This window comes from Streptomyces sp. NPDC000151, assembly GCF_040301705.1.
GTDB lineage: Bacteria > Actinomycetota > Actinomycetes > Streptomycetales > Streptomycetaceae > Streptomyces.
The window spans coordinates 113,538-169,589 of the sequence record NZ_JBEPFC010000001.1 but is presented as its reverse complement, the minus strand read 5'-3'; the positions used below and the strand labels follow the sequence as shown (position 1 = coordinate 169,589).

Sequence of the window (56,052 nt, the reverse complement as noted above, 5' to 3'; positions counted from 1 at the left end):
TTCGATCGCGACGCGGGTCCTCGTGATGCGCGAGGGCGAGCAGCTCGAGTACGACACGGCGGAGCAGGTCTTCTCCGCGCCCCGGCACGCGTACACGCACCAGCTGCTCGACAGCATTCCACGGATCACCGACGAGCTCCCGGCCGAGCCGCCCGCCACGCTCCCGGCCGACACGTCCGACGCGTCCGACGAGGTGGTCCTGTGAGTGATGTGCTGCTCAGCGCCCGCGACCTCACCAAGCGGTTCACGACCGCGGGCCCGTTCGGCCGCAAGAGCGAGTTCACCGCGGTGGACGGCGTCAGCTTCGACGTGCGCTCCGGCGAGACGCTCGCCGTGGTCGGTGAGTCCGGCAGCGGCAAGTCCACCACCGCGCGGATCGTCGCCAAGCTCATGCAACCCAGCTCGGGCACCGTGGAGTTCGACGGGGAGGACGTCACCCGGGCCACGGGGGCGCGGCTCGCCCGGTACCGCTCCGACGTGCAGGTCGTCTTCCAGGACCCGTTCTCCTCGCTCAATCCCCGGCACACCGTCGAGCGGATCCTGATGGCGCCGCTCGACTACCAGCGGATCCCGCCGCCCGGCGGCCGGCGCGCGTACACCAAGGAGCTGATGGAGCGGGTCGGTCTCGAGCCGGACCACTCGCAGCGCTATCCGGCGCAGTTCTCCGGCGGTCAGGCCCAGCGCATCGGCATCGCGCGGGCCCTCGCCGTCCAGCCGAAGCTGGTGATCTGCGACGAGGCGGTCTCCGCCCTCGACGTGTCCGTCCAGGCGCAGGTCATCGAACTCCTGCTGCGGCTGCGGCGCGAGAGCGGCTTCAGCTGTCTCTTCATCGCCCACGACCTGGCCGTGGTCCGGAACATCGCCCAGCGGGTGGCCGTGATGAGCCAGGGGAAGATCGTCGAACAGGGGCCGTGCGCCCAGGTCTTCGGCGATCCACGCGATCCGTACACGCGGACGCTGCTGGCCGCGATCCCCCGCATCGATCCGGAGTGGGACCGCAGGAGGAGGGCTGCCACCGCATGACCGACACCGTCACTTACACGATCCCCGGCATGCGGGTGCGCGAGCACGTCCTCGACGTCCCGCTCGACTGGACCGACCCGGCCCGCGGCACGATCCGGCTCTTCGCCCGGGACATCACCGACCCGTCCCGGTCGCACGACGACCTGCCGTGCCTCGTCTACCTCCAGGGCGGTCCGGGCGGAAAGGGACCGCGCCCGCTCGACACCGGCGGCTGGCTCGGCGAGGCGCTCAAGACGCACCGGGTGGTCCTCGTCGACCAGCGCGGCACCGGTCGCAGCACCCGGATCGACGGCCGCCGGATCAGCGCGTTCGCGAGCGCGCGAGAGGGCGCGGACTTCCTCGCGTGCTTCCGGGCCGACTCGATCGTGGCGGACCACGAGCACCTGCGGCGCACCGTCTACGGCGGCCGGCGCTGGTCCACGCTCGGGCAGTCGTACGGCGGCTTCCTGACGCTGACGTATCTGTCGCAGGCACCGGAGGCGCTCAGCGCCTGCTACGTTACGGGCGGTCTGCCGTCCCTCGATCCGTCGGCCGCCGAGGTGTACCGGCGCACGTATCCGCGGGTGCGGGCGAAGAACGAGGCGTTCTACCGGCGCTACCCGCGGCACGTCGCCCACGTCGGCCGGATCGCCGACCGGCTGTCCGCGGGGGACGTACGGCTGCCCGACGGCGATGTCCTGACGGTCCGTCGGCTGCAGTCGCTCGGCATCGACCTCGGGATGCAGCCGGGCCATGAGCGCCTGCACTGGCTGCTCGACGAGGCGTTCACCGAGGCCGGGGACGGTGACGAGCTCTCGGCGACCTTCCTGCATCAGGTGCTCGCCCGCACGTCGTACAGCGACAACCCGCTGTTCGCGGTGCTGCAGGAAAGCCTCTACGGGCACGGCGCGGGCGCCACCGCGTGGGCGGCGCAGAGCGAGCGGGCCCGGCATCCGCACTTCGCCGAGGACGCCAGGCCGCTGCTGTTCACCGGGGAGATGATCTATCCCTGGATGTTCGAGGAGATCGCGGAGCTGCGGCCCTTCCGCGGGGCGGTCGAGCTCCTGGCCGCCCGCGACAAGTGGCCGCCGCTCTACGACCTGGACCGGCTGGCCGCCAACGACGTTCCGGTCGTCGCCGCCGTCTACCACGACGACATGTACGTGGACGCGTATCTGCAGCTCGACACGGCCGCCCGGGTCGGCAACGTCCACACCTGGATCACCAACGAGTACGAACACGACGGCATCCGCGACGCGCGCGTCTTCGCCCGCCTCACCGAGCTGATGCGCGACGCAGGAGGAGGAGTCACCGATGCGTGACGGCAGGCCCCCGAAACTCACCGAGATCCCCGCGTTCACCACCTACATGGGCACCGGCTGGGACACCCCCGACCGGACACCGCACGTCGTCCCCGGAGCGGCCGAGGCGGCCGCGGCACACCGGGCCCGGCTCGCCGAGGCGCTCCCCGGCTCGACCGTCGTGCTGGCGGCCGGTGAGGCACCCGTGCGCAGCAACGACACGGCGTACGACTTCCGCCCGGACAGTGACTTCTTCTGGGTGACGGGCTGCGCGATCGAGAACGCGGTCGTGGTGGTGCGCTCCGGCGACGCCACGCTGTACATGCCGCCGCCCGCCCACCCCGGCGAGCAGGACTTCTGGCGGGACGCCCGGTACGGCGAGCTGTGGGTCGGGGCCGCGCCCGGCCTCGACGACTGGGCCCGGGCCCTGGGCATCGAGGTGCGGCCGCTGTCCGAACTCACTGACGAGGTGACGGTCGACGAGGAGGTCGGCCGGACCCTGGCGCAGCTGCGCATGTACAAGGACGCATGGGAGGTCGGTCAGTTGCGGCGGGCCGTGGACCGCACCGTCGAGGGCTTCGCCGCGGTCGTCCGGGAGATCCCCACCGCGATCGAGGGCCCGGGCGAACGCTGGCTGCAGGGCACCTTCGACCGCTACGCCCGCGCGTACGGCAACGGTCCCGGCTACGCGTCGATCGTCGGCAGCGGCACACACGCCCCGACCCTGCACTGGGTGCGCTGCGACGGACCGGTCCTGCCGGACGAACTCCTCCTGCTGGACATGGGAGTCGAGGTCGACAGCCACTACACGGCCGACGTCACCCGCACGTTCCCCGCCTCGGGGCGCTTCTCGGCCGCCCAGCGGCAGGTGCACGACCTGGTGGAGAAGGCGCACCGGGCCGGGCTCGCCGCGGTGGGGCCCGGCCGCCGGTTCACCGACTTCCACCACGCATGCATGGAGGTGATCGCGCACGGCCTTGCCGACTGGGGGCTGCTGCCGGTCTCCGTCGACGAGGCGCTGTCCGACGCCGGGCAGCACCACCGCCGCTATCTGGTGTGCGGCATCGGCCACCATCTGGGGCTCGACGTGCACGACTGCGCGCGGGCCGGCGACGACGCGTACCAAGGCGCCGCGATGGCCCCGGGGATGGTGCTCACGGTCGAGCCCGGCCTGTACTTCCACGCGCACGACCTGACCGTCCCACCGGACCTGCGCGGCATCGGCGTACGCATCGAGGACGACATCCTGGTCACCCCCGAGGGCTCCGAAGTCCTGTCCGACGCGCTGCCGTTGGACGCGTCAGGCCTCGAAAAATGGATGACACACCAATGACGCCCCACTGAGCCAAGTGACCGTGTACCGCCCGGCCCACCGCCACCGCCTCACGTTCCGCAAGGAGACTTGGCCCGTGTCGTGCAGACCGCGGTGCAGGCGGCGCCCGACGGCTTCGGCGTCATGCCGGGGGTGGCCGCGTACGGCTCCCTCGAGGCCTGCCGCTGGGCGGAGCAGGCCGCCGAGGCCGGCGCCCACTCCCTCCTGCTGCTGCCGCCCAACGCCTTCCGCGCCGAGCGGGCCGCCGTCGTCGCGCACTACCGCGAGGTCGCCAAGGTGGGGCTGCCGGTCGTCGCGTACAACAACCCGATCGACACCAAGGTCGACCTGACGCCCGAGCTGCTCGCCGAGCTGTACCAGGAGGGCACGATCGTCGGGGTCAAGGAGTTCACCGGGGACGTCCGACGGGCGTACCGGATCAGCGAGTTGGCGCCCGGCCTCGCCCTCCTGGTTGGCGCCGACGACGTACTGCTCGAACTGGGCCTGGCGGGCGCGACCGGCTGGATCGCCGGGTATCCGAAGGTCAGCCGGTCGGGGCAGGGGCTCGGCGGCTGCGGAAGTGTGTCTCGATCTGTTCCAGCGTGCGGTTGCGGGTTTCGGGGATGGTCCTGGCGGCTGTTGCCACGGCGACGACGTTGACGGCGGCGAAGATCAGGAAGGTTGTGGTGCCGCCGACGCCGGCCAGGAGGATGGGGAAGGTGAAGGTGACCAGGGCGTTGACGAGCCAGAGCAGCAGGACGGCCGTGCCCATGCCGAACCCGCGGAGGGCCAGGGGGAAGATCTCGGAGAGCATCACCCAGGTCACCGGGGAGACGGCCGCCTGCTGGAAAACCAGGAAGGCGAGCATGCAGGCCAGGATGAGGTAACTGCGCCAGGTGGCGGCTTCGGTGCCGGGTTCGGTGTGGAGGGAGAAGGCCAGGCCGATGGCGATGAGCGAGGCGACGATGCCGAGCTGACCGGTGAGCAGGAGCGGTCGGCGTCCGACCTTGCCGATGAGGTAGAGGCTGGCGGTGGAGGCGGTGACGGCCACGACTCCGACGGCGATGGTGGCGGTGAGAGCGGCCTGGGAGCCGAGCCCGGTCTGCCGGAGGGTGGTCGGGGCGAAGTACATGATGGTGTTGATGCCGGTGACCTGCTGGATGACGGCCAGACCGAGCCCGATCAGGAACACCCGGCGTACCCACGGCACGGCCAGCTCGGCCCGGCCGCCGCCGGCGCGGGCGGCCTGCTTCTCCTGGTCGATGGCCCCTTTCATCTGGGCGAGTTCGGCATCGACGGTGTCGGCATCGCGAATGCGGAGCAGGGTGCGGCGGGCGTCGGCGAAGCGTTCCTTGGAGACGTACCAGCGGGGGGTCTCCGGCATGAACAGCATGCCGAGGTAGAGCAGGGTGGAGGGCACGGTGGCGAGTGCCAGCATCCAGCGCCAGGTCTGCTCGCCACCGTAGGCGGCGGCCAGCGCGGCGTTGGAGCTGTAGGCGATGAGCTGTCCGGTGACGATCATGAGTTGGTCGACGGCGACCAAGCGGCCCCGGGAGTGGGCGGGGGCGATCTCGGCGAGGTAGACCGGGACGGTGGTGGAGGCCGCGCCCACGGCCATGCCGAGGACGACCCGGGCTGCCACCATGACCTCGATGCCCGGCGCAAGGGCGGTGCCCAATGCGCCGACGATGAAGACGAAGGCCAGGGTGAGGATGTTGTGGCGGCGTCCGTAGCGGTCGGAGAGGCGGCCGCCGAAGGCGGCGCCGGCCGCGGCGCCGACCAGCAGTGATGCGGTGACGACACCCTCCGTCACGGGGGTCAGGCCCAGGCCCCCTTCGCGGCCCGGTTCGGCCATGAAGGGCAGTGCGCCGGCGATGACGCCCGTGTCGTATCCGAAGGTCAGCCCGCCCAGCGTCGCGACGGCGGCAATGGCCGACATCGACCGCCTCCCCTTGATGGGTGGCTGTGGCGATGCGGCCGGGGCGGTGTCGGCGAGGCCGGTGTTCGAGGCGCTCGGCATGGGTGCTCCTCTCAGCGAACGCCCGTCCCGGCGATCGCTTGATGACGGCTCTCCCGCGGGCAGCGCAGAAGATGGCGCGTGCGGAGGAGGGTGCGTTCCGCGCGCTGCCGGTGGCAGGAAGGAATGCCGCTAGGGAACTAGTACGTTCTAGAGCATGTCAAGACATTAGCTCGAACTATCTCGAACTCTTTTGACGGCGGGGTGTCGATGCCGGGATTCAGCGAGGCGCCGGGCCGGTGGTGGCCCGTTCGACCAGCCGGGGCGTGAGTACGGCTTCCTCCGGCGTGCGGCCCGCGATGAGATCCAGCGCGGCGGCCACCGCGGCGTCCGCCATGCGGCCGGCGTGCTGCGAGACGGTGGTCATCTGTACGTGCGGAATCTTCGCCAGCCGCGAGTCGTCGTAACCGACCACGGAGATATCGCCGGGCACATCACGGCCCCGACGTGCGAGTACGTCCAGGACGCCGGTGGCACAGCGGTCGTTGAAGGCGATCACGGCCGTGGGTGGCACCGGGCGGTCCAGCAGATAGCGCGCGCCTTCCGCCCCGGCGTTCTCGGTGAGGCCGCCGGCGAGTACGTCGGCGGAGTCCTGCAGTCCGTGGCGGGCCATGGCCTGCAGGAAGCCGAGGCGACGGTCGGAACTGCCCGGGGCGCCGGCGCCGTCGATGTGCGCGATCCGCCGGTGGCCGAGGGCGACGAGGTGGTCGACGGCAAGACCGATGCCCGCCGTGTCGTCGCTGCGGACGGCACCGACGCCCGGCAGGTCGGCCCGGCGGGCGACGAGGAGAGTCGGCAGCCGCCGGGCCAGGCGTGCGAGCTCCTCGACCGCCAGGCCGCTGCCCAGCAGGATCGCGGCCTCGCACCGTTCCCGCAGCAGCGCGTTGACCGCGGTGGACTCGCTGCGACTGGGGGCCACCGCGCTGATCATCGCTTCGTAGCCGTGCCGCGCCGCGGCGGCGTAGATGTGCTCCACGAGATCGCCGTGGAAGGGCTGTTGGAGCTCGAAGACGACACCGAGCACCCGTGAGCGGGACTGCCGGAGCTTCTGGGCGCGCTGGTCGGGAACGTATCCCAGTTCGTCGGCGATCTGCAGCACCCGCCTGCGGGTGGCGTCGCTGGCCCCCGGCACGCCGCGGATGACGATGGAGACCAGCGCGGTGGAGATCCCGGCGGCCCGGGCCACATCCGCCATGGTCGGACGCCCGCTCCGTGCGCGTCCGGTGCCGGCGGCGTGCGTACGGGGCGGCTCATCGGCGCCGTCGTGCGCGTCGCTCGACTCCCTCACTTCCGCCACTCCCACCTGGTCGAATCCGCTCCGCCACCCTGCCGGACGGCCTCTCGCCGAGCATATCGACCCCTTGACCGATCGCGGCGGGCGCTCTACGTTCCCTCACTAGAACGTACTAGTTGCCGTACCGGTTGCACGCACTCGTTGCACGTACTCGTTGATGTGGGAGCACAGACATGGTCGTCGCTGACACCACCCCCGGCCGTACCAGGCCCGCCTCGGACACCTTGCAGCTGGCCACGATCGGCGCAGGCCGCATCGGCTCGAACCATGCCGAGATCGTCGCCCGCCACATACCCGGCATTGCGCTGGCCGCGGTGAGCGACCCGGCCCCCGGCGCCGCCGAGCGCCTCGCCGCCGAGTTGGGCGCTCCGACGGCCACCACCGATGTGCAGGAGGTCCTCGGCCGGGACGACATCGACGGCGTACTGATCACCGCGCCGGCCCGGTCCCACACCGACCTGGTCGTAGCCGCGGCCGCCGCCGGCAAGCACATCTTCGTGGAAAAGCCGATGGCGGTGACGCTGGCGGACGCCGACCGCGCCATCGCCGCCGCGGAACAGGCAGGTGTCGTACTGCAGGTGGGCTTCAACCGCCGGTTCGCCCCCGGCTTCGCCGCCGCCCGCGCCCTGATCGACGAACGCAAGGCCGGCACCCCGCAGTTGCTGCGCTCGCTGACCCGTGACCCGGGCCCGTTCACCGCCGACCCGGCTCGCATCCCCCAGTGGACGATCTTCCTGGAAACCCTCATCCACGACTTCGACACGCTGTGCTGGCTCAACCCCGGAGCCACGCCGGTCAGCGTCCACGCCACCGCCGACGCGCTGGTCCGCCCGGACGCCAAGGCCGCCGGACACCTCGACACCGCCGTCGTCACCATCCGCTTCGACAACGGCGCCATCGCCACCGCCGAGGCATCCTTCTCCGCGCTGTACGGCTACGACGTACGCGCGGAGGTCTTCGGCTCGGAGGGCATGGTGACCGCCGGCAACGGCCGCAGCACCGACATGACCTTCTACGGCGCCCAGGGCATCCACGTCGACACCGCCCGGCGCGACACCGAGCTGCTGCGCGCGGCCTATACCGCCGAGCTGACCGCCTTCGCCGACGCCGTCCGCCACAAGAACCCGGCCCCCGTCACCGGCCACGACGCCCGCCGGGCCCTGTCCATCGCACTGGCCGCCATTCGCAGCGTGGACACCGCAGCGCCCGTCACGATCGCCGAGGTGACCGAATGACACTCCCCGCGAGTCCCTTCACCCTCGCCGCCAGTGCCGAAATGCTCTACCTGGACCGCCCGTTCACCGAGCGCGTGGCCCGCATCGCCGAGCAAGGCTTCCAGGTCGAAATCTGGGACTGGTCCACCAAGGACCTCGACGCCCTGACCGCCACCGGCGCCACCTTCTCTTCCATGACCGGCTATCTGACCGGCAACCTCACCGACCCCGACGGCATTGATGCCCTGCTGGCCTCGGCCCGTAAGTCCCTTGATGTAGCTACCGAGTTGGACTGCCCCCGCCTGAACCTGCACGGCACCGGCCTTGACGACAAGGGACTTCCCGTCCGCCCCGTCCACGAGGCCACTCCCGCCATGTGGCTCACTGCCACCGACACGCTGCGGCGCATCGCGGAACTGGGCGAAGCCGCCGGCCGCGTCTTCACCCTCGAAAACCTCAACCTCGCCGTCGACCATCCAGGCACCCCCTTCGCCCGCGCCGCCGACACCCTGGCCCTCGTACGCGCCGTCGACAGCCCGTACCTGCGGATGAACCTGGACCTCTACCACGCCCAGATCGGCGAGGGAAACCTCATCGAACTCTGCCGCCGGTCCCTGCCGTACATCGGCGAAATCCAGGTCGCCGACGTCCCCGGACGCTGCGAACCGGGCACGGGAGAAGTCCATTACGCCGCCATCGCGCGTGCTCTGCACGACCTCGGCTACACCGGCGTCGTCGGCCTCGAAGGCTGGGCCCGGGAAGACTCCGACGCCGCTCTGGAAGCCTTCCGAAGCGCCTTCACTCCCGGTGCCGACGCCGCAGCCGACCGCGGTACTGCCGCCGAGCCCGGCACTGCCACTGTCCGCCACTGAGGAACGGCAGGCGTCCCCGGCAGCGACGCCTCCGTGAGGTCATGCCGCCGCATGCGCAGCGGGTCCTCGTTCTTCGATGACCTCGCAGACGGGGCGCTGCGGCTGTCAGGCCCAAGGGTGTGTCGGCTCGGCCTGCCGCGCGCCTGCGTACCGGCCTACGGTGAAAACATGGGCACCACACCAACCGGCCTGGTGACGCTGTTTCTGAGCGGCGACATCATGCTCGGTCGTGGGGTCGACCAGATCCTCGCGCACCCCGGCGACCCGGAGCTGCGGGAGGACGGAGTACGGGACGCGCGTGCCTACGTGGAGCTGGCCCAGGCGGCGAATGGCCCGATTCCCGCTCCGGTCCCTCCGGCGTGGTTGTGGGGAGTGTCCCTACGGGTGCTGGAGGAGGCCGCCCCCGACGTCCGGATCGTGAACCTGGAGACGGCGATCACCGGCGACGGGGAGTTCGCGCACGGCAAGGCAGTCCACTACCGGATGCACCCTGCCAACCTGCCCGCCCTGACGGTGGCCCGGCCCGACGTCTGCGTGCTTGCCAACAATCACGTGCTGGATTTCGGTCGCCCGGGTCTGGCAGAGACACTCGACGTGCTGGCCGGGGCGGGACTGCGGACGGCCGGCGCGGGGCGGGACGCCGGGGCAGCGTACGCGCCCGCCGTGGTCCCTGTGGGACAGAACGCTCGTGTGCTGGTGTTCGCCATCGGAATGTCGTCCAGCGGCATTCCGCCGAGCTGGGCGGCGACCGCGGAGCAGGCAGGAGTCGCCTACGTTCCCGAGCCGACGAGCGTGGCGGCTGAGGCCCTGGTCAGACGCGTACAGCAGGCGAAGGGACCGGGCGACATCGCGGTCGTGTCCGTGCACTGGGGCTCCAACTGGGGTTACCGCGTGCCCCAGGACCAGGTCGCTTTCGCGCACGCCCTGATTGATGGCGGCGTCGACGTCGTCCACGGCCACTCCTCGCACCACCCCCGCCCTCTGGAGGTGTACCGCGACCGGCTGATCCTGTACGGCTGCGGAGACTTCATCGACGACTATGAGGGCATCGGCGGCCACGAGGGGTACCGCGACGACCTCCGCCTCGCCTACCTCGTCTCGGCGGCGGCCGACACGGGCCTGCTGGCCTCGCTGCGCATGGTGCCTCTGCGGGTCCGGCGGATGCGGCTGGAACCTGCGCCGAAGAGGGACCGTGCCTGGCTGTGGACGACGCTCGCGCGGATCAGCGAAGGCGTGGGGTTGGTGTGGGAACCCGACGGCACACTGGCCTTGGCCCACCGTACGGAGACGGTCCACCGTGCGGAGACGCCAGGCAGCGCCGGCCGCAGTTGAATACGCCGGACCGCGACCGAAGGGGCGGCCCGGCCCGGCAACACGTCTCAGAGAGCTCGTCCCTGCGTCCTCAACCGTTCAGCCGCAGCGTCCACACAACCGTCATCTCGCCGGTGACGGCCCCGTCCTCGCGCTGAATGGCGATGCCGACCGGGAACTCCGGCCGTTCGCCCGCATCGAGCTCGGCAACGACCTCGGCCACCGGGCGACCCAGGGTCGCCGTGGCGGTCACCGGCCCCTTGGCCACCTTCTTGTAGTCGATCTCGGCCCGCACCGCGAGCGGCACCGCACGAGAGAGCTGATCACCGAAGGCCTTGAGCACGATAGCGCCGCTGGCGGACTCGGCCAGCGTGAACATGGCGCCCGCATGGGGGCCGCCGATGTGATTGTGGAAGTCCGGCTGGTCCGGAAGCCGGAGCACCGCACGCTCCGAGGTGACCTCGACGAACTCAAGATTCAGGGTCCGCACCATCGGAACCGCGGCGGCCAGCATTTCACCCATCGAGGCGCTCTCAACTGTCATGAGCGGAATGTTACTGCCGAGTAGGCCAACTGGCCACCCCAGTCACTCCGGAAGGGCCAAGCCGCCGAGCTGCCGAGCCGCCAAGGCTCCAAGCTGCCAAGTCGTCCAGCCCCACGAAGCGCATGCCAAACTCTCCCGAAGTAGCTGCGAACGTCACGAGCGAACGTCCGGGTTCTGTCACGCCCCTGGGGCGACTGTGACACCTCCCACCTCGGACCTTTATCGTTAGCGCCCATGTGGCCAGGACAGCAGCCGCCCGGGGGCGAGCAGAACCCGCAGGATCAGAACCCGTATCAGCAGCCGGGTTATCAGCAGCCGAATCCGTACCAGCAGCCGGGATACCAGCAGCCGGGTTACCAGCAGCCCAATCCGTACCAGGGGCAGCAGCCCATGCAGCCCATGCAGCCTCCGCAGCCGCAGTGGCAGGGACCGAGCGGGCCACAAGGTCCCGGCGGACCGCAGTCGCCCAAGGGCAGCGGCGGCGGCAACGGCAACGAGAAGAAGACCACCGTGACGATCGCCGTCGTCGCGGCGGTCGCGGTCGTGGCGGCCGCCGTGGTCACCGGCGTCTTCGTCCTCCAGGACGACAAGAAGGCCGTCGCCAAGAACGACCCGAAGCCCACCCACTCCCAGTCCGCGACGGCCGAACCGACGGAGTCGGCGAGCGGGGAGAGCGGCGGCGCGGGGCCCGGTGGCGATCCGAACGCTCCCGATCAGCCGGTGATCAAGGGCTGGCAGACGGTGGTCAATGCCAAGCGGCATGTGGCATTCGACGTCCCCACCAAGGACTGGAAGATCACCTCGGCGGACACCTACACGGGGTTCCAGGACGAGAAGGACAAGTCCGGTTTCCCCAAGACCCTGATCTCGATGACCGCGCCGGCCTACTTCAAGGAGGACTGGTGCACCATCAAGGAGAAGGGCGGCGGTGAGTCCACCTCGTCGCTGGCCGGCACGGGCGTCAAGGGCGCGCAGGGCGCGAAGAGCCAGGCCGAGGCCGCCCAGAACGAGGCGCTGAACTGGGTCTGGGCCGGTTACGATCAGAAGAAGACCGGTACGTTCAAGGGCACCAAGGCGAAGTCCTTCAAGAGCGATCACGGCATCACCGGAAAGCTGTCAACGGCGACCGTGACCGGCGTGAAGAAGGGCAACAAGTGCGACTCGGACGGCAAGGCGTACGCGGTCACGTACACCGACACCACCGGTGAGTACGCGACCTGGATCCTCTACGCCGCCAAGGACGTCAAGGGCGAGCTCGACGAGGCCACGATCAAGAAGATCATGAGCTCCCTGCGGCCGCTCGAATGACCGAGCACAACCCACGGTGCCCACCGCGGGAAATTACCAAGTGACGCCTGCGGGCAAGAACGCGAAGCTGTTGTGATGAAGATGGAGCGCCCTGCCTGGGCGGGGCGCAATTACACGCTGCTGACGGCCGCCGCCGTGGTCACGGGTCTCGGAAGTTCCGGGGCCCTGATCGCGGCGGCGTTCGCCGTGCTGGCAGCCGGCGGTTCGGCGACCGACGTCGGTCTGGTCGCCGCCGCCCGTACGATCCCCCTGGTGATCTTCCTTCTCATCGGAGGAGCGATCGCCGACCGGCTGCCGCGACACCGCGTGATGGTCGCCGCCAACGCCCTGAACTGCGTTTCCCAGGGTGCCTTCGCGCTGCTCGTACTCACCGGGGAACCCCGGCTGTGGCAGATGGCGCTGCTGTCCGCGCTGGGCGGCACCGGACAGGCGTTCTTCGCGCCCGCCGCCGAAGGCATGGTCCTGGCCAGCGTCTCCGGTGAGCATTCGGGACGCGCCTTCGCCTTCTTCCGTATGGGCATGAACGGCGCGAACATCGGCGGCGCGGCGCTGGGCGGCGCACTGATCGCGGCGGTCGGGCCCGGCTGGGTACTGGCCGTCGACGCCGCCGCCTTCGCGCTCGCCGGGCTGCTGCGGGCGTTCCTCGACGTACGGGGCGTGCCGCCGCGCGAGCCGGGGCACGGCCTGGTCGCCGACCTCCGGGACGGCTGGCAGGAGGTGGTCTCCCGGCGCTGGCTGTGGGCGGTCGTCCTGCAGTTCGCCGTCGTCAACGCCGTGGTGGCGGCCGCCGAGTCGGTGTACGGGCCCTTGGTCGCGCAGGATCATCTCGGCGGTCCCGGTCCGTGGGGGCTGGCGCTCGCGGCGTTCGGTGCCGGTACGGTCTGCGGCGCGCTGCTGATGACCCGGTACAAACCGCGGTACCCGCTGCGCGTGGGCGCGCTCTGCGTCTTCCCGCTCGCCCTGCCCTCCGCGGCGCTGGCCGTTCCGGTGCCGGCCGGGGCTCTGACGGCCGTGATGTTCGGGGTGGGGATCACGCTCGAGGTGTTCGCGGTGACGTGGATGATGGCGCTGCACCAGGAGGTACCGGAGGAGAAGTTCTCCCGGGTCTCGTCGTACGACTGGCTCGGCTCCCTCGCCATGGTGCCGCTGGCCACGGCCCTGGCGGGCCCGGTCCAGGATCTGGTGGGCCGTACCGCCGCGCTGTGGGGCTGCTCGGCGCTGATCGCGCTGCTGACGGCGGCGGTGCTGTGCGTACGGGATGTGCGGTGGCTGCGGCGGCGGGCGGTGCCGGAGTCACCGTCCTCCGCGGCGGGGACCGCCGAGCACGCTCCGGCCGAGGCGCCGGGTCAGGTCCCGGTGACCGGCCTCCCGGCCACCGCCGCGACCGACGACGTCACCCACGCTGAACGCGGCTGAACGCGGCTGGACCCGGCTGGGCGCGACCGATGACGTCACCGTCACCCCACGCTGAACGCGCCCGTCGGCGGCTCCGGAGACGGGACCGCCTCCGCGTCCCGTACCGGCTGCGCGTCGCCGATGAGCTGCCGCAGCCGGGGGCCGTGCTCGACCCGGGCGGGGAAGGCGTCGGCCGTCACGCGCCGCGCGATGTCGGCCAGCGGCAGCTCCTCCTGCGAGGCGACCAGGATGGCGTTGCCGAACCGGCGCCCCCGCAGCATCGACGGCTCCGCGATCAGGCACAGCTGCGCGAAGACCGCCGTGAAATTGGCGAGCTGGCCGCGCAGGAAGGCGAACGGGGCGCTGTCAGCGAGGTTCGCCACGTAACAGCCGCCGGGGCGTAGCACCCGGCCGGCGGCCCGCGCGTACTCCGCAGAGGTCAGGTGCGCCGGCACCCGCGATCCGCCGAAGACGTCCGCCACCACGACGTCCACGGAGGCCGCCGGCGCCGCTTCCAGTGCGGTACGGGCGTCGGCGGCGTGCACCGATATCCCGCTCTCCGCGGGCAGCGGAAGGTACCGGCGTACGAGGTCGAGCAGCCCGCGGTCGGCCTCGATCACCCGTTGCCGGGATCCGGGCCGGGTCGCGGCGAGGTAGCGCGGCAGGGTCAGCGCGCCGCCGCCTAGATGCAGCGCGTCGAGCGGGCGGCCGGGATCGGCCACCGCGTCCAGGACGTGAGCGATCCGGCGGGCGTACTCGAACTCCAAGTACGTCGGCTCGTCGAGGTCCACGTACGACTGCGGAGCGCCGTCCACGGTGAGCAGCACGGCGCGCGGCCGGTCCACGTCCGGCAGCAATTTGGCCGTGCCGCAGTCCACTTCCTGGGTGACGGGCACGAGGGACTCGGACGCGGAAGTCGCGGGCACGAGGGCCTCGTACGCGGCGTTCTCGGGCACGAGGGCCTCGGGTGCGAGAGCCTCAGGAGTCGCGGGTGCGAGAGGTGTTGGGACGTCGGGTCGGTCTGCCACCGTCCTATTGTGCGGTGCGCGGGCGGATTTCCGTACCGTTCGCCGTACCGTTCGCCGTTCCCCGACGCGGTCCCTCATCCCCCATCCGTCCACACCCGGGCCGCCTCCGCCGCCTGGGCGGTCGCCTGGATGCGGCCGGCGCGGGCCGCGGCGGCGCGCTTGGACGGGTCCAGGACGTTGCGGCCGAAGGCGGCCCGCGCGGCCCGGTCGGGCGTGATGACCAGTACCTCCGCTCCTTCCGCCGCGAGCCGCGCGGCCTGCGAGCGGGGCGTTGCGACGGGGCCGCCGCCCGACGCCATGGGCGCGATCACCACGACGCGCCCGTACCCGGCGGCGAGGTCTGCGTTCGCGCACGAGTGGACGCCGCCGTCGATCCACCGGCGGTCCCCGATCGTCACCGGCGGCCAGACGCCGGGCACCGCACAGCTCGCGGCGACCGCGTCGGCGAGCTTCACCCCGCTCCCGCCGTCGAACGCGCTGCGCTCCCCCGTGAGCGCGTCCACCGCCGTGATCATCAGCCGCCGGGCAGGCCACTCCTGCGAGAGCAGCCGTCCGGCGATCACGGCTCGCTGGGTGTTCTCGGGGCCCGTACGAGCGGCCAGCGCCAGCCGCCCCATCCGCGCGCCGAAGGTCACCGCGTCCCGCGACCGCAGCGCGATGGCCGCGAACCGGGCCATCGACACGGCTCCCATCCGCGCCGGCGCGCCGCCCCCCTGCGCGATGCCGACGCCGCCTGCGGATGCACCGACCGACGGGCCGCCCGAAGGTCCGACCAGCTGCCGCTCGTACAGCTCCTCCAACGTCAACTGCCCGGAAGTGAGTTGCGCGCCGACCAGGGAACCCGCTGACGTGCCGATGACGACGTCGGCCGTGCAGAGGTTCACCCCCGCCTCGGCCAGTCCGGCGAGCATCCCGATCTCCCAGCCGATGCCCGTCAGCCCGCCACCGCCCAGCACCAACGCCGTACCCGCCATGCGTGCCGCACTCCCATTCCTCATGGTTCCGACTTCGTCCTGCCTCGGGTTCCCGCTAGTGCTCGTGGCCCGAGGGTCCCGCCGGACGTGCAGTCTTCCATCGCGACGGCCCCGCCGACAGGCCCCATCCGGACCCCGCCCCGCACGCCCGGACACCCGCGCCCTTGCACGAGAAACTGCACGTGAACACGGGTGTGCAGGTGCACGCGTAAGCGCACTGGAGGGGCCCCGCGACCGCGCCGCGGGGCCCCTCCGTACGGTTCGCGCTCGGTACTTCAGTGCGTGTCGGTGACGACCGTGCGGATCGTCCCCGCGCCCACCGTGCGGCCTCCCTCACGCATGGCGAAGCCGAGGCCGGGCTCCAGCGGCGTGCCGCGGCCCAGCCGCACCGTGACGGGGACGGTCTCGCCGGGGCGGGCGGTGCCGCGCTCGCCGAGGTCCAGCTCGCCGACCACATCGGCCGTGCGGATGTAGAACTGCGGCCGGTACCCGGTCGACAGCGGCGTGCGCCGGCCGCCCTCCTCGGCGGACAGCACGTACACGTCGGCGGTGAACGCGCGACGCGGCGTGACGCTGCCCGGCGCGGCGATCACCTGACCGCGGCGGACCGCGTCCCGGGCCACGCCGCGCAGCAGCAGTGCCACGTTGTCGCCCGCCTCCGCGTGCTCCATCGGCTTGCCGAAGGTCTCCAGGCCGGTGACCACGGCCGTGGCGCCGTCGCCCGTCTCGCCCACGATCTGCACGCGGTCGCCCATGCGTACGCTGCCGCGCTCGACAGCACCGGTGACGACCGTCCCCCGCCCCGTGATCGTCAGGACGTTCTCCACGGGCAGGAGGAACGGCGCGTCCACGTAGCGCTCGGGCATCGGAACGTACGTGTCGATCGCGTCCAGCAGCGCCTCGATGGCCGCTGTCCAGCGCGGGTCGCCCTCCAGGGCGCGCAGCCCGGAGACGCGGACGACCGGTACGTGCTCGCCGTCGTAGCCGTGCGCGTGCAGCAGTTCGCGTACCTCCAGCTCCACCAGGTCGGTCAGCTCGGGGTCCCCGGCGTCGGCCTTGTTGAGGGCGACGACGAGGTGCCGCACGCCGACCTGCCGAGCGAGCAGCACGTGCTCGGCGGTCTGCGGCATGACCCCGTCGAGCGCGGAGACGACCAGGATCGCGCCGTCGAGCTGCGCCGCTCCGGTGACCATGTTCTTGATGAAGTCGGCGTGGCCCGGCATGTCCACGTGCGCGTAGTGCCGCGTGCTCGTCTCGTACTCGACGTGCGAGATGTTGATCGTGATGCCGCGGGCGCTCTCCTCCGGGGCCCGGTCGATGCGGTCGAACGGGACGTACGTGCCGCTGCCGCGGTCGCTGAGGACCTTGGTGAGGGCGGCGGTCAGGGTCGTCTTGCCGTGGTCGACATGCCCGATCGTGCCGATGTTGAGGTGCGGCTTGGTGCGGACGTAGGCCGTCTTGGGGCTCTGGGACATGGGTGTCTGTCTCCTTCGCGCGGACCGCGGCGGACGGCGTGCGTCGGCCGCGGAGCGCGGTGCGGAAGCGCTGGAGCAGGTCGATAACGGTACCGAGGCGGTACTCGTACGCGGCTGCAGCGCTGTGATGATGACGGCGGCTCAGCGCCGTACGGACCCCTCGACCGGCCCGACCCTCCCCCTGCGGGGCCCGCCGGACGATCCGGGGAGGGTCAGCTTCGGACGCCGTCGAGTGCGGCGGTGGCCGGCAGGACGGCGGCCCTGGCCGGGAGGACTACAGCCCTGGCCGGGGCGGTGACGGCAATCCTGGCCGGGACGGTGACGGCAGCCTTCGGCGCGTCCGCGGCGGCGGACGTGAGCGCGAGGAAGGCGAACCGGGTCATGCGCCAAAGGATCGCCGACGGGCGGCGCCGCGTCGACCGATTTATCGCGGGCCGCGGCGCGCAGCGGGCACTTGGAACAGGCAGGGATCAGCGGGGAACGAGCAGCGGGGCGCCCTCCTCCCCGTACACCTTGTTACACCGCTGCGACGTCGAGTCGGTTACGCTCCCCTGATGCTCGATTCCGCTACCCCGCCCGACGCCCTCGCCGTGCGCTGTACGCGGCTCCTCCTGTCGCCCTGGTCGCGGCTGGCGCTGCTGGTCGCGCTGCTCGCGTGTGCGGCGACCGCCATGTTCGTATGGGAACCGCAGCGCCTGCTGGCCCACGGGTGGCCGCCGCACCTCTCCGGTGGCGCGGCCGTGGTGCTCTTCACGGTCGCGTACGGGCTGTGCACGACCGCGTTCGTCCCGCGTCCCGTGCTGAACGCCGCGGCGGGCGCCCTCTTCGGCGCGCAGATCGGCACGCCGGCCGCGCTGTTGGGAACAGTACTCGGCTCCGCGCTCGCCTTCGGTCTCGGCCGGCTGCTGGGCCAGGACGCCCTGCGGCCGCTGCTCCGCACCCGCTGGCTCTCCGCGGCCGACCGGCAGTTGAGCCGGCACGGCTTCCGCTCGATGCTGGCCATCCGGCTCTTCCCCGGTCTGCCCTTCGCGGCCACCAATTACTGTGCCGCGGTGTCCCGTATGCGGTGGCCCGCGTTCCTCCTCGCGACCGCGCTCGGCAGCATCCCGAACACCGCCGCGTACGTGGTGGCCGGCGCCCGCGCGTCCACGCCCACGTCACCGGCTTTTCTGATCTCGATGGGCTTCATCGCCGTCACGGGTCTCGCAGCGGTCGCCGTCGCATGGTGGAAGCGCGGCGCACTGCGCGGCAGTTCGGATTCCTGAGCGCAATCGCATGCGTGTTTGTTATCGCTGCACTTACACACATGCATCCGCACGTGCATATGCGTTTTTCATTTGCCGTCCCCGTATAGCACACGGTAACGGGCTGAGGGATCACTCGGGATATCGGGAGACAAGAAGAGCGACCGCGCGCTGCGGGGGCCAGGCAGCACCAGTCGCACATTCTCATTCACCGTCAGCTATTCCCCTGACCAGTGCTGAGCAGTAGAACTCAGCCTCAATCGATTCCGGTCAATTGCCTGCCCGGTACGAGCCATTCCATTTACCGTCCGCGCCGCGTCACCGACGCGCCGTCAGACACAGCGCAGCGGAACGCGTGCGCCGGCGAGGTGCGCCGCCGTGCCGCCTCCGGTCGGAGCGGTCGTACGCGGTACCCAACTGACCGGGATCTCCGCCCAGCACCGCTTGCCCGTCGGCGTGCGCTCGGCGCCGTGGTCGACGGATAACGCCGCGACGAGGAACAGCCCTCGCCCGCCCTCGTCGTCCATGTCCGCGAGGCACGCGCTCGGAAGCTCGGTACTGGAGTCGGAAACCTCGATCAGCAGGGCCTCACCGTCCAGTCGTGCGCTGACGGCGACGGGTCCGCCGCCCGCGTGCTGGACCGCGTTGGTGATCAATTCGCTGGTTACCAGTTCGACGTTATCGAGTGACTGGGCGTCGAATTGCACGCTCCAGCCCCGTAAGTCGCTCACTACCCGGCGCCGCGCTGCTGCTGCGGCGGCGGGCGTACCAGGCACGGAGAAGGTGAGCCCGTGCGCTTGCATGAGTGGCCTCCTGACTGAGTGGGCAACTCAGGCAAGCAGCGATACGGCCGCGATGGCCAGATCGGACGCGGCGGCTGCATGACTCATGCAGAGGCTGCATCACTCTCGATTATGGTTTCATTACGCTCGGTTGAGCAGTCAGGATCGGCGACGGCAAAGGGGCCGTGGCACACATGGTCGACGCACAAAGTGAAGCGAAGAGGCTGGGCGAAGTGATCCGCCGGGCGCGAGTGCTGAAGAAGCGCTCGCAAGCGGATGTCGCCAAAGAGCTTGGCTATCACCAGTCGAAGGTGAGCCGCCTCGAAGGCGGCCGGGGTACCGAAGACACCCGCCTGTTGCGTGAAGTCGCACAGGTGCTCGGTATTCCGTTGGACAGTCTCGGCCTTGCTGCCTCCCCGGATGTAAGCACCGCCGACCCTGAGGCAGAGGACATGTACCGCCGCACCTTCCTCGCCGCGAGCATCGCCGCGCTCGCGACACCGGACGTACCCGCGCCCGTCGCCCATGACGACCTGGTCCGTTCGCTTCTTCCCGGACCGGGCAAGGCAGCCGCCCGGCCGGCACTGAAATTCGCCGAGCTGCGGGAGCGGGTGGCCGCCGTGCGCCGCCTGTTCTACAACTGCAGTTACAAGGAACTGGAGGGCGCCCTCCCCGACGTGATCGCCGATCTCCGGCACGCCACCGACGGCAATTCGGCCGAGCTTTCGCAGCTTTCCGGCCTCCTTGCCACCGCGTACCAGACCGCGGCCGGCCTGCTCCTGAAGCAGAGCGACCACGGGAACGCCTGGCTCGCGGTGGGCCGCGCGATGGCGGAGGCGGAGCGCTCGGAGGATCCGGAGGTGCTCGCGTCCAGCGTCCGCGTCCACGCGCACGTCCTGGTACGCGAGAAGCACGCCGCGCAGGCCGTGGCGATCGTCCGGCACACCGCCGATCAGCTCTCGGGCTCCTACGACCGCCGTACGCCGCGCTATCTGGCCGCGTTCGGACTGATGCTGCTGCGCGGGGTCACCGCGGCCAGCAGCAGCGGAGACCGGGCCGCGACGCGCGAAATGCTCGACGAGGCACGGGAGGTCGCGCGGTACGTCTCGCACGACCGGCCGGACGCCTGGGCCAACTTCAGCCCCACCAACGTGGAGCTGCACACCGTCAGCGCGGCCGTCTCGCTCGGCGACGCGGGGCAGGCGCTGGAGGCCGCACGCCCCCTCATGCGCCGTCACATCCCCGTACCGGAGCGCCGCGCGGGCCTGTGGGTGGACGTGGCCCGTGCGTACAGCCAGCAGGGCAAGCTCGCCGACGCCTTCCAGGCACTGCGCATCGCCGAACGCTGCGCGTCCCAGGACATCCGCCGGCCCGCGGTACGCGAGATGGTCGCCGACATGGCCGCCCGCGACCGCCACCGCGCCCTCCCTGAACTGCACCTCTTCAGCCGCCGCCTGGGAGCACCGGCGTGAGCGGTCCGAACGTGGCCGACGGGGACGCGGATCCGGGCGTGCCCGATAGGGACGCGATCGCGCCTGATGGCGACGCCGATCCGGGCGTGCCCGGCAGGGACTCGGACCCGGGCGTGCCCGGCAGGGACTCAGACGTGACCGGCAGCCGCCGGAAGCCCTTCCTGTACGTCGTGCTCTGCGCGGCGGGCATCGCCGACGACGTGGACAAGCTGATCACTTCCGCGCAGCAACGCACCTGGCACGTCGGCGTCATCGCCACGCCGCGCGGTCTGGAGTACATCGACGCCACCGCGATCGAGGCCCAGACCGGCTTTCCCGTGCAGTCGACCTGGCGCGCGCCGGGCGAGCCGCGCCCGCTGCCGCCCGCCGACGCGATCGCGGTCGCCCCCGCGACGTTCAACACGATCAACAAGTGGGCCCAGGGCATCGCCGACACCCTCGCCCTCGGCATCCTGTGCGAGGCACACGGCTTCGGCATCCCCGTTGCCGCGCTGCCCTACCTGAACGCCGCGCAAGCCGCGCACCCCGCGTACGCACAGAGCCTGGCCCGGCTGCGCCGCATGGGCGTCCTGCTCGGCGACTACGCCCCGCACCCGCCCCGCACGGGCGGCGGCCGCATCCGATTCCGCTGGGAACAGGCACTCGACCTGCTGGCACCGAAGCTGAGGCGAGCCTGAGCGCAACTAGGCGCAGCCAGGCGGAGGGTACCCCGGATCCCGTACCCGGACCGTGCGTGCGCCGGTCCGGGCAAGGCCGTCACGAACACAGGGCCGGGGTACGCCCCTCGTGGGTACAGGGCCGGGTACGACCGTCACGAATACCGAGCCGGTGAGCCGGGCGGTTACAAGAATCGGACCAGGACCGCCACAACCGCAGCCACAAACGCGGCCACAAGCGCCGGGGCAAGCGCAGCCACAGGCGCCGGGGCCAGCGCAGCCACGGGCGCAGGGGCAGACCGGGCCAGAACCGGGCCGATCGCCTGCCCGTCACTTCGGGACGCTACGCTGCCCTACGACCGGCGCAAGATCGCGTCGCAGCCCGCCCACGAGCCACACCACTCACCAGCTGTGCCATCCATCAGTGATCCGCACGTGCGTCTGCACGCGTACGCGCCCAGCGTCCCGCGTCCCGCGCCCCGTGTCGTACGCAGCGCGCCCTGCGCGTCACGCCTCAGGTTGCTTGATGCGGCATCAGCTCCGCCCGACCCAGCCAGCAACGCCAGCAAACGGCCGAGCCCGAGGACGACGACCACGACGCCGACCCCGATCCCCTCCCCCGAACCGGCACGCACCGCGGCCGCACGCATGACGGCCGCCACCCCGAACTCCCTGCCGACCTGCGCATTTGCTGGTCGCGGCACGATCACCTTCCGGATGGCGTACTACCCATGTCTTGGTTTGAATCATTCATCCTTGGGCTTGTCCAAGGCCTGACCGAATTCCTTCCGATCTCTTCCAGCGCGCATCTGCGCCTGACCGCGGCCTTCGCCGGCTGGCACGACCCCGGCGCCGCGTTCACCGCGATCACCCAGATCGGCACCGAGACGGCCGTACTGATCTACTTCCGCAAGGACATCGTCCGGATCATCTCGGCCTGGGCCCGCTCGCTGGGGAACAAGGCGATGCGGCAGGACCACGACGCCCAGATGGGCTGGCTGGTCATCATCGGCTCCATCCCGATCGGCGTTCTCGGCATCACCCTCAAGGACGCGATCGAGGGCCCGTTCCGCGACCTCCGCCTGATCGCCACCACGCTCATCGTGCTGGGCGTCGTCCTCGGCATCGCCGACCGCCTGGCGGCACGCGACGAGACCGGCGGCCGCCACCGGGCCGCCAAGCAGCGCAAGACGCTCACCGACCTCAGCGTCAAGGACGGTCTGCTCTTCGGCGTCTGCCAGGCGATGGCCCTGGTCCCCGGCGTCTCGCGCTCGGGCGCCACGATCAGCGGCGGTCTGCTCATGGGGTACACCCGGGAGGCCGCCGCACGGTACTCCTTCCTGCTGGCCATCCCCGCCGTACTGGCCTCCGGCGTCTACGAGCTGAAGGACGCGGGCGAGGGCCATGTGTCCTGGCCCCCCACCATCTTCGCCACGATCATCGCCTTCGTCGTCGGCTACGCGGTGATCGCGTGGTTCATGAAGTTCATCACCACCAAGAGCTTCATGCCGTTCGTCATCTACCGCGTCCTGCTGGGCATCGCGCTGTTCGTACTGATCGGAGCGGGTGTGCTGAGCCCCCACGCGGGAGAGTCGGCCGGCTGACCCCCGGCCGAAAGGAAGCCGACCCTTCGCCCCGGCCCTTCACCCCGGCCCCAGTAAGACCCAGTAAAAAAAGACCCAGTAAGACCCAGTAAGCCTCAGTAAGAGGGGTGGACTGTACGAGGGTTCGGGGAGACGGGCGGGTTCCATGAAGCGTTACTTGATGACGGCGTTCGGGGCGCGGCTGGCCGAGGAAGGCATGGCCGTCGCGCTGGTACTCCTCGCGATGCAGCGCACCGGGAGTGCGGCGCACGGGGCGTTACTCCTCACCATGTGGATGGCGCCGCACGCCGTCGCCGCACCGCTGACCGGGGCCGTCGCGGCGCGGATGCGGCGACCGCGCCTCTTCTACTGCGGCGCGCTGACCGGCTTCGCCCTGGCGATCGGCGGACTGGCGCTCACGGTCGGCCGAGCGCCCACCGGCCCGACGCTGGCGATCGCCCTTCTGGGCGGGAGCTGTGGCCCGGTCGTCTCCGGTGGCCTGTCGAGCCTCGTGGCCGTACTGGCTCCGGACGACACCAGCCGCGCACGTGCGTATGCACTGGACGCCGCGGTGTACAACGCGGCCTCGGTGACCGGCCCGGCCGTCGTCAGCCTCCTGGCCGGTATCTCCTCCCCCGCCATCGCGACACTCGCCCTCGCCGTCATCGCAGCTACCTCCGCGTCCCTGACCACCGTCCTCCCCCTGCACCACACCCCAGGCACCCCGGGCACCCAAGCCCCAGCGAAGCGTCCAGCAAAAGGTCCAGCGAAGAGTCCGGTGCAAAATCCGGTGAAAAATCCGGTGAAAAGTTCGGCGCGAAGCCTGGTGAAGAGCGTCGCGAGCGGAGGGGAAGCCATGTGGCGCGTCCCCGAGCTGCGCGCCATCACCGCCGCCACATCTCTCGCCTTCGTCGGCGTGGGCGGCCTGACCACGACGGCGGTACTCCTCTCCGAACACCACGGGCAGCCGGAGGGCGGCGGCGTGCTGATGACCGTCTTCGCGATCGGCGCCCTCGCGGGGTCGCTGCTTCTCACCCGCCGCAATCCGGCCCTGCCGCCACAGCGCCTCGTCAACTACAGCCTCGTGGGCACGGGACTGGCCCTGATGGCCGCCGCCGCGCTCCCTTCCTTCGCCGCGAGCACTGCGCTCTTCGCAGCAGCGGGGCTGTTCGACGGGCCTTTGCTCAGCGCCACGCTGCGTATTCGCGCCGCCCACGCGCCACCGTCCGTCCGCACCCAGGTCTTCACGCTGGGGGCAGGGCTGAAGATCTCCGCGGCGGCCTGCGGCGCGGCGCTGACCGGCGCGGCCACCGCGCTGCCGGCTCCGGTCCTCCTCCTGATCATCGCTGCCCTCCAACTCTGCGCTGCTGCGGCTTACATCGTCATGCGAGCGCGGGGCCGCGTGTCCCCGCAATCGGTCGTTCCCGGTGGCCCCACTCCCCGCGCTGTCAGGGAGTGGGGCCGGTCCGAGTAGCGCCAGCAGCTCGGATAGGAACATTGCTCACGGTAGCGGGGGCCACTGACAACCGCGGGCGCGCCGCCGGCCGGGCGAACCGTTTCGGGACGCCCCGGTCACCGAGTTCGCCCAGCAATTCCAAGGGCCCCGCCGTCGGCAATTCGCCCGCAGGAGTGAACTCGCCACGCTCCCCTACTCCTTGACGCACCCGTCCCCCTCCGAAAACGTAGCCGGAGCCCGACCCGGGGCCCAGGCCCGGGCTCCGGGGCCTGCCGATCGAAGAAGAAGGAGCCCCGTGGGCAAACACAAGGACAGCATGCTGGCCGGTGACTGGTACATCGCCGATGACCCCGAACTCCTCGCGGACACCGAACGCCGCATCGAACTCTGCGCGGCGTTCAACGCGACCGCCGGACACACGCCCGGCACGTACGACCCGGCCCGGCGCGACGCGGTGCTGGCGCAGCTGCTCGGTTCGGTGGGTACGAACGTACGGATCCGCCCGCCCTTCCACTGCGACTACGGATACCTCATCAGCATCGGCTCCGGCACGTTCGTGAACTTCGGGGCTGTCTTCCTCGATGCCGCGCCCATCACCATCGGCGCCCACGTCCAGATCGGCCCCAACGTACAGCTGCTGACCCCGACCCACGAGCTCGACGCCGAGCGACGCCGGGCCGGTTGGGAGAAGGGCCTACCGGTGACGATCGGCGACAACGTCTGGCTCGGGGGCGGGGCGATCGTCTGTCCGGGCGTCACCATCGGTGAGAACACCGTGGTGGGCGCCGGTGCGGTGGTCATCAAGGACCTGCCGCCGGGCGTTCTCGCCGTAGGCAACCCCGCCCGCGTGCTGCGCAAGCTGGACGAGACGACGAACGACACGAACTGACGGCCCGGCAGCCCGGCGTCCGGCATCCGGCATCCGGCATCCGGCATCCGGCATCCGGCCCCAGACATAACTCACAGTCGATTGTCAGTGCTTCCCCCTAATATGTGTCCCATGTCCGCAACTCATCTCCTTCCGGGCCAAGTCCGCCCCTCTGCCGCCGAAGTGAACGACTGCATACGGCGGTTCGTCCGGGCTCGGCGTGGCTGTGCCTGGACGGCCGAGGACCGCGAGGAGTACGCACACCTTCTCGCGGCATGGACCTCGGCGATGCGGGACGAGATCGTCACGGCGGCCTGAGACAGGACGGGCCGGACCGGACCGGCGACGTACAGGACGGACGACACAGGACAACGGCAGGACGACGCCACGACGACGACACCGCACGTCGCGCGCCCGGCCGCGCGACGAGGGAGACTGGCTCCATGTGCCGCAGTATCAAGACGCTCCGCCCACCGACCACCCCTGACGTGACAGAGGAGGACATTCACGCTGCGGCCTTGCAGTACGTACGCAAGGTCTCCGGATTCCGCGCACCCGCCGCGCACAACCGCGAGGTGTTCGACCAGGCCGTGGACGCCGTCACCGCCGCGACCCGTGACCTCCTGGCGGACCTCCACGTACGCGGCAGCACCCCACCCTCACGCGCAACACACCCAACACACTCGACGACCTGAGCACCACCCCCACCCCCTCACCGCCTACTCCCCGCTCACCGCCCATCACTCACCACTCACCACCCCACATCTGCCTGTACCGGCAGGTGATCACTCGGATACTGTCCGTCCTGCGCGAAGGTGTTGATCTCGGCGCGCAGCGTCCGCACGGACGGGGAAGTGAGCAGCCAGTCCACGCGGTCGCCGTCCGGGACGAGCGGCCGGTAGCCGTGGAACGTGGCGTACTGCGCGCTGCGCTCCTCCGCCACGTCCCAGGAGTCCACGAGCGACCCTGCGCGCAGCATCGTCTCGTACACCGGATTCCCGTGCGCGGCGACATTGAAATCGCCGGTCACGATCCTGGGCGGCCCCGCCTCCAGGCCGCGCAGCCGGTCGGTGATGAGCCCAGCGGAACGCTCTCGCGAGCCCTGGTGCGCATGATCAAGATGGGTATTGAGGGCGTAGAAGTCCGTGCCGGCCAACAGGTCGCGGAAGCGTACCCACGTCACCATCCGGATGACCGTGTTTCCCCAGGTCGCCGAGCCGATCACATACGGCGTACCGGACAGCCAGAAGTGGTCGTACTCAACAGGCCGCAGCCGCCGCGTGTCATAGAAGATCGCCGCGAACTCATCGCGGCTGCCGCCCGCACGCCCGGTCCCTAGCCAGGAGTACCGCGCTCCCAGGTCCTGCGCGATCTCCTGCAGCTGCCCGTACAGTCCCTCCTGCGTCCCCAGCAGGTGCGGCGCCTCCCGCCGCAGCAGCTCGCGCATGATCGGGCGGCGCCGATCCCAGGAATTCGGCCGCTCCTCCGAGGCGTACCGCAGATTGAACGTCATGGCCCGCAGCCGCTGCCCGACGCCTCCTCCCGCAGCCGTCCGCCGTTCCACAGCCACCACCTGAGCGACCCCACCGGCCCCACTGGCCCCACCGACGGACACACTCGCACGTGCGGATGCAGTTGCGACCACATCGCCTCCAGCCAACGATCCGAGCCCTATCGCCCTACCGCCCTTCCGCTCTCCTGCTCTTCCACCCTCTCCCTCCAGAACACCGGAGAGTCTCAGCCCTCCCCGTGATGTGGAAGTAGCCACCGACCGGCACCCACCGGAATTCGCCAGGACGCCCCCGGCCGGGCCCGGCGCTCGCCGGGAACACCAGCCGCCCCGCAACGCATCAATGGCTGACGAGCCCCTCAGCCACCGCTGCTGTTCGAAGGTCCCTCCCAGTCCGCGTACCGGATGCGGGAGATCTCCCGTACCTCCCCCACCGTCGCCCACTCGTCCCTGCCCAGCCGGGACAGCGGGCGCAGTTTGCGAATGTCCGGATGCCCGTCGGTCATGACGTCCTCGGCGACCACGGCGTGCACGACCTGCCCGAAGACGACCGTGGAGTCCCCGAAGCGCAGCGTGCTGTGCAGCCGGCACTCAAGCGCCACCGGCGAAGCGGCCACCCGAGGCGGCTTCACATACCGGCTCGGCTCCGTGGCGATCCCCACCTCCTCGAACTCGCTCACCCCGTGCGGGAAATCCGTCGCCGTCTCGTTGATCTGCTCGAAGAGCCCTTCAGGCGCGAGGTTCACGACGAACTCCCCACTGGCTTCGACATTGAGCAGCGAGTCCTTCCGCCCCACGGAGGTGAACTGCACGATCGGCGGCGAGACGGACGAGATGGTGAAGAACGAATGCGGGGCCAGGTTGGCGACGCCGCCGTCCTCGGCGATCGTCGACACCCACGCGATCGGCCGCGGCAAGACCGTAGCGGTCAACAGCCGATAGAACTCGTTGCGGGATACCTGCTGGGGATCGATCTCGATACGCATGATCACCAGTATCCCCAGACGCAACCGCGCAGGCTAACCCCAGATCGACGGCATCACCCAACCCCCACTTTCGGCAGACAGTGCCCGGTATCGGACTCACCGAGCACCAGGAGCCGAACCGTGACAGCCGTCCAGCCCCTCTGGGAAGACTTCGAGGTACCCGCCCACGCCCGAGGCGGTCAGGTAACCCTCAACCTCTACGACCACCTCGCCGCGTACGCCCCCAAGCGTCCCGGCGCCTACCTGCGCATCTCCTCCGACCGCTTCGGCCTGGAAGCCGGCGTCGACCGCCAGCTCGAAGACGCCGAGGACTCCCGGAAGCGTCTGCGCTGGGGACCGTTCGCCAAGCTCTACAAGGAGAACGACACCTCCGCCTTCAAGAAACGCAAGGTCATCCGCCCCGCCGGGGCCATCGACTGGATCGTCCTGCGCCCGGAGTTCCGACAGCTCCTCGCCGACCTGGCCGCCGGCGTCATCTTCTACGACCTCGACCGCCTCGTACGCCAGCCCCGCGATCTCGAAGACCTCATCGACATCGTCGAATACGTCAAGCGACCGGTCACCGGCGCCACCGGCGGCCGCATGAACCTGATCAACGACAGCGACCGGCACATGGCCCGCATGATGTGCGTGATGGCGCTGAAGTCCTCCGAGGAAACCGCCCGCCGCGTGGCGCGCCAACACCTCTCAGCCGCCCAGAACGGCATGGCCCAGGGCCGCATCGCCTACGGCTGGGTCCGCAAGGGAGAGCACAAGGGCGAGCTGATCCCTGACGAAGCCGACCTCGTCGTCCGCATCTACCAGGACTTCCTGTCCGGCGAGTCCGCATACGCCATCGCCAGGCGGTTCAACGCCGAGGGAATCAAGCCTCCCGAGGCGCGCACCTGGTCGTCCAACATGATCAACAAAATGCTGCGCAATCCGCGATATGCAGGAATGGTCGCCTACGGCGGAAGGCACCGCGTCGGAGGCGCGCGGAATGATGACGGCTGGTCACTGGTGCTCTTCGACGACGACGGACGTCCCTACCTCGGCTCGTGGGAACCCATCATCGCGCCCAAGCTCTGGTCGCAGGTCCAGTTCGAGCTGCAGCGGCGCCGCCAACAGGCCGGCATCCAGCCCGGCAAGGCCCGACCCGCCCCTGTTCGAAAGTACTTCCTCTCGGCCGTCCTCCGCTGCTCAAAGTGCGATCGTGGCCTGGTCGGCCACGCCTACAAGCAACGCAAGACAGGAAGGTCGTCCGCGACTACATCTGCCCACCCACCGTCCGAGGAGGCTGCGGCGGAACATCCATCGTTGCCGGCACCACAGATGCGGCAATTGAAGAAGCCATCAGCGCCTTCCTGCGCAAGCAGCTCCGAACTGCGGCAGACAACCAGGAGAGCACTGCTGACGCCATGACGGCCCTGCAGGCACGTGTGGACCAAGACCTCGCTCGGAAAAGCGATCTCATTCAACGCTGGTCCAGCGGAGCCCTTCATGAGACGGACCTGTCCGAAGAGGACTACTTCGCGATGCTCTCCGGGCTGAACCGGAAGATATCCAGGGCTCGCACACAGATAGAAGAGCTGGAAGGCAACCCACCTCCCAACATCTCAATCGATCAACTCATCCAGAATTGGGAAGGAGGTACGCTACATCAACGACGTGCGATAATCAGGCGATACCTCCACCACATCATGATTCTCCCTACTCCTCCACTCCAAGGATTCAATCGCAGTGAGACCGTGAAGGAACGTCTCGCCCCATCGTGGAAAACACCCGAAGAGATCGCCCACTAAGGGTTGTCCCGTAAATGATCTTTGCTGAGCCGGGGACACGGATGCTGTCGGGCGGGTGGTTTGCTCAGCCCGTCAGGGCGGGGTTGTGCAGGCGTGCGATGGCGAGTATCGCGTGGTGCACACCGTCGTCCTTGAGGCGGCAGTCGCGCAGGATCTTCCAGCCCTTCATACGGGCGAAAGTATGCTCAACGCGTGCGCGAACTCGCTTGTGGGAGCGGTTGTGTTCCCGTTTCCAGCCCGGGAGTTCGGCCTGGCCTTCCGCGCGGCGGTGCGCACCGCCGCGCGGGAGCGGACGGAGCTCCGCGTCAGCCCCGGCCGAGGACGCAGAACTTGTTGCCCTCCGGGTCGGCGAGGACGACCCAGGAGACGTCACCCTGACCCACATCGGCCCGTGTCGCGCCGAGACCTTCGAGCCGGGCGACCTCCTTCGCCTGATCCTCGACAGGGTCGGACATCACGTCGAGATGGACGCGGCTCCATACGACCTTGTCATCCGGCGTGCGGCGAAACTCCAGGTACGGCCCGACGTGCTTGACGGAGCGCAGCAGGGCGCGGTCGTCGGTCAGCTCATGGACGGTCCAGTCGATCGCCTCGCCCCAGAACCGGACCATGGCCCGTGGGTCGGCGCAGTCGACGACCACGGCGGCTATGGGCCCGGTGTCCCGGTAGAGCTCTCGGGGCTCCAGGACGCTGAACACGTTGCCTTCCGGGTCGGCCAACATCGTCCGCGGCACGTCGCCCTGGCCCACGTCGACGGGCGTCGCCCCGAGGTCTTTCAGGCGTGCTACCAACTCCGCCTGATGGGCGTCGGAGGTGGTAGCGAGTTCGATGTGCACGCGGTACTTCACCGTCTCCGGGTCCGGGACGCGGACGAGATCGACGCAGACGGCGGACGGGTCCGGCCAGTCGAAGCCCACGGGTTCCAGGTTGGTGACTCCAGGGCCTTCGCTGGAAACACCCCAGCCGAGCGCCTCCGCCCAGAACTGGCCGAGCGCCGAGTCGTCCCGGGCCTTGAGGTTCACCTGAACAAGTTGCAGCGTCATGCTGCATACCCTAAGGGTTGGTTGTCCTATAATGCCTGGTCACGGCTGAGATGGTCTTGGCGTGGCTGGTGTGATCACGGCGTCGGAGCCGTCCTGGACAGCCCCTTTCAGCGGGCTGAGCCCGCGCTGCTTCGGCAAGTTGGTGACCCTGGTGCGCCGCGAGACCGCGAACGAGGCACGGCTCGGACGTCCGTGGAGCCTGCCCCTGAAGGGCCGGGTTCTGCTGGTCACCGCTTACTGGCGCACGAACTTGACGCTGCGCCGGCTCGCTCCGCTCTTCGGCGTCTCCAAGTCGGCTGCCGACCGCATCATCGATCACCTAGGCCCCAAGCTCGCGCTTCAGCCGCGCAAGCGGTTCGCGAAGGACACCGTGCTCATCGTGGACGGCACCCTCGTGCCCACCCGCGACCACACGATGGCCGAGCAGTCGAAGAACTACCGCCACTCGACCAACCACCAGATCGTCATCGACGCCGACACCCGGCTCGTCATCGTGGTCGGCCGGCCGCTGCCCGGCAACCGCAACGACTGCAAGGCGTGGGCGGAGTCCGGCGCGAAGGACGCCGTCGGCACCACGACGACCATCGCCGACGGCGGCTACCCCGGCACCGGCCTGGTAATGCCGCACCGCCGCGCGGAAGGTCAGGTCGAACTCCCGGGCTGGAAGCGGGAACACAACCGCTCCCACAAGCGAGTTCGCGCACGCGTTGAGCATGCTTTCGCCCGTATGAAGGGCTGGAAGATCCTGCGCGACTGCCGCCTCAAGGGCGACGGTGTGCACCACGCGATACTCGACATCGCACGCCTGCACAACCTCGCCCTGACGGGCTGAGCAAACCACCCGCCCGACAGCATCCGTGTCCCCGGCTCAGCAAAGATCATTTACGGGACTTTGCCTCGCTCTTCCGGCCAGCGACGTCACTGGGCGGTGTAGCCGCCGTCGACGGGGAGAGCGATGCCGGTGACGTAGCTGGCGCCGTCGCTGCACAGCCACAGGACGGCCTGGGCGATCTCGTCGGCGGTGCCGAGGCGGTCGATGGCCTGCCCGGCTTCGGCCTGGTCGCGGTTGAGTTCTCCGCCTTCGATCATGGCGTCGACCATGGGGGTGCTGATGGTGCCGGGACAGACGGCGTTGACGCGGACGCCGCGGGAGCCGTATTCGAGGGCGGTGCTCTTGGTCAGGCCGAGCACGCCGTGCTTGGTGGCGTGGTAGGCGGCGCGGCCGGGGTTGCCGACGAGGCCGCCGAGACTTGAGCAGTTGACGATGGTGCCGCTGCCCTGGTCGCGCATGTGGCGCAGCTCGTGCTTCATGGACGCCCAGATGCCGCGCAGGTTGATGTTCTGGACGCGGTCGAACTGTTCGGCGATCTCGTCGGCCGCGTCGGTGGGCGGGGGCATGATGCCGGCGTTGTTGTAGGCCATGTCGAGGCGTCCGAAGGTCTCCACGGTGCGGTCGACGGCTGCCGCGATCTGGTTCTCGTCGGCGACGTCGCAGACCAGGGCAAGGGCCTGGTGGCCGTCGTCGGCAAGCTGCTTGGCGGCGGCGTTGACGGCGTCCGCGTCGATGTCGGCGAGGGCGACGGCGGCTCCCGAGGCGGCGAAGGCGCGGGCTGTGGCCAGGCCCATGCCGGAGCCGGCGCCGGTGATGAAGGCGACCTTGCCGGTGAAGTCGTAGGTGGGGTTCATCAGGGTTTCTCCCAACGAGGTCGTGCGGGGCGGACGTTGTTCGGTGCGAGGTTGCCGCCGGCGTCTGCCCCGCAGGCTGCTCGGTGGTCTGGGCGCGCTGGGCGACGATGCACGTGGGGCTGCCTGTTCCGCTGAGGGCGAGGGCGAAGTGCTTCTTCCCATACGAGAGGAGTAGTGGTCGGGGTCAGGAGGCGGCCTCGATGGTGATGCGGTCCGCCTGGGACAGTTGGCGGGCATCGGCGTCGATGTGGCCGAGGATCAGCAGGTCCTCGGAGGCGGAGGGGCCATCCTTGTAGAAGATGGCGAGGTTGCCCCACGGGGCGTAGTAGGTGAGGTCCCCGGTCTTGGGTGCTTGCGGTTCGGGGGCGTTGTCGGTGGTCAGCTTGCGCGGCGGGTCGGCGATCCGCTCGGTTCTGTGGAAGTCCTCCAGGTCCAGGTGGAGCGGGAGCAGGGAGACGAAGTCGCGGGCGGCGGGGCTGTCGTTCAGGGTCGCGCCGACGGGCCGGCCGTCGAGGGTGACGCGGATGTCCATTGGAGCGTTCCTGTCTGAGCCGGTCGGACTCGCTGATGCCGAAGTCTGTGCGGAGGCCGGGGCGGACGACGATGCGGAGCCGGTGGCGGGGGCCTGCTCGGCTGAGCCGTCGGAGCAGGCGGTCGCGGCCGGCAGCAGCGCGCCGGCAATGGCGGTGGTCGTCAGGGCCCGGCGGAGGGTGGAAGTCATGGGGTGCTGTCCTGCGGGTCGGGCATGGGCTCGGCGTAGTGTCGGAAGCCGTCGCGGGCGGTGTGCAGGCCGTACAGCCGCTCGGCCAGGACCTCGGGGCTGGAGGTCGCGGAGTCAGGGCTGATCGCTCCGGGGACGATCAGCTGAGTGACGTGGATGTCCTCCGGCGCGAGCGCGGTGTGGAGCAGGTGTGCGTAGGCGCTCTCGCCGGCGAACGCGATCGAAGTTCCGGCTACGCTGCCCTTGGGGCGTACGGCGCTGCCGCCGTTGACGAACAGCAGCGTGCCCCGACCGAGGTCCCGCATCCCCGGCAGGACCACGTTCACGCAGGTGACCGGGGCTTTCACGGAGAACGCCAGCGAGGCGTCCAAGTCGGCGGCTGTGGTCTCCAGCACGGGCTTCATGAAGTCGGGCCGTGGCACGGGGCTGTATTGCAGGATCTCGATCGGCCCCAGGTCTTCGGCAGCCGTGCGCAGGGCGCCGGCCAGCGCGTCGGGGTTGAGGACATCGGCACTGTAGCCGCGGGGCCCGGATTCCGTCGCCGTCCAGCGCGACCACCAGGTCATCGAGGTGCCCCCGGTCGCGGGCCAGGAGTGCGACGGTGTGCCCCGCCTTGCCGAAGCGGCGGGCGGCGGCCAGACCCAGACCGGGTCCTGCGCCGACCAGTGCGAACGTGGTCATGGTGAGCCTTTCAGGAGGTGTGGATGAGGAGGCCGGGGCGCTGTGTGATCACGAATCCGATCCGCGCGGCTCCCGCATTGGCACCTCGGCGCGGATGCGTCCGGCTCGGTGCGTCATGGCCGAACCCGTGCCGGCTCCAGGTGGCTCTCGTCCGGTGTCACTTGCCGCTGTAGACGGGGAAGGCGCTGTGCTCGCCGTAGTCCACGTCGCGCAGGTCCCGCAGGGCGTCCATGTCGTCGTCGGAGATCTGGAAGTCGACCTCAGCGTTGGAGCGCATGTGCTCGGGGTTCGCCGTCTTGGGCAGCGACACGGTGCCCAGCTGAAGGGTGTAGCGGATGCACAGCTGGGGGACGGACACGCCGTACTTCTCTGCCATCGCCTGGACTTCGGCGTTCTTCAGGATCGCGCCGTGGGCGATCGGAGAGTACGCCTCGACGAGGATCTGCTTGCTCTCGCAGTAGGCCAGGAGGTCGGAGGGGGTGTTCCCGGCGTGCACGAGCAGCTGGTTCACGTGCGGGACGACGGTCGCGCCCCGCAGGATGTTCTCCAGATCGCGCTGCCGGAAGTTGGAGACGCCGATGGACCGGATCTTGCCGGCCCGGTGGGCTTCCTCCAGGGCACGCCATGCCTCGCGGTTGCCCTCGGCGTAGTCGCCGCCCCGGAAGTCGTCCCACGGCTGCGGGCTGTGGATCATCATCAGGTCGATGTGGTCCAGGCCCAGCGTGGCGAGAGAGCCGTCGATCGCGGCGACCGCTTGGTCGTAGTCCTTGATCTCCGCGGCGAGCTTGGTCGAGACGAACAGCTCGTCGCGGGGTACTGCGGCGGTGCGCACGCCCTCGCCGACGCCGCGCTCGTTTCCGTAGGCCTGGGCGGTGTCGATGTTGCGGTAGCCGATCTCCACGGCCGTGCGGACCGCCTCGGCCGCCTGGTCGTCGTCGATGAACCAGGTACCGAGCCCCAGCCTGGGAATCTCGACGCCGCCTGCCAGCGTGTAGGTCTCGTCCAGGATGGTCATGCGGTCGCTCCGTTCTTCGGCAGCTTGCAGTACACCTCGTCGGTTACGGGCTCAAGCCATTCGTTGCTGACGTCCTCGCCCGGCGTGATGAAGGCGACGTGGGAGAACCACGAGTCGGCCTTCGCGCCGTGCCAGTGCTTCGTGCCCGCCGGAACGCGGACCACCGTTCCCGGCTCCATGCTGACGGGGTCCTCGCCCTCGGCCTGGTACCAGCCGCTGCCCGCCGTGCACAGCAGGATCTGGTCACCGCCGCCGCCCGTGCCGTGGTGGATGTGCCAGTTGTTGCGGCAGCCCGGCTCGAAGGAGACGTTGCTGACGGGAACGCTCCCCGAGGCGAGCGGAGCCAGGTAGCTCTGGCCGATGAAGTACTGCGCGAAGGCGTCGTTCTTCTCCCCGAGGGGGAAGATCTGATCAAATCCGTTGACGGACATCTCGTTCTCTCCGTTGATTTCGACACGCCCCGCTGACCGTGCGGGGCATCGTTGCGCGGGTCGCGCCGGTGATCAGGCGGCCCGCTCGTCGGCGATCTTCTTGAGCTGCGTGATCGCGGTCATGGCATTGGGCCACCCTGCGTAGAAGGCCAGGTGCGTGATCGCCTCGGACAGCTCCTCCACCGTGAGCCCGTTGTCCAGGGCCACACCCAGGTGGTAGGGCAGTTGCTCGCTGCGGTAGAGGGCGGCCAGCACACTCACGGTGACCAGGCTGCGGTCCCGCGGCGACAGCCCGAGCCGCTCCCACACGTCCTGGAACAGGACCTCGTTGGTGATCTCGACCAGCTTCGGCGCGATACCGGCCAGCTCCTGGGGTGCGGACTGCTTCGCCATGAGGGGACTCCCTACGATCATTCGAACACGGGATGCGGCACTTCTCACCGTCGGCCCTGCCGGTCCCGACGGCATCCGCAGACGGGTTCCCACCCTTCGCGGACCGCAGCCACATCCACTGCCACCATCGAGGAAACCGCAGCTCACAGCCGTGCGGAAGGCACTGCCGTTACAGGTACTGACAGAACCCCCCAGCCCTGCTCCACCGCGCCTAGCCTGGACGGCATGGACACCGCCCACGAGATCCGCGAGTTCCTCGCCACCCGCCGCGCCAAGATCACCCCGCAGCAGGCCGGGCTGCCCGCCTTCGGCGGCGGCAACCGCCGCGTCCCCGGGCTGCGCCGGGAGGAAGTCGCCCTGCTCGCCGGTGTCAGCATCGACTACTACACCCGCCTGGAACGCGGCCGGCTCGCGGGCGCCTCGGAGGAAGTCCTCGACGCCCTCAGCCGAGCCCTCCAGCTCGACGAGGCCGAACGCGCCCACCTCCACGACCTGGCCGCCGCCCAGCGCCACCGCCCGGCCCGCCGCACCCCGCGCAGGACCAAGACCCCCGTTCCCGCCAGCCTCACCCGCATCCTGCACTCCATGACCGACGCCCCGGCCTTCATCCGCAACGGACGCCTCGACATCCTCGCGGTCAACCCGCTCGGCCGCGCCCTCTACGCCCCCCTTTTCACCAGCCAGGCACGCCCCGTGAACATCGCCCGCTTCCAGTTCCTCGACCCCACCAGCCGCGACTTCTTCCCCGACTGGAACGCCGCCGTCAACACCACCGTCTCGCTGCTGCGCACCGAAGCCGGCCGCGCCCCGGGCGACGCCGAGCTGACCGGACTGATCGGCGAGCTGGTCACCCGCAGCGACGAGTTCCGCACGGCCTGGGCGAAACACAACGTGCGCCTGCACCACACCGGCCGCAAACCCTTCCGCCACCCGGTGATCGGCGAGATCACCCTCGACTTCGACGCCATGGAACTGCCCGCACAGCCCGGCCTCACCCTGACCGCCTACAGCGCCGAACCCGGTACACCCGAGCACGACGCCCTGCGCCTGCTCGCCTCCTGGGCCGCTACTGACCAGGAACACAAGGACGACCCAGCCCGCTCCTGACGTGCTCAGGGCCCGCCCAAAACCAGCAGGTCAGCTCACAGCTGTGGGCACAGCCAGCGTGGGATGCGCATCGTCCCCGTCGGACAGCAGCCGCACGCGGCGCGCCGACTCGCTGACGGGCTCGGCTGTCACCGACAGCATCAGGTCCGGCCGCCCCGGGAGCGCTGGGGGCTCGAACGGGAGACTCAGCCGCCGCGCCGCAGGATGCTCGCACCCCTTCACTCCCCTCCGGTGCAGCCTCACCTCGTGATCGCGCCAGCACCCGCCAAACGGCTCGCCGACCGCCGACGACTCCTCCACCGACTCGTTCATCGCCTGGTCATCCAGCACCGTCCCGACGCCCGTCCGCAACAGCGGCGACGGTGTTACGGACCGGATCGCCCCAGTCGGGCTGGCGGTGTAGAGGCCGGGGAGGTAGACGGGGTTGCGGTGGGGATCGACCGGGCCCTTGGTGCATGATGACCAGGCACCGCGCCTCGGCGACTGGATCAGGCGCGGCCGCTGATCGCAACATGCCCCGGCCGCTGTCGGTTGTGCACCACTGAGCCCGCCGCCCGTGGAGAGCTTCCGCGGGCGGCGGGCTAGTGCGGCTACCGGCTCTGCAGCTGGTGCTGTCTGGCCTACCGCGGTTCAGCGAACGCTTCTGCGGTGCTCACCGCGAGCGCATGCGGGACGTCGTAGATGGTGCGACCTTCACTCTGGCGTAGGGCAGCAGCCTGACCGGGCCGAGCAGCCCGTAGGGCTGTGTACTGGGGTACTTCGCGTAGAGCGCAAGGTTTTCCGCGCTGCTCTGGCGGGCGACTCTTACTAGTTCGTTTCGCAGGGTGGTCGTCAGGTCCACGGTCAGGTGGTTGGTTCCCGGCCGCAGCAGTTCCGTCACATCCATTGATGTCGGCAGGATGCCAGGGGTCACCAGGGAGCCGTTCACTTGGACCTGGATCGAACCGTGGACCTCACCGAGTTCGAGACGAACGCCGCGGGACGCCTCAAGCCAGGTTCCCGGTATGTGCACCGCCGCGGTATATCTTCCCCGGCCGGACACCGACGCGAGAGCCTCGATCTCGCGCCAGTCCTTGAGAGTGTCCAGGCGGACCCCGTGGACGACGGTGCCGTGAGGGGCGGCTTCCTCGACCCGCAGGTGCCAGGATTCGGGGCTGCGCGCATCGGGAAGTGCAGGGACCGTGAACGATCTGGCGCTGCCGTCGCTGAGACGGACGTGCCGCGCTCCCGGGGAGGTCTCTCGTGCCTCGAGCTGGCCATGCTCTGTTGCGAAGAGGTGGGCTGAACCGTCCACCGCGTGCAGGTATGACGCCCCACCGAACATGAGCATGAGTGTCTCGCCCGGTTCCAGGGTCAGCGTCATCCGGGTACGGCCCTGGTCCTGGCTGTACTGAGCACAATCGGTTGTCTTGCCGGTCCACAGATCGATCACCTGTGGAGCGCCCGCGTCGACCGCGAAGGATGCGGTGAAGGACTCGCTGTTCTGCCCGGCGTTCCACAGGTAGAACAGCTCGGTGTCGCCGAGATCGCGCCGTTGGGAGTACACCGGCACCTGACGGTCCCAGGCGGCGGCCGGGCGTATCTTGAGAGAGTTCAGGGCGGCAAGGACATCGGACGGTTCGGCCGCCCGGAGGGCGCGTCCCGACCGCATGATCTGCCGGACGGACTCCCGGACCACGTGGTCCTCGGTCCCGGCGTCGGTGTTCCCGGTTCCGCGTTGCGGCAGGGAGCCGACGAACACCACGGCGAGACCGCGACGGACATGGCGAAGAAGAGCTTGTGCGACGTTGCCTGGCAATGCACGCTCGTCGACAATCAGTGCGCGGTAGCGAGGGCCCTGCGGGTAGAGCATCCCGTTGCCCTGCGCTGCGGCATCGGTGATTCCCAGAGGGTCGATGAACTCGAGGGAGTAGCCGGCGTTCTCGATTGCGACGGAGTCGAAGAACGCGGTTGGCCGCTCGGCCTTGGCAAGGTCTTCCTCGGAGGCGTCGCCCAGTACGAACTGCTGCCAGCCTGCGCGGGCTGCGGTGGTGAGGAAGCCGTCGCGGTAGACGGCGAGGTCGACACGGGCCCGGCCCAGTTCCAGCAGGAGAGCTCCGCGGGCCCAGTAGTTCGCCAGGGGCTTCCACATGTCCCATTGCGGAAACGTGCGGTGGTTCCAGCTCTCCGAGGTCAGACCGCCGAACCTGTCCCACCCTGGCCACGGTGAGTCGGGGCTCTGGTGCCCGTAGCCGTGGATGACCGGGCGGGTGATGCCGCAGGCCCATGCCTTGTCCACGAAATTCTTGTAGTCGCTCAGCCATTCCTTGTTCGCACGCAGCATCTCGGCGCCGGTCTCCAGAGATACCTGGTTGCCGCCGCCCTGGTGCGAGCCGCCGGCGAGCGAGCGGTAGTGGTCCAGGGTGAAGGCGAGGTTCTCGTTGTTCAGTGGCCAGAAGTCACCGGCGTTCAGGGTCTCGTCATCGACTACACCGCCCGAGCGCGCCAATTCCCGTGCGCTTCTGATGGCGTCGAAGGTGTTGCCGAAAGCGACCTGGCTGCGAAAGCGCATGCCCAGTGTCGAAGCCCATCGCTGCAGGGGCAGGAGGTGCTGGTGGACGTAGAGGTCCGTCAGCGTCCGGTAGAAGTCGCGACGGACGCGCTCGCCCGCTTCCTGTGGCAGGTCGAAGTCGGGTCGCGGTAGAGGGTCCGGCACCCAGTAGCCGTCCCTGCCCTGGACGAACACCAACGGCAGGTACGGTACGAGGTCGTAACCGCGGCGAGCCTGGAACTCCTCGAGCAGTTTCCAGGTCCAGAACAGGGTCGTCTCACATTCGAGGGAGTCCTCGAAGAAGTGGTTCCCGACCGACCGGAGCGCTGCGAGGTTCTCCCTGCCGATCTGTTCGCGCTCGATGTAGTCGGTGACAGCGGCGACGCTCTCGGCATTGAGCACGTCACTGATGTCCTGGGCGGAGTTGCGTTGCCAGAAGGCGAACAGCACGTGTGGGCCGGTCGGCGCGGTCCAGTCGAGGACGCCGTCTCGTACCAGAGCGGTCAGGTCGACAAGGCTGTCGGGATCGAGCACCGTGGTGGATGCCGGCGGAGTGCCGACCTCGGTGACGGCCGGTCCTGGGCTCAGCACCCGGGCGGCGGTGACGGCGATCAGCTTCGCGTTGCGGGTGGTGCCCGCGTCGTCCAGGGGCCTTGGGACAGGGCCATGGAACCGGCCTTCGCCTTCGAGGTCGTGGCGGCCGTAGATCAGCTCCTGCTGGGACAGCCGGTTCTTCGAGGTGTTGGGGGTTGTCACGGGCCAGGCCGCCCCCAGCGTCAAGTCGACCTTGATTCCGGCACGCTCAGCGTGCTGCAGTACCGTCCGCAGCGTCTGCCGCTGGCTCGGTGTGGCCCATCCTTCCTCGTTGAAGGCGATCTCCACGGTTCCGAAGCCCGCGTCGGCAAAGGCCGCCACCTCCTCTTCGAAGCCTTCCTTCCCGTAGGGCGGAGCCCACCACCAGCGGAACTTGGGGCGGACCGCCGCGGGTGATGCGGCCAGGTCTCGGCGAAGGCCCTTGGTGACGGGCAACGTTTTACGCGGCGCCGCGGCGTGGGCCGTAGTTCCTGGCAGCAGCTGTGCGCTGAGGTTCATCACTGCGCTTCCGGCTGCCCAGCGGAGCATTCGGCGTCGAGACAGAGGTGTACTCACAGCGGCTTCTCCTGGAGAGGTCGAGGTGGGACGGGGGGCGAGGCACTGCCAGGGACCGCCCGTCTCGCACGTCATCTGAAGTCAAGGTCGCCTGTGCAGGCGGTCGTACGCCGGCGAGGTCGCTCGTTGCCAGGGCCAAGAGTTTCGAGTGGCAGCCGCCGAACCGGAGCCGGAGGCGAGGGAGGCCTCACAGGTGGTTGCTGCTCGCCCGGTGTCGAAGCTGTGACCGGTGGTGGGGCCGGCCTGTCGGCTGCGGCCGGTGAGCTTCTCATGCCGGTCGCCGGGCGCATACCAGCCGGTGGCCGCACGGCGGTCCAACGGGGTGGGCTGTCAGTACTACCGCTTCTTGCGGAGGTGGAGGTCGGCCTTGATGCCGGGCAGTTTCGCCTCCAGGCGGTACGTCGCGATCACTGCGGCCTGCAGGGCTGCGATCAGAGCGGGCAGGCCGATGAAGAGCAGGCCGATGCCCTCGCTCACCTGTGGGGTGACCGCGTCGGGCCGGTAGTCGATACCCGCCAAGCCCCAGGCAAGACAGGCCGAACCCAGTGCGGCACCGATCTTGGTGCTCATGCTGTAGCCGGCGAACAACAGGCCCTCGTCGCGGCGACCGCTGCGCCATTCATGCCACTCAGTCGTGTCCGCCACGAGCGCGGGGACTGCGACGAATCCCAGCCCGCCGACGAGGTTGGCCACGAAAAAGACCACGGTGAAGGCAACGAGGTCATCGCGCAGGAAGAACAGGGGGACGGAGAGGGCGATGCAGGTGACGAGGCCCAGCAAGATCCCTCGGCGGTGCCCGAGCGCTCGAAGAACCCGCGCGGTGACCAGGGAACCGAGCACTGCGGACAAGGAGAAGGCCAGCAGAATGATCGAGACGGCTGCGGGCTTGTCCAGCACATGCAAGGCGAAGTACACGGCGCCGCCGGTGATGACGCCGAGCCGGGCGAAGGACAGGATGGAGAAGATGAACACGGTGAGCCACGGCGTGTTCCCGGCCAGGGCCTTGATCGAGTCCGTGATACCTGCCCGGTCCTCGACCACGGGCGCGGCGGGCACACGCTCTTTGACGAGGGAGAAGACGGCCCAGAACAGGACCATGCCGATCACCGCGTACAGGCCGGCCGTCCAGGCGAATCCCGACCGGGACGTCGACGAGCCGCCGAACAGGTTGATCAGCGGCTGGGTCGCCGTGGAGACCACGATCAGGCCGATGCCGACTCCGAACGAACGCATGCCGGCCAACTGCATCCGCGTTCCGGAATCGCGGGTCGTCATGGCCATGAGCGCGCCGTAGGGGACATTGACCAGCGAGTACGCCAGGCCGACGAGGACGAACGTCGCGTAGGCGTAGATCAGCGCGGCCGTGCCGCCGCCCCCTGGAGTGAGGAACGTCAGCAGGGTCAGGACGCTGAGCAGCGGCGCCCCGACAAACAGGTAGGGCCTGGCGCGCCCCCACCGCGAGGCGGTGCGGTCCAGGACCAGTCCGACCGTCGGGTCGAAGAGGGCGTCGAGCAGGCGCGCGATCAGCATCAGAGTGCCCGCAGCCCCGGCCACGATCCCGGCGACGTCGGTGTAGAAGAAGAGCAAGTAGCTGGAGATCGTGGTCCATGTCAGGTTGGACGCCACGTCGCCCAGCACGAAAGCCGCTCGTTCACTCCGGCGTACGGCCCGCGGGTCATCCGCTGGGTCGAGCGGTACAACGGCGGTGCCGCCTTCAGCGGCCGACTTCGGTCCTAGCGGGCCCTTGCCCGGCGCGCCGGGCTGCCTGGTGCTCATCGTCGAGTCCTCACGTCAGCGTCATTGCCTGGACGGCTTCTGGCGCATCTTGTGACCTGACGGAACCTAAGTCAATGCTCTGAACAAGACCTCTGTAGCGCCTTCTTTTCCTGTTCGAGAACCCAACGGGTTGTCTTTGGTGCCACAGGCACCTAAGTTGAGCATCGGTCGAGCACGCGGCGCGGAAGTGTGTCTGCTGCGTCGACGTAACCGTTTCTGAGAACAGGTGCCCGCACGTCATGCGGCGCCCGAGGAGGCCCCGGATGCCCCGTTCCGCCAATACCGCCGAGAGCACCGCCTCCGAGGGGGGAGCCAGGTTTCCTGACGAGGTCGATGTGGCGATCGTCGGCAGCGGTCCGGCGGGGGCCGCCTACGCCCGGGTGCTCAGCGAACTAGCCCCCCAGCTGACAGTTGCCGCCTTCGAGGTGGGACCGCTGATCAGCGATCCGCCGGGCGCCCATGTGAAGAACATCGAGGACGCCGAGCGGCGGGCGGCGGCGCAGCGCGCCTCCGAGGGCCCACACCCGTTCGTCGAGGCCCAGTCGACCGACACGATGGATGGCTACGCCAGCGACCAGCGAAGGCTGCAGCGTCCGGGCACCTTCCTGCTGGAGGAGGGGTGGCAGCAGGACGGCGAGGACGGATTGCCGGCCGCCGCGATGTCCAGCAACGTGGGCGGAATGGGGGCGCACTGGACGGGGGCGTGCCCCCGCCCGGGAGACAGCGAGATCATTCCTTTCCTGCCAGAGCTGTCCGCCCTGCTGGACGAGGCCGAGCGGCTGCTCGGCGTCACGGGCAAGGTGCTGGCGGATGCCCCGTTCGCCAACACGGTCCGCAAACGGCTCTCGGTCGCCCTCGACCACGACCGCGCCGGCGACCGGCAAGTACAGCCAATGCCGATTGCCGTGCAGCGCACGCCCGACGGACGGCTCCTGTGGTGCGGTGCGGACGTGGTATTCGGCGACGCCACCCGGGCCAATCCCCGCTTCTCGCTGTTCGCCGAAGCGCTGGTGACCCGTGTCCTGCTCGCCGAGGAGGGGACGGCCGTACGCGGGGTGCGGGTCCGTGACCAGCGCACGGGCACTGACCACGACATTGCGGCGCGCTACGTCGTGGTGGCCGGCGACAGTCTGCGTACTCCGCAGCTGCTGCACGCATCCGAAGTACGCCCCGCCGCTCTGGGCCGCTACCTCAACGACCAGCCCCAGATCGTGTACGCCGTACGGATGCGCGATCTGCCCGACCGCCCCACGACACAGGACGATGGCGGGGGCGTCACGGCCAGCAGTGGCGTCACCTGGGTGCCCTTCACCGACAGCCACCCCTTCCACGGCCAGGTCATGCAGCTCGATGCCTCACCGGTTCCCCTGGCCGACGAGAACCTGGTGCCCGGATCGGTGGTCGGGCTCGGCTGGTTCTGCGCCAAGGACCTCCGGGCGGAAGACCGGGTCGCCTTCCGGGACGACGAGCCGGACGGGTACGGCATGCCCGCGATGGAAATCCACTACCGGCTCACCGAGGCGGACCACGCCGCCATCGCGGACGCCCGAACGGAGATCCTGCGTGCTGCGGCCGCCCTCGGCGAGCCGCTCGACGACACCCCGCCCCTGATCTTCCCGGCGGGCGCCTCGCTGCACTACCAGGGCACCGTCAGGATGGGCGCCACCGATGACGGCACCTCGGTCTGCGATCCGACCAGCCAGGTGTGGGGGGTGCGTGGCCTGTTCGTGGCAGGCAACGGTGTCATCCCCACCGCCACGGCCTGCAATCCCACGCTGACCGCGGTCGCCCTTGCCATCGGCGGCGCACGCAGCATCGCCGATGCCGAACGCTGACTCCTCTCATCCCTTCCCCTTCCACCGGAGGACCCCATGTTGGACCGGGACATCATCCAAAACCGCGGCGTGCGCAACGTCGTCGCCGACGGAGAGACCATCGGGTTCCAGTTCCGACTCCGTATGCCCAACTATCGCGGCCTGTGGGGCAGCCTCATCGAGGGCGTCGAGGTTCGGGTCGGCGATCTCGTCTGGGACCGGGAGACACCCCGGTGGACCTTGCAGGGCCGTGACTTCACCTGCGCCGAACTGCGCACCTCGACCGATGTGCGCTGGCAGCTCGACGAGCCGGCCACGATCACCGTCCCGCACCCCGGCGGCCTGCCCGCGGGTGTGCACCTGCTGGAGGTCGACATCGCCCTCCAGGCCCCGTACATCCCGGCCGAGTTCCAGCCTTCGGTCTTCCACGCCGAGCGAAAGGTCACCCTCCTGTGACAAGCGGGCACGACACCCTGAAGTACGGCGTCTCCCTGTACAGCTACACCGGAGACATGTACACCCTGCTCACCCTCGACGACGCCATGGCCGAGATCGCCGACCTCGGCGCGAGTGGCATCGAGATCCTCGGCGAGGGGAACATCAGCGGCTATCCCACGCCGAGCACACAATGGATCGACGACTGGCACGCCGGCCTGGAACGCCACCAGCTGACCGCCACCAACTACGGCTCCTGGATCGACTCGCGGATGTGGCAGGACCGCGACCTGACCGTCGACGAGGGGGTCACCATCCTGCGCCGGGACCTGGACCTGGCCTCGACCCTCGGCTTCACCACCCTGCGCCCCAAGATCGGCGTGGTCTCGATGGAGCTCAAGCCGCATCCCATCTGGGAAAAGGTCATCGAACGCGTCCTGGACCGTGCTGCCGAACTCGGCGTCGTCATCTGCCCCGAAATTCATGCGCCGACCCCGATCAGGCACGAGGTCGTCGACGACTACCTCGCGTTCATCGAACGCACAGGGACCGACCATTTCCGGCTGCTGATCGACACCGGCATCTTCCAGCGCGCCGCGACCGACGCGCACCACGCGGGGCTCGACGAGGAGGCCCAGGAGGCCGGTTGGCGCCGACCGCTGGCCGTACCGATGGCCGATCTGGTGGCGGTACTGCCGTATGTCGCCTTCATCCAGGCGAAGTTCTTCGACATCACCGACGAACTCAGCGACCCGCACATCCCGTGGCAGGAGATCATCACGACACTCGTCGAGCACGGCTACACCGGCTACCTCTCCAGTGAGTACGAGGGCGATCGCGTCCCCTACCGCTCGCTCGAACAGGTCCGCCGCCAGCATGCCCTGCTGAGGTCCCTGGAGAACGACGCTCGCAGGCGCTGACGTCCGCCCGCCCCGAACAGCCACACGAGAAGCGAGGTCTCATGCGCACAGTGCGCGCTGCCGTCGTCGGAACCGGCTTCATGGGAGCAGTTCACTCGCGTTCGATCATCGCCGCCGGCGGTGACCTGGTCGCCGTCGTCGGCTCCAGCCCGCAGAAGGGGCGAGCAGGTGCCGAAGCGTTCGGGGCAGCGTCGGGTCTCGGCTCCCTGGACGCCGCGTTCGAGTCGGGAGTGGATGTCGTGCACGTCTGCACGCCCAACGCCCTTCACGCCGACTTCGTCCGGGCGGCGTTGAAGGCGGGATGCTCCGTGGTGTGCGAGAAGCCACTCGCCACGGACGCGGCCACCGCGGCCGCCCTGACAACCCTGGCCGCCCAAAGCGGACTGATCGCCACCGTGCCGTTCGTCTACCGCTACTACGCCTCCGTCCAGGAAGCGCGGGCACGGATCCAGGCCCCGGGCGCGACACCACCCTGGCTGCTGCACGGCAGCTATCTGCAGGACTGGCTGGCAGACCCGGGCGCCACGAACTGGCGGGTCGAGGCGCACGTCGGCGGACCCAGCCGCGCGTTCGCCGACATCGGCGTCCACTGGTGCGACCTGGCGGAATTCGTCACCGGCCAGCGCATCGTCCGCGTGAACGCCCAGTTCGGCCGTTCCGCATCGGCCCGGCCCGGTCCCGACGGCGCTCTCGTTCCGGTCACCACCGAGGACGGTGCGACCGTCACCTTCACCACTGACACCGGCGCTCTGGGCAGTGTCGTGATCAGCCAGGCGAGCGCTGGCCGCAAGAACGCCCTGTCCTTCTCCTTCGACGGGCCGGACGCCAGCTACGGATTCCGGCAGGAAACCCCGGAGACTCTCTGGATCGGCGGCCGGGAAGCGAACCGGACGGTGGCCCGCGATCCAGGACGCCCCGGATACCCGCCTGCTCCACGGGGAGCGCTGCCCGCGGGCCACCCCCAGGGCTACTACGAGTGCTTCACCGACTTCATCGCCGACACCTACGCCGCGCTCCGTGGAGAGTCCGTCGACCGGCTTCCCCGCTTCGCCGACGGCCTGCGCGCCGCCCGGATCACCGAGGCAGTCCTGGCCTCGGCCGCCTCCGGAACCTGGATCGAAGTTCCGACCGACCACCAGGAGCAGATGACATGACGACCTCACAGCAACCAGTCTCCCGCCAGCCCGTCACCCTGTTCACCGGGCAGTGGGCAGACCTCCCCTTCGAGACGGTCGCCCGGATGGCAAGCGAGTGGGGCTACGACGGTCTGGAAATCGCCGCGTCCGGCGACCACCTCGACCTGGAACGCGCCGAGGCCGACCCCTCTTACCTGCAGAGCAGGCTCGACATCCTGGACAAGCACGGCCTGCGCTGCTGGGCGATCTCGCACCACCTCACCGGCCAGGCCGTCTGCGACGACCCCATCGACTTCCGTCACAAAGCGATCCTGCGGCCGAGCACCTGGGGCAACGGAGAGCCGGAAGGCGTACGGCAGCGTGCCGCGCAGGATATGAAGCGCGCAGCCCGGGTGGCCCGCAGACTCGGTGCGGACGTCGTCGTCGGCTTCACCGGCTCGAAGATCTGGCCCTACGTCGCCATGTTCCCGCCCGTCCCCCCGTCGGTGATCGACGACGGCTACGCCGATTTCGCCCGTCGCTGGAACCCGATCCTCGACGTCTTCGACGACGAAGGGGTCCGCTTCGCCCACGAAGTGCACCCCGCAGAAATCGCCTACGACCACTGGACCAGCGTCCGCGCCCTGGAAGCCATCGGCCATCGTCCGACTTTCGGATTCAATTGGGATCCTTCGCACATGCTGTGGCAGGGCATCGACACCGTCGGGTTCATCAACGACTTCGCCGACCGCATCTACCACGTCGACTGCAAAGACACCCGTGTCCGACCCGCCACCGGCCGGTCCGGAGTCCTCGGATCCCACCTGCCATGGGGCGACCCGCGGCGGGGCTGGGACTTCGTCTCCGCCGGGCACGGCGACGTCCCCTGGGAGGACGCCTTCCGCGCCCTCGCCTCGATCGGCTACACCGGCCCCGTCTCCGTGGAGTGGGAAGATGCCGGAATGGACCGGATGCGCGGAGCCGCCGAGGCCGTCCAGCACGTCCGGTCCTTGTTGTGGCAGTTGCCCACGGCCTCCTTCGACGCGGCTTTCGCCCACCAATGACAGTACTCGACGGGCCTTCGGCCGCAGGGCCGGACAGCACACCGGTCGGCGACAGAAACAGGTAGACGTTCACGGTCCGCGGACAACTACCCCGGCCATGCGGAGTACTCGGTCGGACCGGGAATGCTCTGGACCGTCGTCACCGTGGCCGCCGAGTCGGCGACGGCGCTCGGGCCGATACGGCCCTGTCGTAACATCCCGGTGAGAAGTAAACGTTGGAACGACGAACGGGGAAAGACATGGGCCGCCCGGTCCCGATCAGCACCGCTCCGCTCCCGGAGCAGGCAATCGGGATTCCCCTGGTGTCCGAGCCGCCCACGCAGGAAGCGACCTCACTTGCCACGATCATCGACCTCGTGCGCTCCGGCCGCGTCGCGACCCGGCCGGAGCTGGTCACCGCGACCGGCCTCAGCCGCAAAGTAGTCACCCAACGCGTCGAGCAGGCACTCTCGCTCGGGCTCCTCGAAGTCGGTGAGCTGGCGCCCTCGTCCGGGGGTCGGCAGGCCCGCACGCTGCGCTTCGGATCCGGGGCAGGACACATCTACAGCGCCCTGGTCGGTGCGTCCGAGTTCACCGCCGCTGTCATGGACCTCTCGGGCACGATTGTCGCCTCCCATCACGAGGACTGGGCGGTCGAGACCGGCCCCGAACCCACCATGCGGCAGGTCCAGTCGGCGTTCGCCGCCCTTGCCCGAAAGACCGGGCTGGGCAGGCCTTGGGCGATCGGGGTCGGGGTGCCCGGGCCGGTGGAGTTCGCCTCCGGCCACCTTGTCGCTCCCCCCATCATGCCCGGCTGGGACGGCTTCAGCGTCAGGGCCTGGCTCCGCGAGCACTACGACGCGCCCGTCTGGGTGGACAACGACGTGAACCTCATGGCGCTGGGCGAATGGACGTCCGGAACGCCGCGCGACGAACGAGACATGCTCTTCATCAAGGTCGGCACAGGCATCGGGGCGGGCCTGGTCACCCGGGGACGCCTCCTCCGTGGGGACCGCGGTGCCGCCGGCGACATCGGCCACACCCACGTCGTCGACGATCCATCGGCGGTCTGCCGGTGCGGCCGAACCGGCTGCCTGGAGGCCGTCGCGAGCGGCTGGTCCATGCTCGAAGAGTCCGTCCGCCGGGTGGAGGAAAGTCCCTACCTCACCAAGGTGCTGGGCCGGACCGGAACCCTCACCCTCGGAGACGTCGGTGCCGCCGCAGTGGTTGCGGACAGCCTGGCCCTGGAAATGATCGACAAGAGGTCCCGCCTCGTCGCGGAGGTCATCGCCAATCTGGTCAACTTCTGCAATCCCGGAGTGCTCGTCCTTGGCGGTGGTGTACTTCGAACCGGAACCCGGTTCGTCGACGTCGTCTCCTCGGCGGTACACACGCGATGCAATCGCCTCGTCACTGCCGGCTTGACTGTCCGCGCCGCATCGCTCGACCATGCCGAAGGCGTCATCGGCGCTGGACTCCTGGCGCGCTCGGGCCTGTTTGCCACGACTCCACTGAGCCACTGGGTCGAAAGCGGCAGCCCGCTCGGTCACGCCACCACCCTCCAGCGACTCTCCGTCGACCTCGCCTGATTCGGCCTGTCGAAAGACATCGGGCCTTCGCCTGGATGCGGCAGCGGTCAGCCCACCCCGCTCCATCTGACGGGTCGGTCGACTGCTGGTCGGTCGACATCCGCTTGTAGACCGGATTGGCCATGCCACTCCCCGTGTCGGGGGTCGCATTCGACTCCAACTGTCAGCAAACCCTGTCATCAGCCACCATCGGATCTGCTTGGATCGGCGCCGCCGTCGGGCCCGGGAAAGTCCGGGTTCATTGGACGCCCGTCGCGCCTGTCGTTATTCGAACGCTTGCCGACACTCAGGCGGTGGTTCCGGCGAGCACGTCAACGGCGTGGCGACGGTGTGCTGCGAAGAGGTCGAGGGCGGTGTTGGTGTCCCGGGCGCGCAGTGCGGTGACGAGCCCGTGGTGCTCGCGCGGGATGCAGTCGAGGTAGCCGGCGGTGCTACGGCTGATCCGGGTCAGCAGGAACAGGTGGACCTGGCACCGTATGCCGTCCCAGGCGTCGGCGAGGCGCTGGTGTCCTGCGGCGGCGAACACCGCGTCGTGGAAGGCGATGTCCAGGCGCACCATTTCGTGCGCATCGCCGGCTCGATCCATCATGTCTGCCGTCTTCGCGATGGACGTCAGGTCCTCGTCCGAGGCGTGGGCGATCACCTGGCGGACGGCGAGGTCCTCCAGTGCGCCACGCAGGCTGTCGAGCTCGGCCACGTCCTCGGCGGACAGCGTCGTCACCGTCGTGCCCCGGTGCCAGGCACAGTGCACCAGGCCCTCGCGCTCCAGCAGCCGCAGCGCCTCGCGCACCGGGCCGCGGCTGACATCCATCTCGCTGGACAGCTCTACCTCGCGCAGCTGCTCGCCCGGGGCGTAGGCCCCGTTGAAGATGGCCTCGCGGATGCGGTCCGCGACCTCGTCGGCCAGACCCCGGCGGCGGGCCGGGGCTACCTTGCCCTGATCACCCATGCCCGAATTACACCTCCTCCACCAATGACCTAATGTTAACATTCAGACGTTGTCGTGATGTCAACATTAGGACAAGTCGAGCAGGATCGCTCACGGGCCGCTCCGCTCCCCGGCAGGAAGGCAGTGCCATGACCGTTCTCGTCCCCCCGATCCCCCGCTTTCACCTGGCCGTGCCGGTCGACGACCTGGCCGCCGCGCGTCGCTTCTACGGCGACATCCTGGGCCTGGAGCAGGGCCGCAGCGCGGACACGTGGGTGGACTGGAATCTGCACGGCCACCAGTTCGTCACGCACCTCACGCCGGAGCGCGCGCAGCGCATACACAACCCGGTCGACGGCCACGACGTGCCCGTGCCGCACTTCGGTCTGGTCCTGACGGTCGATGCCTTCCAGGAGCTTGCCGAGCGGCTGCGGGCGGCGGGCACCGAGTTCGTCATCGAGCCGTACGTGCGTTTCGCGGGTCAGAAGGGCGAGCAGTGGACGATGTTCCTCCTCGACCCGGCCGGCAACGCACTGGAGTTCAAGGCGTTCGCCGACGACTCCCAGGTGTTCGCCGCCTGACCGGCGGCCGGCACCACCCACCCCACACGCGAAAGACGGGACGAGCTCATGAAGGTGTTCCAGATCGGCGCCGCCGGAGGAGTCGGCCGCCGCCTCACTCCACTCCTGACCCAACGCGGTGACGTCGTGACCGGCATGCACCGCAGGTCCGCTCAGGGCGAGACCGTACAGGCGGCCGGCGGGACTCCGGTGATCGGTGATCTCATCGCCGACTCGGTCGAGGACCTGGCCGGCAAGATGCGCGGCCATGACGCCGTGGTCTTCTCGGCCGGCGCACACGGCACCGGTCAGGACAAGACGACCCTGATCGACGGCCGTGGCCTGGAGAAGGCCGCCGATGCGGCCGCGCTGGCCGGGGTATCACGGTTCGTCCTCGTCTCGGTGTTCCCCGATGCACTGCGTGACGGGACGCGCAGTGAGGGCTTCGAGCACTACGTCAAGGTCAAGAAGACCGCCGACGTCTATCTGACACGCACCGACCTGGACTGGCTGATCGTCCGCCCCGGGACCCTCCTGGACACCCCCGGCACCGGCCGGGTCACCGCCGGTCCCGCCGTCGAGTACGGCGACGTGCACCGCGACGACGTCGCCGCGTTCCTCGACGCCGCCCTGCACGCACCGGCCCTCAGCCGCGTGATCGTCGAGCTCACCTCCGGCGACACGCCCGTCTCGGACGCCGTCACCCGCCTCGCGGCCGCCTGACCTCCCACTCCTGTCCGCAGTAACTGCACTACCAGCATGGAGAAGCACCATGACCGCCATCGATTCCTACAGCCACGGCGTCTCCGGCGAGAAGGAGTTCGGTTTCGCCCAGGCCATCAAGGTCGGCGACACCATCCACGTCTCCGGGCAGCTCTCCCACGACGAGGAGGGCAACTTCCTCTACCCGGACGACTTCGACGCCCAGCTGAAGCAGTCCTACGCCAACTTCGAAAAGGTGCTCGCCCACTACGGCGCCACCCGTAACCAGGTCGTCTCCGAAACCCAGTTCATCGTGGACCTGCCGAAGTACAACATGGCGATGGCCGCGGCGAACCTGGCCTACTTCGGCGACCACCGCCCCACCAGCTCCACCATCGGCGTCGCCTCGCTGTTCTTCCCGGGCCAGCTCATCGAGGTCAGCTTCGTCCTCGACACCCGCCTGCCGGCCTGATCATGAAGGTCGTCATCGCCGGAGGGCACGGCAAGATCGCCCTCCTCCTGGAGCAGCTCCTGTCCGAACGCGGCGATACGGTCACCGGCCTCATCCGCAACCCGGCCCAAGCCGAGGCGCTGGAGAAGGCCGGGGCCCAGGCCCGGCTCGTGGATCTGGAGAAGGCCACCAGCGACGAGGTCGCCCGGCATCTGACGGGTGCCGACGCAGTGGTGTTCGCCGCCGGAGCGGGCCCCGGGAGTTCGGTGGGCCGTAAGGACAGCGTGGACCGCGGCACGGCGATCCTGCTGGCGGACGCCGCCGAGAGTGCCGGTGTCGGACGCTATCTGCTGCTCTCCGCCATGGGCGCCGATCTGCGGGCCGTCGACGACGAAAGCCTCGACCCGGTCTTCCGCACCTATCTGCAGGCCAAACTCGCGGCCGAGAACGCCATCCGGTCCCGGACCGCGCTCCGGGCGACGATCGTCCGCCCCGGCCTGCTCAACGACACCCCGGCACCGGCCGGGTCACGCTCGCCGAGCGGACCGGCCCGGGCCCTATCTCCCGGGCCGATGTCGCAGCCGTCCTGCTGGCGCTGCTCGTCGAACCGCGGCTGACCGGCCGGACCGTCGAGGTCATCGGCGGCAGCACCCCCATCGCGGACGCCGTGGCAGCCCACGCCGCCCACTGAACCGCCCGCTCCGCGTCTCCCCTCATCTCCCCATCGACGGCGTTGTCCCGGCCGGCGATGCCCCACCCGAAAGAGAAACACCGTGAGTACTCTGTTCGCCCCCCTCAAGCTGCGCTCCCTCCAGATACCCAACCGGGTGTGGATGTCGCCGATGTGCATGTACTCCGCCGCCCCTGACGGGCCGGAGACCGGCGCGCCGACCGACTTCCACCTCACCCACCTGGCCTCACGCGCCGCCGGTGGCGCGGGCCTGGTCATGGCCGAGGCCACCGGGGTCCGCCCCGACGGGCGGATCAGCCCTTGGGACCTGGGCCTGTGGAACGACCGTCAGCAGGAAGCGTTCGCCCGCATCACTGCGGCCATCAAGGCGCACGGCGCCGTCCCGGCCATCCAGCTCGCCCACGCCGGCCGCAAGGCGTCAGTGGACAAGCCCTGGCTGTCCGACCGGTACGTGCCCCAGAGCGAGGGCGGCTGGCAGACGGTGGCGCCCAGCGCCATCGCGTACGACGGCCTGTCCGTCCCGCACGAGCTGACCGTCGCCGAGATCCAGCAGCTCGTAGCCGATTTCGCCGACTCCGCCAAGCGTGCCCTGGCCGCCGGCTTCCAGGTCGCCGAGGTGCACGGCGCCCACGGCTACCTGATCAACTCGTTCCTCTCCCCGGCCTCCAACCACCGCACCGACGCCTACGGCGGCAGCTTCGAGAACCGGATCCGCTTCGCCCTGGAGGTCGTCGACGCGGTGCGCGCCGTGTGGCCCGCCGAGCTGCCGGTCTTCTTCCGCACCTCCGCGACCGACTGGCTCACCGAGAACCCCGAGGACCCCCGCGAGGGCTGGACCGGCGAGGACACCGTCCGCCTCGCCAAGGAACTGACCGCCCGCGGCGTCGACCTGCTCGACGTGTCCACCGGCGGCATGGTCCGCGACGCCAAGATCGTCGCCGGGCCGAACTACCAGGTCCCCTTCGCCGCCCAGGCCCGCAACCAGGCCGGCATCCCCACCGCCGCCGTCGGCATCATCACCGAGCCGCAGCAGGCTGAGGACGTCATCGCCTCCGGCCAGGCCGACGCCGTCTTCCTCGGCCGTGAACTGCTGCGCAACCCGTACTGGGCACAGCACGCCGCCCTCGCACTCGATGCCGAGCCGACCTGGCCGGACCAGTACGCCTACGTCGTCAAGCGCCGCAAGCGCTGACCTCCCTTCCGCGTTTCCGCACCACCGGCCGTACCGCCCTTACCAGGGACAACGCGCCAAGCACCGCACAGGGAGATCTCCCCCATGAACCACCTTCAGGACAAGGTCGTCGTCATCACCGGCGCCTCCTCCGGCATCGGCGCCGTCAGCGCCAAGGAACTGGCCAGGATGGCCGCCGTGGACACCCCCTTCAGCCTCACTTCGCCCCCTCTGCCGACACGTTCTTCCTGCCTAGAGCGTGGTTGTACTCGTCGACCACAGCCGGATCGGAGACACGGGTGTAAAGACGAGTCGACTCCGGAGACGCGCGACCGAGTCGCTTCTGCACCGTCAGCTCCCACATCCCGCCCTCCCACATCCGTGTGGCGTGGGTGTGCCGCAGCGCGTGCGGGGTTACCGATGAGGAAGACCAGCGGCGTGTCCGTGTCGGTGGGTCGATCACCCATGACGTAGGCACTGACAGCGACCAGAGCCCCGGGCTCGTGCAGGTCGACCACCCGCTCGTAACGCGACTTCGACCGCGCGCCCTTGGGGTGGTCGTCGCGGTGGCGGACCACGACGCGGCGCCGACCGTAGGTGATGCCCTCCAGGTGCAGCCCAAGGGCCTCGCCGGGCCGCATCCCGCCTTGAAGCATCAGGGCCCGGTCGCGCACCGACCGCAACTCGGTGAGCAGGGCCTTGACCTGGGCATCGTCCAGCGGACGGGGCAGGGCCTGGACGGTCTTGACCCGCACCGCGCGGCGAACGGGCCGCTGACGGCTGGCCCGCCCCATGAACGGACGGTGCCGTTCGGACACCCGCTGCGAGGCCGGGTCCGGGCGCTTCTCGATCGGGTTCGCGCGGTCCAGCAGCCCGGCCAGGATGGCGAACTCGTAGAACGAGGAAACCGCCGCCAGGATCCGGTTCACCGTGGTCGCCGCGAGCTTCGTGGCCGGTCCGTCCGCGCCGATCGTCGCCACGGTAAGCACCATGCGGTTCCGGGGCCGCCGGAACGGCACCGAGCGCAGGTACTCCAGCAGCGGGATCGCATGCGGCGGGGCAAACACGTCCCAGGTCAGACCCCGCTGGCCGAGGAATCGCCACAGGTGGCGGAGGTCGTACGCGTACGACACGAGCGTGTTCGGAGAGCAGTTGCGAGCGGCCAGGAACCGCAAGAATCCCGAGACCACCTCGATCGGCTCACCATCGCCATCGAGCAGCTCGACCCGGTGAGAAGCATCCTCGCGACGCTGATGCAAAACCCGCACGGGTTGAAGTGCGTGAACAGCGCGATATAGGTGTCCGAGATGTGGTGGTAGGCGATCCCGCCCGCCTTGCCGTACCGCACCGAGGTCTCGGCGAGCAGGTTGTTGAGGTAGGTGTCCATGTGGGTGCCGTCCGCCGCCACGGCGGTGCCGTCGCCCCACGCCTGGGAGATGTCGAGGCGGGCGTACGCGTTGACCAGGTCGGCGACGGCACCGTTCAGCAGCGCGATGGAGAAGTGCCGGTTGGCCACGTACAACAGCTAATGCCCGGACACTCCGGGAATGTGCTTCGCCGCTTCGTACGGGCCCATGTTGGTGCCCTTGACGAACGTGGTCAGCACGTACCGGCCGAACGGGTCCTTCAGCTTCGGGGCGTTGCCCGAGGGCGGACCGAAGCGGCGCCACCACTCCACCCAGAGTGACGGGATACCGGTCTCCGGGTCGATGACCAGGCCCTCGTTGTCCGGATACCCGGCATCCGCCGCCGCGGCGGCGCCGCGCAGCTTGTCCTCCAGCTGCTGGCGGAAAGACGCCGCGTCGAAGGCACCGGCCTCGCCCTCCTCGCACAGCCCGACCTCCACCAGGTAGTCGGCCGGCTTCTCCTGGATGTCCTCCCACGCGAGCAGCTGCTCGGACCAGTCGGCGTACTCCTCCGAGCCGACTACCGCGACGTCCCCGGTGCGCAGTTCCTCGGCGAGGTGGGTGAAGACCATCGCCTCGAAGTGCTTGCGGACGAACCGGCCCGGCCGCGTCTTGTCGAGCACGGCCTTGCGCCAGTTCTGCGTGGCGAAGGAGATGTCGACGGTCTTGCCGTTCTCGCCGAGCGCGGTGACGTACTCGCCGCGGGCGCTCTCGTGCCGTATGGCGTGCGCGAGCGCGTCCAGCACCCGCCTGTCCTCGGACGTGGTGGTGAACTCCAGCTTCTCCGCCAGGTCGAAAGCTTCTCCGCCAGGTCGAACATCACCGACCGGTCCCGGCCGAGCTGCCCGTACAGCAACACCTGCCAGAGGTTGCCGTGATGCCCGGAGACCTTCTCGATCTGCTCGTACTGCCCCGCGAACCCGCCGAAGCCCTCCACCGCCTCGGTAACCGCCCCCAGGCCGCCGGCCTGCATCAGCTGAGCCTTTGCCAGGGCGAGCACGACCGGGGAGCCCCCCGCCCAGGCGCCGGGCGACCTCCTCCACCGGCGCCGCCTCGTCCAGCCCTTCCAGGGCCTTCACGGCCTCGGCGGTCATCGCCGCGGCCTTCGCCAACGCCTCCTGGGCGGGGCCGCCGTCGTCGAGGTTCTTGAGCACGGTGCAGTAGTTCCCGATCAGGGCCTCGACGATCCCCCGCTCGGCGAGCCGGCTCTCCTCCAACTCCTCCTTGGTCTTCTTGATCTTCATGGCGACCCGCTTTCAGAACATCGTCGCCAGGTCGTCCCGTACCCGCATCCGCGCCTTGTGAGCGAG

The 56,052-nt window shown here is 69.6% G+C and carries 54 protein-coding genes and 4 pseudogenes (2 of these 58 running past the window's edge); 32 read left to right on the top strand and 26 right to left on the bottom strand.

Annotated elements, in window-relative coordinates:
• The 5 genes and pseudogenes from ABT381_RS00820 to ABT381_RS00800 form a co-directional block, all read left to right on the top strand.
• Positions 1–205: the final stretch of an ABC transporter ATP-binding protein gene (locus ABT381_RS00820; RefSeq protein WP_351586108.1), read on the top strand. It extends 653 nt beyond the left edge of the window; the window shows 205 of its 858 coding nt (coding positions 654–858); its start codon lies off the left edge, out of view; the stop codon is at positions 203–205.
• Complete coding sequence (locus ABT381_RS00815; protein WP_351586106.1) at positions 202–1,023, top strand: ATP-binding cassette domain-containing protein; 822 nt, start codon at positions 202–204, stop codon at positions 1,021–1,023. Before ABT381_RS00820 ends, ABT381_RS00815 begins: the two co-directional genes overlap by 4 nt.
• Entirely contained in the window at positions 1,020–2,324 is a 1,305-nt protein-coding gene (locus tag ABT381_RS00810) for an alpha/beta fold hydrolase (protein ID WP_351586104.1), read from the top strand. The genes ABT381_RS00815 and ABT381_RS00810 overlap by 4 nt, the downstream gene beginning before the upstream one ends.
• Positions 2,317–3,636 (top strand): aminopeptidase P family protein, encoded by a 1,320-nt coding sequence (locus ABT381_RS00805; RefSeq protein ID WP_351586102.1) that lies wholly within the window; start codon positions 2,317–2,319, stop codon positions 3,634–3,636. Before ABT381_RS00810 ends, ABT381_RS00805 begins: the two co-directional genes overlap by 8 nt.
• 72 nt (positions 3,637–3,708) lie before the next feature.
• A pseudogene (locus ABT381_RS00800) lies at positions 3,709–4,155 on the top strand (dihydrodipicolinate synthase family protein); the annotation flags it as partial.
• Positions 4,156–4,159: 4 nt separating this feature from the next.
• Here the strand turns inward: ABT381_RS00800 and ABT381_RS00795 are convergent.
• Complete coding sequence (locus ABT381_RS00795; RefSeq protein WP_351586100.1) at positions 4,160–5,635, bottom strand: sugar porter family MFS transporter; 1,476 nt, start codon at positions 5,633–5,635, stop codon at positions 4,160–4,162.
• A 217-nt stretch (positions 5,636–5,852) separates the two neighbouring features.
• Positions 5,853–6,920 carry a LacI family DNA-binding transcriptional regulator gene (locus ABT381_RS00790; protein ID WP_351586098.1) on the bottom strand — a complete coding sequence of 356 codons (1,068 nt, stop codon included), beginning with the start codon at positions 6,918–6,920 and terminating at the stop codon, positions 5,853–5,855.
• 179 nt (positions 6,921–7,099) lie between these two features.
• Here ABT381_RS00790 and ABT381_RS00785 point away from each other — a divergent pair, with 179 nt between their 5' ends.
• The 3 genes from ABT381_RS00785 (at position 7,100) to ABT381_RS00775 (ending at position 10,344) form a co-directional block, all read left to right on the top strand.
• The gene (locus ABT381_RS00785) at positions 7,100–8,161 is read left to right on the top strand and encodes a Gfo/Idh/MocA family oxidoreductase (protein WP_351586096.1); all 1,062 of its coding nucleotides are present in this window, start codon (positions 7,100–7,102) and stop codon (positions 8,159–8,161) included.
• Positions 8,158–9,012: a TIM barrel protein gene (locus tag ABT381_RS00780; RefSeq protein WP_351586094.1), complete on the top strand. Its 855-nt coding sequence runs from the start codon at positions 8,158–8,160 to the stop codon at positions 9,010–9,012. Before ABT381_RS00785 ends, ABT381_RS00780 begins: the two co-directional genes overlap by 4 nt.
• Positions 9,013–9,180: 168 nt before the next feature.
• Positions 9,181–10,344, top strand: a complete 1,164-nt coding sequence (locus ABT381_RS00775) for a CapA family protein (RefSeq protein ID WP_351586092.1) — start codon at positions 9,181–9,183, stop codon at positions 10,342–10,344.
• A 70-nt stretch (positions 10,345–10,414) separates the two neighbouring features.
• Here ABT381_RS00775 and ABT381_RS00770 read toward each other — a convergent pair whose 3' ends face one another.
• Positions 10,415–10,867 carry a DUF4442 domain-containing protein gene (locus ABT381_RS00770; protein WP_351586090.1) on the bottom strand — a complete coding sequence of 151 codons (453 nt, stop codon included), beginning with the start codon at positions 10,865–10,867 and terminating at the stop codon, positions 10,415–10,417.
• 234 nt (positions 10,868–11,101) lie between these two features.
• Between ABT381_RS00770 and ABT381_RS00765 the strand changes: the two genes are divergently transcribed.
• Together ABT381_RS00765 and ABT381_RS00760 are read left to right on the top strand one after the other, a co-directional pair.
• Positions 11,102–12,175, top strand: coding sequence for a DUF8017 domain-containing protein (locus ABT381_RS00765; RefSeq protein WP_351586088.1), 1,074 nt, complete (start codon positions 11,102–11,104; stop codon positions 12,173–12,175).
• Positions 12,176–12,250: 75 nt separating this feature from the next.
• Positions 12,251–13,591, top strand: coding sequence for an MFS transporter (locus tag ABT381_RS00760; RefSeq protein WP_351586086.1), 1,341 nt, complete (start codon positions 12,251–12,253; stop codon positions 13,589–13,591).
• A 41-nt stretch (positions 13,592–13,632) separates the two neighbouring features.
• On the opposite strand, the gene ABT381_RS00755 is transcribed toward ABT381_RS00760, so the two are convergent.
• The 4 genes from ABT381_RS00755 to ABT381_RS00740 form a co-directional block, all read right to left on the bottom strand.
• Entirely contained in the window at positions 13,633–14,496 is an 864-nt protein-coding gene (locus ABT381_RS00755) for a spermidine synthase (RefSeq protein WP_351586084.1), read from the bottom strand.
• Between the two features lie 176 nt (positions 14,497–14,672).
• Entirely contained in the window at positions 14,673–15,572 is a 900-nt protein-coding gene (locus ABT381_RS00750; RefSeq protein ID WP_351586082.1) for a patatin-like phospholipase family protein, read from the bottom strand.
• Between the two features lie 275 nt (positions 15,573–15,847).
• A complete protein-coding gene (gene tuf / locus ABT381_RS00745; RefSeq protein ID WP_351586080.1) occupies positions 15,848–17,047 on the bottom strand; it encodes an elongation factor Tu in 1,200 nt (399 codons plus the stop codon).
• Between the two features lie 212 nt (positions 17,048–17,259).
• Positions 17,260–17,430, bottom strand: a complete 171-nt coding sequence (locus ABT381_RS00740; RefSeq protein ID WP_351586078.1) for a hypothetical protein — start codon at positions 17,428–17,430, stop codon at positions 17,260–17,262.
• A gap of 171 nt (positions 17,431–17,601) precedes the next feature.
• Here ABT381_RS00740 and ABT381_RS00735 point away from each other — a divergent pair, with 171 nt between their 5' ends.
• Entirely contained in the window at positions 17,602–18,312 is a 711-nt protein-coding gene (locus ABT381_RS00735) for a TVP38/TMEM64 family protein (protein ID WP_351586076.1), read from the top strand.
• A 311-nt stretch (positions 18,313–18,623) separates the two neighbouring features.
• On the opposite strand, the gene ABT381_RS00730 is transcribed toward ABT381_RS00735, so the two are convergent.
• Positions 18,624–19,094 (bottom strand): ATP-binding protein, encoded by a 471-nt coding sequence (locus tag ABT381_RS00730; RefSeq protein WP_351586074.1) that lies wholly within the window; start codon positions 19,092–19,094, stop codon positions 18,624–18,626.
• Positions 19,095–19,267: 173 nt separating this feature from the next.
• Between ABT381_RS00730 and ABT381_RS00725 the strand changes: the two genes are divergently transcribed.
• The 7 genes from ABT381_RS00725 to ABT381_RS00695 all read left to right on the top strand — a co-directional run bounded on the left by ABT381_RS00725 (position 19,268) and on the right by ABT381_RS00695 (position 25,803).
• Positions 19,268–20,545 carry a helix-turn-helix domain-containing protein gene (locus ABT381_RS00725; RefSeq protein ID WP_351586072.1) on the top strand — a complete coding sequence of 426 codons (1,278 nt, stop codon included), beginning with the start codon at positions 19,268–19,270 and terminating at the stop codon, positions 20,543–20,545.
• A gap of 134 nt (positions 20,546–20,679) precedes the next feature.
• Complete coding sequence (locus tag ABT381_RS00720) at positions 20,680–21,222, top strand: flavoprotein (protein WP_351586196.1); 543 nt, start codon at positions 20,680–20,682, stop codon at positions 21,220–21,222.
• A gap of 710 nt (positions 21,223–21,932) precedes the next feature.
• Positions 21,933–22,805, top strand: coding sequence for an undecaprenyl-diphosphate phosphatase (locus ABT381_RS00715; RefSeq protein WP_351586070.1), 873 nt, complete (start codon positions 21,933–21,935; stop codon positions 22,803–22,805).
• A gap of 145 nt (positions 22,806–22,950) precedes the next feature.
• Complete coding sequence (locus ABT381_RS00710; protein WP_351586068.1) at positions 22,951–24,258, top strand: MFS transporter; 1,308 nt, start codon at positions 22,951–22,953, stop codon at positions 24,256–24,258.
• A gap of 298 nt (positions 24,259–24,556) precedes the next feature.
• The gene (locus tag ABT381_RS00705) at positions 24,557–25,129 is read left to right on the top strand and encodes a sugar O-acetyltransferase (protein WP_467754523.1); all 573 of its coding nucleotides are present in this window, start codon (positions 24,557–24,559) and stop codon (positions 25,127–25,129) included.
• A gap of 111 nt (positions 25,130–25,240) precedes the next feature.
• Entirely contained in the window at positions 25,241–25,426 is a 186-nt protein-coding gene (locus ABT381_RS00700) for a hypothetical protein (RefSeq protein WP_351586064.1), read from the top strand.
• A gap of 125 nt (positions 25,427–25,551) precedes the next feature.
• Positions 25,552–25,803 (top strand): DUF2277 domain-containing protein, encoded by a 252-nt coding sequence (locus ABT381_RS00695; RefSeq protein WP_351586062.1) that lies wholly within the window; start codon positions 25,552–25,554, stop codon positions 25,801–25,803.
• Positions 25,804–25,859: 56 nt separating this feature from the next.
• On the opposite strand, the gene ABT381_RS00690 is transcribed toward ABT381_RS00695, so the two are convergent.
• Positions 25,860–26,681: an endonuclease/exonuclease/phosphatase family protein gene (locus tag ABT381_RS00690; RefSeq protein WP_351586060.1), complete on the bottom strand. Its 822-nt coding sequence runs from the start codon at positions 26,679–26,681 to the stop codon at positions 25,860–25,862.
• A gap of 296 nt (positions 26,682–26,977) precedes the next feature.
• Positions 26,978–27,604: a flavin reductase family protein gene (locus ABT381_RS00685; protein WP_351586058.1), complete on the bottom strand. Its 627-nt coding sequence runs from the start codon at positions 27,602–27,604 to the stop codon at positions 26,978–26,980.
• 120 nt (positions 27,605–27,724) lie between these two features.
• Between ABT381_RS00685 and ABT381_RS00680 the strand changes: the two genes are divergently transcribed.
• On the top strand, positions 27,725–29,005 hold the full coding sequence (locus ABT381_RS00680) for a recombinase family protein (RefSeq protein WP_351586056.1): 1,281 nt from the start codon (positions 27,725–27,727) through the stop codon (positions 29,003–29,005).
• 444 nt (positions 29,006–29,449) lie between these two features.
• On the opposite strand, the pseudogene ABT381_RS00675 reads toward ABT381_RS00680, so the two are convergent.
• A pseudogene (locus tag ABT381_RS00675) lies at positions 29,450–29,656 on the bottom strand (transposase); the annotation flags it as partial.
• A gap of 34 nt (positions 29,657–29,690) precedes the next feature.
• The gene (locus tag ABT381_RS00670) at positions 29,691–30,428 is read right to left on the bottom strand and encodes a VOC family protein (protein WP_351586054.1); all 738 of its coding nucleotides are present in this window, start codon (positions 30,426–30,428) and stop codon (positions 29,691–29,693) included.
• 61 nt (positions 30,429–30,489) lie between these two features.
• Between ABT381_RS00670 and ABT381_RS00665 the strand changes: the two genes are divergently transcribed.
• Complete coding sequence (locus ABT381_RS00665) at positions 30,490–31,260, top strand: transposase (RefSeq protein WP_351586052.1); 771 nt, start codon at positions 30,490–30,492, stop codon at positions 31,258–31,260.
• An 86-nt stretch (positions 31,261–31,346) separates the two neighbouring features.
• Here the strand turns inward: ABT381_RS00665 and ABT381_RS00660 are convergent, their stop codons facing one another.
• The 6 genes and pseudogenes from ABT381_RS00660 to ABT381_RS00635 all read right to left on the bottom strand — a co-directional run bounded on the left by ABT381_RS00660 (position 31,347) and on the right by ABT381_RS00635 (position 35,355).
• The gene (locus tag ABT381_RS00660) at positions 31,347–32,114 is read right to left on the bottom strand and encodes an SDR family NAD(P)-dependent oxidoreductase (protein WP_351586050.1); all 768 of its coding nucleotides are present in this window, start codon (positions 32,112–32,114) and stop codon (positions 31,347–31,349) included.
• A gap of 184 nt (positions 32,115–32,298) precedes the next feature.
• On the bottom strand, positions 32,299–32,835 hold the full coding sequence (locus ABT381_RS00655; RefSeq protein ID WP_351586048.1) for a cyclophilin-like fold protein: 537 nt from the start codon (positions 32,833–32,835) through the stop codon (positions 32,299–32,301).
• Positions 32,832–33,516 (bottom strand): annotated as a pseudogene (locus ABT381_RS00650) (SDR family NAD(P)-dependent oxidoreductase). The gene ABT381_RS00655 and the pseudogene ABT381_RS00650 overlap by 4 nt, the downstream one beginning before the upstream one ends.
• Positions 33,517–33,673: 157 nt before the next feature.
• The gene (locus ABT381_RS00645) at positions 33,674–34,531 is read right to left on the bottom strand and encodes an aldo/keto reductase (protein WP_351586046.1); all 858 of its coding nucleotides are present in this window, start codon (positions 34,529–34,531) and stop codon (positions 33,674–33,676) included.
• The gene (locus ABT381_RS00640; protein ID WP_351586044.1) at positions 34,528–34,962 is read right to left on the bottom strand and encodes a cupin domain-containing protein; all 435 of its coding nucleotides are present in this window, start codon (positions 34,960–34,962) and stop codon (positions 34,528–34,530) included. The genes ABT381_RS00645 and ABT381_RS00640 overlap by 4 nt, the downstream gene beginning before the upstream one ends.
• 72 nt (positions 34,963–35,034) lie before the next feature.
• A complete protein-coding gene (locus tag ABT381_RS00635) occupies positions 35,035–35,355 on the bottom strand; it encodes a carboxymuconolactone decarboxylase family protein (RefSeq protein WP_351586042.1) in 321 nt (106 codons plus the stop codon).
• Positions 35,356–35,580: 225 nt separating this feature from the next.
• Between ABT381_RS00635 and ABT381_RS00630 the strand changes: the two genes are divergently transcribed.
• Entirely contained in the window at positions 35,581–36,462 is an 882-nt protein-coding gene (locus ABT381_RS00630) for a helix-turn-helix transcriptional regulator (RefSeq protein ID WP_351586040.1), read from the top strand.
• A 30-nt stretch (positions 36,463–36,492) separates the two neighbouring features.
• Here the strand turns inward: ABT381_RS00630 and ABT381_RS00625 are convergent, their stop codons facing one another.
• From ABT381_RS00625 to ABT381_RS00615, 3 genes are all read right to left on the bottom strand, one after another.
• The gene (locus tag ABT381_RS00625; RefSeq protein ID WP_502965693.1) at positions 36,493–36,840 is read right to left on the bottom strand and encodes an MmyB family transcriptional regulator; all 348 of its coding nucleotides are present in this window, start codon (positions 36,838–36,840) and stop codon (positions 36,493–36,495) included.
• 274 nt (positions 36,841–37,114) lie between these two features.
• Positions 37,115–40,084, bottom strand: coding sequence for a glycosyl hydrolase (locus tag ABT381_RS00620; RefSeq protein ID WP_351586036.1), 2,970 nt, complete (start codon positions 40,082–40,084; stop codon positions 37,115–37,117).
• A gap of 393 nt (positions 40,085–40,477) precedes the next feature.
• On the bottom strand, positions 40,478–41,917 hold the full coding sequence (locus tag ABT381_RS00615) for an MFS transporter (protein ID WP_351586034.1): 1,440 nt from the start codon (positions 41,915–41,917) through the stop codon (positions 40,478–40,480).
• A 263-nt stretch (positions 41,918–42,180) separates the two neighbouring features.
• On the opposite strand from ABT381_RS00615, the gene ABT381_RS00610 reads away from it, so the two are divergent.
• The 6 genes from ABT381_RS00610 (at position 42,181) to ABT381_RS00585 (ending at position 48,833) form a co-directional block, all read left to right on the top strand.
• Positions 42,181–43,752 carry a GMC oxidoreductase gene (locus tag ABT381_RS00610; RefSeq protein ID WP_351586032.1) on the top strand — a complete coding sequence of 524 codons (1,572 nt, stop codon included), beginning with the start codon at positions 42,181–42,183 and terminating at the stop codon, positions 43,750–43,752.
• Between the two features lie 36 nt (positions 43,753–43,788).
• A complete protein-coding gene (locus ABT381_RS00605; protein ID WP_351586030.1) occupies positions 43,789–44,187 on the top strand; it encodes a C-glycoside deglycosidase beta subunit domain-containing protein in 399 nt (132 codons plus the stop codon).
• Positions 44,184–45,086 carry a sugar phosphate isomerase/epimerase family protein gene (locus ABT381_RS00600; protein ID WP_351586028.1) on the top strand — a complete coding sequence of 301 codons (903 nt, stop codon included), beginning with the start codon at positions 44,184–44,186 and terminating at the stop codon, positions 45,084–45,086. Before ABT381_RS00605 ends, ABT381_RS00600 begins: the two co-directional genes overlap by 4 nt.
• 41 nt (positions 45,087–45,127) lie before the next feature.
• Positions 45,128–46,240 carry a Gfo/Idh/MocA family protein gene (locus tag ABT381_RS00595; RefSeq protein WP_351586026.1) on the top strand — a complete coding sequence of 371 codons (1,113 nt, stop codon included), beginning with the start codon at positions 45,128–45,130 and terminating at the stop codon, positions 46,238–46,240.
• Positions 46,237–47,265 (top strand): sugar phosphate isomerase/epimerase family protein, encoded by a 1,029-nt coding sequence (locus ABT381_RS00590; RefSeq protein ID WP_351586024.1) that lies wholly within the window; start codon positions 46,237–46,239, stop codon positions 47,263–47,265. Before ABT381_RS00595 ends, ABT381_RS00590 begins: the two co-directional genes overlap by 4 nt.
• A gap of 302 nt (positions 47,266–47,567) precedes the next feature.
• Entirely contained in the window at positions 47,568–48,833 is a 1,266-nt protein-coding gene (locus ABT381_RS00585; protein ID WP_351586022.1) for an ROK family protein, read from the top strand.
• 286 nt (positions 48,834–49,119) lie between these two features.
• On the opposite strand, the gene ABT381_RS00580 is transcribed toward ABT381_RS00585, so the two are convergent.
• Entirely contained in the window at positions 49,120–49,782 is a 663-nt protein-coding gene (locus ABT381_RS00580) for a GntR family transcriptional regulator (protein WP_351586020.1), read from the bottom strand.
• A gap of 128 nt (positions 49,783–49,910) precedes the next feature.
• On the opposite strand from ABT381_RS00580, the gene ABT381_RS00575 reads away from it, so the two are divergent.
• The 5 genes and pseudogenes from ABT381_RS00575 to ABT381_RS00555 all read left to right on the top strand — a co-directional run bounded on the left by ABT381_RS00575 (position 49,911) and on the right by ABT381_RS00555 (position 53,357).
• A complete protein-coding gene (locus tag ABT381_RS00575; RefSeq protein ID WP_351586018.1) occupies positions 49,911–50,342 on the top strand; it encodes a VOC family protein in 432 nt (143 codons plus the stop codon).
• A 48-nt stretch (positions 50,343–50,390) separates the two neighbouring features.
• A complete protein-coding gene (locus ABT381_RS00570) occupies positions 50,391–51,044 on the top strand; it encodes an NAD(P)H-binding protein (protein ID WP_351586016.1) in 654 nt (217 codons plus the stop codon).
• A 49-nt stretch (positions 51,045–51,093) separates the two neighbouring features.
• On the top strand, positions 51,094–51,495 hold the full coding sequence (locus tag ABT381_RS00565) for a RidA family protein (RefSeq protein WP_351586014.1): 402 nt from the start codon (positions 51,094–51,096) through the stop codon (positions 51,493–51,495).
• Positions 51,496–51,497: 2 nt separating this feature from the next.
• Positions 51,498–52,165, top strand: a pseudogene (locus tag ABT381_RS00560) (SDR family oxidoreductase).
• An 82-nt stretch (positions 52,166–52,247) separates the two neighbouring features.
• Positions 52,248–53,357 (top strand): NADH:flavin oxidoreductase/NADH oxidase, encoded by a 1,110-nt coding sequence (locus tag ABT381_RS00555; RefSeq protein WP_351586011.1) that lies wholly within the window; start codon positions 52,248–52,250, stop codon positions 53,355–53,357.
• Between the two features lie 95 nt (positions 53,358–53,452).
• On the opposite strand, the gene ABT381_RS35855 is transcribed toward ABT381_RS00555, so the two are convergent.
• The 4 genes in view from ABT381_RS35855 to ABT381_RS00530 are tightly spaced (at most 12 nt apart) and all read right to left on the bottom strand, a layout consistent with a single transcriptional unit that may run on beyond the window.
• Positions 53,453–54,469, bottom strand: coding sequence for a site-specific integrase (locus ABT381_RS35855; RefSeq protein WP_467754514.1), 1,017 nt, complete (start codon positions 54,467–54,469; stop codon positions 53,453–53,455).
• Positions 54,412–54,852: a Tn3 family transposase gene (locus tag ABT381_RS00540; protein ID WP_351586009.1), complete on the bottom strand. Its 441-nt coding sequence runs from the start codon at positions 54,850–54,852 to the stop codon at positions 54,412–54,414. Before ABT381_RS00540 ends, ABT381_RS35855 begins: the two co-directional genes overlap by 58 nt.
• 9 nt (positions 54,853–54,861) lie before the next feature.
• The gene (locus tag ABT381_RS00535) at positions 54,862–55,986 is read right to left on the bottom strand and encodes a hypothetical protein (RefSeq protein ID WP_351586007.1); all 1,125 of its coding nucleotides are present in this window, start codon (positions 55,984–55,986) and stop codon (positions 54,862–54,864) included.
• 12 nt (positions 55,987–55,998) lie between these two features.
• On the bottom strand, positions 55,999–56,052 hold the final stretch of the coding sequence (locus ABT381_RS00530) for a DUF4158 domain-containing protein (protein WP_351586005.1). 654 nt of this gene lie beyond the right edge of the window; only the last 54 of its 708 coding nucleotides appear in the window; its start codon lies off the right edge, out of view; its stop codon occupies positions 55,999–56,001.

Coding starts and splice junctions, on each gene's coding strand:
- ABT381_RS00580 (WP_351586020.1), bottom strand. CDS start 49,782: ATGGGTGATCAGGGCAAGGTAGCCCCGGCCCGCCGCCGGGGTCTGGCC.
- ABT381_RS00590 (WP_351586024.1), top strand. CDS start 46,237: ATGACGACCTCACAGCAACCAGTCTCCCGCCAGCCCGTCACCCTGTTC.
- ABT381_RS00795 (WP_351586100.1), bottom strand. CDS start 5,635: ATGCCGAGCGCCTCGAACACCGGCCTCGCCGACACCGCCCCGGCCGCA.
- ABT381_RS00655 (WP_351586048.1), bottom strand. CDS start 32,835: ATGACTTCCACCCTCCGCCGGGCCCTGACGACCACCGCCATTGCCGGC.
- ABT381_RS00535 (WP_351586007.1), bottom strand. CDS start 55,986: ATGAAGATCAAGAAGACCAAGGAGGAGTTGGAGGAGAGCCGGCTCGCC.
- ABT381_RS00780 (WP_351586094.1), top strand. CDS start 8,158: ATGACACTCCCCGCGAGTCCCTTCACCCTCGCCGCCAGTGCCGAAATG.
- tuf (WP_351586080.1), bottom strand. CDS start 17,047: ATGTCCCAGAGCCCCAAGACGGCCTACGTCCGCACCAAGCCGCACCTC.
- ABT381_RS00775 (WP_351586092.1), top strand. CDS start 9,181: ATGGGCACCACACCAACCGGCCTGGTGACGCTGTTTCTGAGCGGCGAC.
- ABT381_RS00565 (WP_351586014.1), top strand. CDS start 51,094: ATGACCGCCATCGATTCCTACAGCCACGGCGTCTCCGGCGAGAAGGAG.
- ABT381_RS00660 (WP_351586050.1), bottom strand. CDS start 32,114: ATGAACCCCACCTACGACTTCACCGGCAAGGTCGCCTTCATCACCGGC.
- ABT381_RS00630 (WP_351586040.1), top strand. CDS start 35,581: ATGGACACCGCCCACGAGATCCGCGAGTTCCTCGCCACCCGCCGCGCC.
- ABT381_RS00785 (WP_351586096.1), top strand. CDS start 7,100: ATGGTCGTCGCTGACACCACCCCCGGCCGTACCAGGCCCGCCTCGGAC.
- ABT381_RS00700 (WP_351586064.1), top strand. CDS start 25,241: ATGTCCGCAACTCATCTCCTTCCGGGCCAAGTCCGCCCCTCTGCCGCC.
- ABT381_RS00635 (WP_351586042.1), bottom strand. CDS start 35,355: ATGGCGAAGCAGTCCGCACCCCAGGAGCTGGCCGGTATCGCGCCGAAG.
- ABT381_RS00810 (WP_351586104.1), top strand. CDS start 1,020: ATGACCGACACCGTCACTTACACGATCCCCGGCATGCGGGTGCGCGAG.
- ABT381_RS00735 (WP_351586076.1), top strand. CDS start 17,602: ATGCTCGATTCCGCTACCCCGCCCGACGCCCTCGCCGTGCGCTGTACG.
- ABT381_RS00595 (WP_351586026.1), top strand. CDS start 45,128: ATGCGCACAGTGCGCGCTGCCGTCGTCGGAACCGGCTTCATGGGAGCA.
- ABT381_RS00570 (WP_351586016.1), top strand. CDS start 50,391: ATGAAGGTGTTCCAGATCGGCGCCGCCGGAGGAGTCGGCCGCCGCCTC.
- ABT381_RS00765 (WP_351586088.1), top strand. CDS start 11,102: ATGTGGCCAGGACAGCAGCCGCCCGGGGGCGAGCAGAACCCGCAGGAT.
- ABT381_RS00760 (WP_351586086.1), top strand. CDS start 12,251: ATGAAGATGGAGCGCCCTGCCTGGGCGGGGCGCAATTACACGCTGCTG.
- ABT381_RS00615 (WP_351586034.1), bottom strand. CDS start 41,917: ATGAGCACCAGGCAGCCCGGCGCGCCGGGCAAGGGCCCGCTAGGACCG.
- ABT381_RS00610 (WP_351586032.1), top strand. CDS start 42,181: ATGCCCCGTTCCGCCAATACCGCCGAGAGCACCGCCTCCGAGGGGGGA.
- ABT381_RS00750 (WP_351586082.1), bottom strand. CDS start 15,572: ATGGCGGGTACGGCGTTGGTGCTGGGCGGTGGCGGGCTGACGGGCATC.
- ABT381_RS00670 (WP_351586054.1), bottom strand. CDS start 30,428: ATGACGCTGCAACTTGTTCAGGTGAACCTCAAGGCCCGGGACGACTCG.
- ABT381_RS00605 (WP_351586030.1), top strand. CDS start 43,789: ATGTTGGACCGGGACATCATCCAAAACCGCGGCGTGCGCAACGTCGTC.
- ABT381_RS00805 (WP_351586102.1), top strand. CDS start 2,317: ATGCGTGACGGCAGGCCCCCGAAACTCACCGAGATCCCCGCGTTCACC.
- ABT381_RS00705 (WP_467754523.1), top strand. CDS start 24,557: ATGCTGGCCGGTGACTGGTACATCGCCGATGACCCCGAACTCCTCGCG.
- ABT381_RS00575 (WP_351586018.1), top strand. CDS start 49,911: ATGACCGTTCTCGTCCCCCCGATCCCCCGCTTTCACCTGGCCGTGCCG.
- ABT381_RS00725 (WP_351586072.1), top strand. CDS start 19,268: ATGGTCGACGCACAAAGTGAAGCGAAGAGGCTGGGCGAAGTGATCCGC.
- ABT381_RS00645 (WP_351586046.1), bottom strand. CDS start 34,531: ATGACCATCCTGGACGAGACCTACACGCTGGCAGGCGGCGTCGAGATT.
- ABT381_RS00740 (WP_351586078.1), bottom strand. CDS start 17,430: ATGACCCGGTTCGCCTTCCTCGCGCTCACGTCCGCCGCCGCGGACGCG.
- ABT381_RS00730 (WP_351586074.1), bottom strand. CDS start 19,094: ATGCAAGCGCACGGGCTCACCTTCTCCGTGCCTGGTACGCCCGCCGCC.
- ABT381_RS00695 (WP_351586062.1), top strand. CDS start 25,552: ATGTGCCGCAGTATCAAGACGCTCCGCCCACCGACCACCCCTGACGTG.
- ABT381_RS00685 (WP_351586058.1), bottom strand. CDS start 27,604: ATGCGTATCGAGATCGATCCCCAGCAGGTATCCCGCAACGAGTTCTAT.
- ABT381_RS00770 (WP_351586090.1), bottom strand. CDS start 10,867: ATGACAGTTGAGAGCGCCTCGATGGGTGAAATGCTGGCCGCCGCGGTT.
- ABT381_RS00640 (WP_351586044.1), bottom strand. CDS start 34,962: ATGTCCGTCAACGGATTTGATCAGATCTTCCCCCTCGGGGAGAAGAAC.
- ABT381_RS00620 (WP_351586036.1), bottom strand. CDS start 40,084: ATGAACCTCAGCGCACAGCTGCTGCCAGGAACTACGGCCCACGCCGCG.
- ABT381_RS00710 (WP_351586068.1), top strand. CDS start 22,951: ATGAAGCGTTACTTGATGACGGCGTTCGGGGCGCGGCTGGCCGAGGAA.
- ABT381_RS00715 (WP_351586070.1), top strand. CDS start 21,933: ATGTCTTGGTTTGAATCATTCATCCTTGGGCTTGTCCAAGGCCTGACC.